The sequence below is a fragment of the Aeromonas sp. sia0103 genome (genome assembly GCF_963895295.1).
In the GTDB taxonomy this organism is placed as follows: domain Bacteria; phylum Pseudomonadota; class Gammaproteobacteria; order Enterobacterales; family Aeromonadaceae; genus Aeromonas; species Aeromonas encheleia.
Genome location: NZ_CAWQKG010000011.1, coordinates 1,143,542 through 1,198,708, shown reverse-complemented (window position 1 = coordinate 1,198,708; position 55,167 = coordinate 1,143,542). Strand labels below are relative to the sequence as shown.

Genomic DNA, 55,167 nt, shown 5'->3' with positions numbered 1-55,167 from the left:
TTTGATATCTTCAAAATCGGTGTTGGCCCCTCCTCTTCCCACACTGTCGGCCCGATGAAAGCAGCCAAGCAGTTCGTGGATGATCTGCGTGCTGGCGGCAAGATCCGTGACATCACCCGGATCCAGGTCGACGTCTATGGCTCCCTCTCCTGGACCGGTAAAGGTCACCATACCGATACCGCTATCATCATGGGTCTGGCCGGCAACCTGCCGGAAAATGTCGACATCGACGGCATCCCCGAATTCATCTCCCGTGTCGAGCAGACCGGCCGCCTGCCGATCGGCCTGCATTGCCACACCGTCAGCTTCCCGCAGGGTGCCATGGTGTTCCATGACGAGGCCCTGCCGCTGCACGAAAACGGCATGAAGCTGACCGCCTTCATCGAAGATGAGGCTGTCTACAGCAAGACCTATTACTCCATCGGTGGTGGTTTCATCGTCGACGAAGAGAACTTCGGCAAGGCCGACAGCGGCGACATGTCGGTGAGCTACCCGTTCAAGAGTGCGGCCGAGCTGCTCGCCCACTGCAGCCAGACCGGTTTCTCCATCTCCGCCCTGATGCTGGAAAACGAGAAGTGCTTCAACACCCCGGAAGAGATCTACAAGAAGCTGGGCAAGATCTGGACCACCATGCGGGAAGGGATCGAGCGCGGTTGCCGTACCGAAGGGATCCTGGCCGGCCCGCTGCGCGTCCCCCGTCGTGCCGCCCCGCTCTACCGTCAGCTGACCACCAACGAGCATCTCTCCAACGATCCCATGAGCATCGTCGACTGGGTCAACATGTTTGCCCTGGCGGTGAGTGAAGAGAACGCCGCCGGGGGCCGTGTGGTGACGGCGCCGACCAACGGCGCCGCCGGCATCATCCCGGCCGTGCTGGCCTACTACGACAAGTTCATCCAACCGGTCGGCCGCGACGAATACACCCGCTTCTATCTGGCCTCCGCCGCCGTCGGCATGCTCTACAAGATGAACGCCTCCATCTCCGGCGCCGAAGTGGGCTGCCAGGGTGAAGTGGGTGTCTCCTGCTCCATGGCCGCCGCCGGTCTGACCGAACTGATGGGTGGCAGCCCGGAGCAGGTGTGTGAAGCCGCTGAGATCGGCATGGAGCACAATCTGGGTCTGACCTGTGATCCGGTGGCCGGTCAGGTGCAGGTGCCCTGCATCGAGCGCAACGCCATCGCCGCCATGAAGGCGGTCAACTCCTCCCGCATGGCGCTGCGTCGCACCTCCAAGCCGCGCGTGTCACTGGACAAGGTGATCGAGACCATGTACATCACCGGCAAGGACATGGACTCCAAGTACCGTGAGACCTCCCGCGGTGGCCTGGCCATCAAGGTGATGCAGGTTGCCTGCGAATAAATCGCAAATCTGAGATGCAAAAAAGGCGGGAAATCCCGCCTTTTTTATTGCCTGTTATTCAGGCCCTGCTGATCAAACTGCTGCGTTCGATATTGCGCGGCCAGCCTCGGTTATTTCGGCCAAGGCGACACAGACCCGGCCCATTATTCCACGATGCGATCGGCCAGGGTCCCGACCGCCACCACAAAATAGTGGGAGCGATTCCAGTGACGCAGCACCCGATAATTGTCGTAGGCGAGATAGCTGCGCCCCTGGACATCGTCCGGCCGGATGAGGGAGGCCTGCATACCTACCCTAGGCAAGGCTGAGTCATCGAGCTGGCGTACCCCGAGCGCCTGCCAGGCCGACAACGGCTTGCGCCGCTCCAGCCCGAGCAGGGCGGGGTCCAGCGCCGTCGGCACCCTGACTCGCCGCCCCCAGGTTTCATCCTCGCGCCAGCCGTTCTGATGCAGATAATTGGCAGCCGAACCAAACACATCCGCGAGATTGCCCCACAGATCCTTCCTGCCGTCCCCATCCTGATCGACCGCATACTTGAGGAAGGACGAAGGCATGAACTGCACCTGCCCCATGGCCCCCGCCCAGGAGCCCTTGAAGTCAGCCGGGCTCACATGGCCCTGCTCTATGATGCGCAGGGCATCGAACAACTGGGCCTTGAAGAAGGCCTCCCGCCGCCCTTCCCAGGCCAGGGTCGTCAGCGACGATATCAGCGGAAAGTGTCCGGTCAATTTGCCGAAATTGGTTTCTATGCCCCACAAGGCGACAATAAAACGGGGTTGAACCCCATATTCATGGCCTATTTTGGTGAGCAACGGCAAATGCCGGCGATATAAGGCTCTCGCCTGATTGACTTTCCATTGGGGGACGGCGCGGGGAATATAAGTATCCAGCGTCAGTTTAAATTCCGGCTGGTTCTGATCGTGTTTGATGGCCGGCTCGATGATCCGGATATCGGCAAAGGCGGCGTCCAGGGTGGCGGCCGGGATCCCGGCCGCGAGCGCTTCCTGTCGCAGCCCGGCCACATACTGCGCAAAGTCGGGTCTGGCCTGCAGCGGCGCGCTTAATAGCGCCCCCAGCAATAACAGCGCCAACCGACCCTGCATCAGGCCGAGGCCTTTAATTGCGCCTTGTGCTGCTCCAGCAAATTCTCCGGCGGTGGGGGGACCTGCAGATAGAAGCCCTGCCGTTGCAGCGCCTCCATCACGCGCTCGGTCGAGGCGATCCCCAAGGGCTTGGCCGGGTCCAGCTTGGTCATCAAGACCAGCTCGGGACGACCGAAGGTACTCATCAGTGCCTCTGGCACACGGGAGAAATCCTCTCTTCTTTCAATAAAAAGATAGGTCTCGGCTTTTTTGCGACTTTTATAGACTGCACACAACATGGAAATTGATATAATCCGACGGGTTTATTGCCTCTGATGGTGGCAAACTATAACATCAGGAATTGAATAACAATAACGTATTACCGTCTCGGTTCGGGGAAGATTCATGGTTGAGCGCGATAACGAATTGAAAGGGACTACCTTCACTATTTCTGTGTTGCATCTCAGCGATGGCAATCCGGCGCGGATCCGTCAATTGTTGGCGGCCAAGGTCGCGCTGGCCCCCCAGTTTTTTAATTGCGCCCCCCTCGTCATCAATGTGGAGCGACTGGCTGCGATCCCGGACTTCGAGCAACTCAGGGAGTTGGTCGAGTCGGAAGACTTCGTGCTGGTCGGCATCACGGGGGCACGCGATGAGGCGATGAAGACGGCGGCCAAGGCGGCGGGGCTGGCGGTCATGGTGTCGGGCAAGAGCCGCAAGGTGGAGCCCGAGCCACAACCCGTGCCAGTCCCACCCGCTGTCGAGACCCCGGCCACAGAGCCAGCCCCCCTGGTGCCGAGCAAGGTGCACATCGGGCCGGTGCGTTCCGGCCAGCAGCTGTATGCCGCCGGCACCTCGCTGGTGGTGCTGGGCTCGGTCAGTCCGGGCGCCGAAGTCATCGCCGACGACAGCATCCATATCTATGGTGCCCTGCGTGGCAGGGCCATCGCCGGGGCCAAGGGCAATACCCGTGCCCGTATTTACTGCCAGCAGTTGCAGGCCGAGCTGCTCTCCATCGCTGGCACCTTCCAGCTGAGCGATGCTCTGCCGGCAGGCCTGATACAAGAGCCGGTTCATATCCGGCTGGACAACGAACAACTCCGTATAGACCGTATCAAATAGAGTTACAAGGAAGCGAGAATGGCGCGAATCATAGTCGTTACATCGGGCAAAGGTGGCGTTGGCAAGACCACAACCAGCGCGGCCCTGAGCACCGGTTTGGCTCAGCGTGGCCACAAGACAGTGGTCATCGATTTTGACATTGGCCTTAGAAATCTGGATCTCATCATGGGCTGCGAGCGGCGCGTGGTGTATGACTTCGTCAATGTGATCAATGGTGAAGCCAATCTCAACCAGGCGCTCATCAAGGACAAACGCTGCGAAAATCTGTTCATCCTGCCCGCCTCCCAGACCCGGGACAAGGACGCGCTGACCCGCGAAGGGGTCGAGAAGATCCTGGATCAGCTGGCGGAGATGAAGTTTGACTACATCGTCTGCGACTCCCCAGCCGGCATAGAGTCGGGCGCGCTGATGGCGCTCTACTTCGCCGACGAGGCCATCGTCACCACCAACCCGGAAGTCTCTTCCGTGCGTGACTCGGATCGCATCCTCGGCATCCTGGCCTCCAAGTCGCGCCGTGCGGAACGGGGCGAGGATCCCATCAAGGAACACCTGCTGCTGACCCGCTACTGCCCGACCCGCGTCAACCGCGGCGACATGCTGAGCGTGCAGGATGTGCAGGATATCCTGGCCATCAAACTGCTCGGGGTGATCCCGGAGTCCCAGGCGGTGCTGCGCGCCTCCAACTCGGGGGAGCCGGTCATTCTGGACAAGGAGTCCGATGCCGGTCAGGCCTATGAAGATGCCGTCTCGCGTTTGCTGGGCGACACCAAGGATTTTCGTTTTCTGGAAGAAGAAAAGAAGGGCTTCTTTAGCCGACTGTTCGGGAGTTAAACATGTCATTATTGGATTATTTTCGTTCCAACAAGAAACAAAACACCGCACAACTGGCCAAAGAGCGGTTGCAGATCATAGTCGCACACGAGCGTTCATCCAGAGGGGGGCCGGATTACCTGCCCCAGCTCAAGCAGGACCTCCTCGATGTGATCCGCAAGTATGTGCAGATCGATCCGGACAAGATCACCGTCCAGCTCGACAAGAAGAGTGACGAGCTGTCGGTACTGGAGCTCAACATCACCTTCGCCGATGACAAGAAGGGATGAGCTGACGCCCCATGCGTGACCCCTTCCCTCAATGAAGACCGGATCCTGTAGCAGGATCCGGTTTTTTATTGCCCTCAAGAGTCCCGGCGTGACGCTGCATCTCGCCAAGGGGCAAGAGGCCAGCTAGAATACCGCGCGCCACCGTTCGCTCACGACGGGGCTTCTTATTTTTATTATCTGGAACAGATGACTTATGTCTTTGAACGACGAAATGCACAGCGTCGAGGAACTGCTCGATACCGCCCTCGAACTCTTCATGGAGCTGGCCTCCGACAACCTGCCGGAGCAGGAGATCGCTCGCTTCAACCAGGAGTTCAACAGCCGTGGCCTGCTGGCCGAGAGCGATCCGGCCGATGACTGGGAAGCGGACGTGGGCTTTACCGTGAGCGATGCCGAGTACGCCGAGATCTGGATCGGGCTTGGCAACGACGAGCAAGAGTATGAGCACCTGTTCGCCCGCATGCTGCTCTCCCGCCGCGTCGACGAGAAGTTCTGCCACATCGAATGGCTGCCCCAATAATTCCCGACCCCGATGATCCTGGCCACTATGCCTGGGAGTCGGAGCCTGACCCCGTGCGGCCGGCGCTGATGCGCCGCCTGCTGAGCTGGCTCGGCAGGCTGCTGCTGGGGGCCCTGCTGTGCTCCATCGTCTCGGTGGCGCTGCTGCGCTTCATCGATCCCCCCATGTGGACCTGGCGCATCGAGCGGGCCCTGTTCCCGCCCGCCAAGGTGGCCGAGGTCAGACACGACTGGGTGCCGCTCGAGCGGATCTCGAAGGAGCTGCAGCTGGCGGTGATCGCCGCCGAGGATCAGCGCTTCGCCGAGCACAACGGCTTCGACATGAATGCCATCAGCTCGGCGCTCAAACACAACCAGCGCAGCGAGCGGGTGCGCGGCGCCAGCACCCTGAGCCAGCAGACGGCGAAGAATCTCTTCATGTGGAGCGATCGCAGCTTCCTGCGCAAGGGGATAGAGGCCTGGTTTACCCTGCTGATGGAGCTCGGCTGGAACAAGTCCCGCATCCTCGAGATGTACCTGAATATTGTGGAGTTCGGGCCCGGCATCTATGGTGCCGAGGCCGCCGCCCAACACTACTTTGGCAAGCCGGCCGCACGCCTGACCCGCTACGAGGCCTCCCTGCTGGCGGCCGCCCTGCCCAACCCCTGGCGCTACCGGGTCAAGCCCCCCTCCCCCTATGTGCAACAGCGCTCGGCCTGGATCCGTCGGCAGATGGGACAACTCGGCCAGGTCACCCTGAACAAGGTACACGAGGCCGGCTAGGGCTTGTCTGCACGCTCGGCCGCCGGCCCCAGGTGGCCGCCGATCGTCTCCCGATGCAGCGGCAGATAGTGCCACCACCAGGTCTCTCGCCGCCGCTTGATCTGCCGCCTGTGCTGTCGTCGTTTCATGCTGCCCACGCCTCGTCCTGCCACCGGATGAAGACAGGTCTGTTAACCTTATGCCCTGACGCCCCCCTTGGGTAGGGCCGACTCGTTGCAGCCCCACTCTGGCCGCCCTGCACAATAATTGCTACAGTGGCGAACCTGGATGTATCTGGAGTGATTTCATGGAACAGCGTACCCCGGATCAGCTGGTCGAATGGGCCTATGATCAGTTTCTCGAGCAGGCCGCAGACATGCTGGCCCCCGAACAAATCGTCGACATCACCCTCGAGTTCGAGCAGCGTGGCGCCGTCGAGGCGACCCTGCCCAATGCCGACTGGTCGGCCGAACTCGGCGTGCCGGTCGACATGGAGCGCTGGGCCGAGGTGTGGGTCGGCTTGCTGGATCATCAGGAGGAGTTTGAGGTGATCTACGCCACCTTCCTGTTACCCCGCAGTCAGACCGAGCACGAGGTGTATGTTCGCTGGCACCGTCAGCAGCAGGCATAAGAAAGGCGCCATATAGGCGCCTTTCTCGTTTCTGATGTTAGACATCCCCGTTCATGGCCGCGCGGCGATCGCCTTGGCCAGACAGCGGCGGCACCAGCAGGCGCTCGCCTCGCTCATGGGCAAGGCGGGCAACTGGCTGCACCAGCACGCCGAGATGCTCTCGCCGGCTGACACGGCGCAGAAGGCCGGTTCACCGCAGCCCGGACAGCGATGGGTGCTGCGGGTGCCATCCAGCTCGGCCATGCGCGCCAGCTGGGCGTCGCCGTCCATGGCTGACCAGTGGCCGATCTCGGTCAGGGTGCGGCCGCAACCGAGGCAGAGCCCGTCCTTGGCCTGGCAGTGGCCGATGCAGGGACTCGGCACTTATTCGCCGTCCTGTGCCTTGTCGGCAGCGGTGAGGCTGATGCTGTTGTCTTCGATGACAATCTTGCCCTGCTTGTAGAGGCCGCCGATGGCCTTCTTGAAGGTGCCCTTGCTCATGTTGAACATCTTGTAGATGAGCTCGGGTTCGCTCTTGTCCCCCACTGCCAGGCTGCCACCCTGCTTCTGCAGACGGGTGAGGATACGGCCACCGGCATCATCCATCCGATCCAGCCCCGGCTTTTGCAGGGTCAGGTCCAGCTTGCCATCCTCACGCACCTGTTTGACCCAGGCCGTCAGCGGCCGGCCCGTCATCAGCCGGCCGAACACCTCATTCTTGAACAGCATGCCGGAATACTGGCCGTTGACGATCGCCTTGATGCCGAGGGGGGTATGCTCGCCCGGCAGGGCGGTCACCTCGTCACCGGCTTTGAAGGGAGGCAGATCGGTGCTGAGGAAGCGCTCGAGGCGGCTGGTGCCCACCATGCGCCCCTCGTTGTCCAGCATCAGGTGCACCAGATAGACGTGACCCACCTGCATCGGCTTGTTCTGCTCGCGGCTTGGCACGAACAGATCCTTCTTCATGCCCCAGTCGAGGAAGGCGCCGATCTTGTTGGCGTTGACCACCTTGAGGCCGACGATATCGCCCACCATGGCAAACGGCTTGTCGGTGGTGATCACCGGCTCGCAATCGGCGTCCAGATAGAGGAACACGGACACCTCGCCCTCCTCGGCAACGCCCTCCGGCAATTGGCGCTTGGGCAGCAGCAGTTCGCCATATTCGCCCGCGGCGAGCCAGGCGCCACGATCTTCGAGTTCAACGACGGTGAGGGTGTTCATCTTGCCAATCTGTAACATGGTGATCTCTTCTTTCAATATCCGGATGGGCCCGCATTTCGTGCCCGTAAATAGATGCGCATTGCCCCTGTCATCCCGTGGACGATGACAGCCAGCTTCATTTCTCATGCAGGCGCGCATGTTACCTCAGAGCCGTGACAGGACCTAGCCCCTTGCCCTATCCCGCGCACGTTTTTCGCGTCAAACCGGCCCCAGGTTGGCGATATTATCGGCATTCGGCTGCCGATTTGCTGCATTTGACCCCATTTTTGGGTAGACTGCGCCGCCGTTAAATCCAGAGGAAGCGTCGATGAATCCAGCCACTCGAACCCGTCATCTCAATCAATGGATCCAGCACCACAGCGGACAGGACATGAGCTACCCGGCCCTGCACGGCTTTCTCTGTGCCCGTCTGGTGGGGCCGCAGGCCCCCGACTGGCAGGCACCGCTGACCGGTCTGTTGTCCCATGAGGTCGAGCTGGATGAAGAGAGTGCGGCGACGCTGGAACACCTCATCGACGAGCTGGAGGCCCAGGCCGATGCCGCCCAGCTCGCGCTGCCGAGCCAATGCCGCCTCTCCAATGAGACGCCGGAGCAGGTGTTCGCGCAGAGCCACCCCCTCGGCCAGTGGAGTTACGGCTTCAGCCAGGGCGTGACCCGCTGGCCCGCCCCTCAGGATCTGAACGATCCCGTCATCCAGCAGCGTTTCAGCCTTGCCGCCGAGCTCTGCCTGTTTCGTGACAGGCCCATGGCCCGGATGCTGCATCAGGCCGCGGCCAGCGAGCTGCCTTTCATGGCGTTTTGCAAGCGCCAGCGCCAGCAGATGAAGACGGCCCTCAACCGGTTGCTGCAGTTGGATGAAGATGAGGCGACACCACCCGCCCAGGAAGCGCTCGACAGCGAGCAGAGCCGCCAATGGCAGCAGTGGTTCGAGTTGGCCAATGCCTGCCGCGACCCCCAGGATCGCCTCGGCTGGTTTGACAAGGTGATTGACGATGCCGCCCCGCTGCTCGATGAGGCCTTCTGGCAGCAGCATGAGGGCCATGGCTGGGGCGCAGCAGAGGCGCGTCCCCTGCTGGCGGCCAGGGCCGGTCGGGCCGACTGCCTGCTGCGGCTGGGGCAGCTGGCGCAAGCAAGGGAGCAATACCTGGCCCTGCTGAGCCTCTGCCAGGCCGATGAGCCGGGCTGTCGTCATCCCCTCTCCAGCCTCTATGCCCGGCTGGGAGATTGGGCCGCCCTGCGCGCCCTGCTGCTGCGCTTCGATGAAGCTTCCAGCTGGCTGCTCTACAACCGGGCGCTGATGGTGTTTGTCTGCGAGGGAAGCGAGGCGGCCCGTCCCCATCTGGTCGCCGCCCTCGCGGCCAACCCCCATGTGCCGGCCTGTCTGCTGGGTCAGCGCAAGCTGCCAAGGCAGGAGCCCGGCCACTGGCAGGCGGGCAGTCGCGATGAGGCGGCGCTCTATACGCTGCAGAGTCGCGAGGCCTGGCTCGACCACAATGCCTTGATCTGGTTACGTAAACACGCCGTCACCAAGGCAAACTAAGCCTCGAACAGACCCGGGTGAAACAGAACACGTGCGCGACCGCACATTTCTCTGGTACTTGTTCAGACAAATGTCCTTGTGTTACGTATCATCAAGGTCAAAGTATCAAGAGAAACTGCACCCGATGCAGCCGTCACAGCAGGATGTCATATGTCAAAGATCATAGAGCTGCTCGCACACTACCCCCCTTATCAGCTGGTGCATGCCGCTGAGATGGTGCGCGACACCTTTGAACAGTTTTACCAACAACGTTACCAGCTGACGGTGCCCCAATGGCGCCTGATGATGGTGCTCGGTCCCAACTACCCCATCAGCCAGAAGGAGCTGGTGGAGGCGAGCGGGATGGACAAGGTGCGGATCTCCCGCGAGATCCACCGCCTGGTGGAGAAAGGGATACTGTTCACCGAGAGCAGCCCCCAGGACAAGCGGATCAGTCTGGTCTCCTTCACCCCGGCGGGGCTCACGCTGTTCCAGCAGCTCAAGACCGAAGCGGGCAGCTGGCAACACACCCTCACCGACTATCTGCCGAGCGAGGCGCGCCAGACCATTCGACTGCATCTGCAGAGTGTCAGCGATGCCATCGAACAACTGCACCTGCTGGACAATGAGCAACAGCCATGAATCTGAACAACTTCACCACCATGGACGTCAACATGCTGCTGAGCCTGGTCAACATGCAGCTGCGTGATCGTTACGATGATCTTGACGATCTCTGCAAGGCGCAGGATCTCGATCAGGCGGCGCTGATCGCCCGCCTCGCCAGCGCCGATTTTCACTATCGGCCGGATCAGAAGCAGTTCAGATAGGGATCCGGATCACAAGCTGTCGCAGGGGGCTGGCTCTGGCGGCAAAAGCTGCTAAGGTGAGAGCAACCCCGCATCGACCAAAACCTGAGGTACGGATACATCAGGTTGTCATACAGGGGGACTAGCCTTACCTGAGACCTCATAGCCAAGGACGACACTATGATCCTGACCCGACAGACCAGCCTGATCATCCTCAGCGCCATCTTCATGATCAGCCTCTTCTCCCCTCATCTGCCCGAGAGTGCCGAGCAGTGGCTCAGCTGCCTGTTGCTGGGCTCACTGGTGGCGGTGTGCCTGATGGTCGGCAGTGGCTGTCGCCGCTTCATCTGGGATTGAGCCCTCTACATTCTTCTTCTTCGCCTTCCAGAAACAACAACGCAGCCATCAGGCTGCGTTGTTGTTTAGCGGCATCCGGTGTGTGACACACCGAAGAGTCCTATCAGATCGCCAGGGTTTCCAGCTGCTCTTTCGCCTGCTCCAGGCCCTTGGCCTGAGCGTCCGGGCCCATGCCCATGCCTTCGGCGTAGATGAAGTCCACCTCGTTGATGCCGATGAAGCCGAGCACGGTGCGCATGTAAGGGGTCACCAGATCGGTGGCGCTGCCGACGTGCATGCCGCCACGGGGGCTGATCACCAGGGCGCGGGTGTTCTCCACCAGGCCGACCGGGCCGGTCTCGGTGTAGCGGAAGGTCACGCCGGCACGGGCCACCAGATCAATCCAGTTCTTCAGCTGGGTCGGGATGTTGAAGTTGTACATGGGGGCGGCAATCACCACCAGATCGCTCGCCTTCAACTCGGCGACCAGCTCATCGGACTGTGCCAGCACGGCCAGCTGACGCTCGCTCAGGTTCTCACCACCACGCAGACCCAGGGCCAGCTCGCCATCCAGCACCGGCAGATTGAGGGTGGCCAGGTCACGCACGGTGACGCTGTCATCCTGATGATCGGCAAGGAAGCCGTCGATCAGGGCGTTGGACTGAGAGTATTGACCCAGGATGCTGGACTTGAGTACGAGGATATTGGCCATGGTAACGCTCCATTTGGTTGTCAGTTGGACAGTACGACTGTCGATGGAGGTCACTATAAACATTGAGCTACAAGCCTGATAGCGAAAATAGATGCTCAAGTTATTCAAAATTTTTGACGATTGTTCATTTCATCGCCAAGGGGGCGATGACCTCGCGCCCCACCCTTGGCAGAACAAACGATTGCCGTTATGATTTGCCGCACTTTTTTCAGCGACCCGGATCCCATGGAACCCTCCCGCAGGCACTCCCCCTTTGCCGGCGCAATCTGGATGATGGTGGCAGGTCTCTGCTTCGCCGCCGTCAACAGCCTGAGCCAGTATGTCAGCTTCAAGCTCGGCCTCCCCTCGACCCAGGTCGCCTTTCATCAGTACCTGGTTGCCCTGATCTGTCTGCTGCCCTGGCTGATCCGCCATGGCCTGCGCCAATCCCTGATGACCAACCAGCTGCGGTTGCACCTGCTGCGCGTCCTGCTCGCCGTCATCGGCATCCAGTTCTGGCTCTGGGCGCTGGCGGTGCCCGTGCCCATCTGGCAGGGCATAGCGCTCCTGATGACCTCCCCGCTGTTTGCCACCCTGGGCTCTGCCCTGCTGCTCAAGGAGCAGGTGAGCCGGGCGCGCATCCTGGCCACCCTGGCGGGCTTTGTCGGCGCCATGCTGATCCTGGCTCCCTGGACCGACGACTTCAGCTGGGCCTCCTTGCTGCCGGTGGCGGCCGCGCTGTTCTGGGCCGGTTACTCCCTGCTGGTGCGCTACCAGGCGGCGAGCGAGTCGTCCCACACCATAGTGGTCTACCTGCTCATCTTCAGCACCCCGTTCAACGCCATGCTGGCCCTGCCGGAATGGCAGTGGCCGAGCGAAACCCAGTGGCTGCTGGTGGCGGCCTCCGGTGTGCTATCGGCGCTGGCCCAGATGTCCATCGCCCGCGCCTACAGCGTGGCCGAGGCCTCCTTCGTGCAGCCGTTCGACTTTGCCAAATTGCCGATGAACGTGCTGGCAGGCTGGCTGGTGTTTGGCTGGGCGCCCCCCGGCCGATTGTGGCTGGGCGCCGCCATCATCATTGGCGCCATCACGCTGCTGACCCATCTGGAGCAGCGCGCCCACAGATCCGTTTCCTGAGGTACGCCATGCGTGCCTCTTTTTTTGTCTAACTCTTGGCCATCAACCACATCGACTTCAGGAGAGATCACATGTTTGGAACCGCTACCCGCCCCGGCGCCACCCGCGCCCTGCTGCTTGGCTCGGGGGAACTTGGCAAGGAAGTGGCCATCGAGCTGCAACGGTTCGGGATCGAGGTGATCGCCGCCGACCGCTACCCCCACGCCCCCGCCATGCAGGTGGCCCACGCCTCCCATGTGCTGGACATGCTCGATGGCGACGCCCTGCGCGCCCTGGTGGCCGAGGTCAAACCCGATCTCATCATCCCCGAGATTGAAGCCATCGCCACCGATACCCTGGCGCAGCTTGAGCAGGAAGGAGTCAGGATCGTGCCCAATGCCCGAGCCACCCAGCTCACCATGAACCGGGAGGGGATCCGCCGCCTCGCTGCCGAGGAGCTGGGTCTGCCCACCTCCTCCTATCGATTCGCCCAGAGCCAGGAGGAGTTTGTCGCCGCGGTCCACGCCATCGGCCTGCCTTGCGTGGTGAAACCCGTGATGAGCTCGTCCGGCAAGGGCCAGAGCCTGCTGCGCGACCTCGCCAAGCTCGACGAGAGCTGGACCTATGCCCAGGAGGGTGGCCGTGCCGGCCGTGGCAAGGTGATCGTCGAGGGCTTCGTGCCCTTTGACTACGAGATCACCCTGCTCACGATCCGCGCCGTGGATGGCATCCACTTCTGCGATCCCATCGGCCACCGCCAGGAGGATGGCGACTACCGCGAGTCCTGGCAGCCCCAGCAGATGAGCGAGCTGGCGCTGGCCCGATCCAAAGAGGTCGCGGCCAAGGTGGTCGAGGCGCTCGGCGGCTACGGCCTGTTCGGGGTCGAGCTGTTCGTGCAGGGGGAAAACGTCTGGTTCAGCGAGGTCTCCCCTCGCCCCCATGACACCGGCATGGTGACCCTGATCTCCCAGGATCTCTCCGAGTTTGCCCTGCACGTGCGCGCCATCCTGGGCTTGCCCATCGGCACCATCACACCGTTCGGGCCGAGCGCCTCCGCCGTGGTGCTGCGGGAGGGCCACAGCCAGGACCTTCGCTATCAGGGGATTGGCGAGGCGCTGTCTCTGGTGCCGGGTGCCCAGCTGCGACTGTTCGGCAAGCCCGAGATAGCCGGTCGCCGTAGGCTCGGGGTGGCACTGGCCCGTGGTCAGCACTGTGACGAGGCGGTCGAGCGGGCCAAGGCCGTCGCCGCCAGGGTCGAGGTGATCTTCTAGGGAAAGCCACGTCGGCATGATCGGGCGCAAGGGGCATCGAAATGCCCCTTTTGCATTTCTGCGCCCGGCTTATAATCCAGAGTTCAATTTAGTCAGGAGTAGATGATGTTAGCTGCCGTGATCTTCGATATGGATGGTGTTCTGATCGATTCTGAACCCTTTTGGCAACGGGCCCAGATGGCCGTGTTCTCCGAACTGGGCCACCCCCACACGGAAGAGGATTGCCACTCCACCATAGGGGTACGCATCGATCAGCTGGTGGCGCACTGGTATCGGCTGCGCCCCTGGAACGGCCCCAGCCAGGAGGAGGTGGTGCAGCGCATCCTGGATCGGGTCATCGCACTCATCCTGCAGGAGGGCGAGGCCAAGGAGGGGGTGCTGGCGGCACTGACCCTGATCGAGGCGCAGGGACTCAAGATAGGACTGGCCACCTCCTCCCCCTTCAACATGGTGGAGGCGGTGCTCGGCAAGCTCGGCATCAAGGATCGCTTCCTCGCGGTCCACTCCGCCGAGGTGGAGCGCTTCGGCAAGCCTCATCCCGATGTCTATATCCATGCGGCCGAGAAGCTCGGGGTCCTGCCGGTACATTGCCTCGCCATCGAGGACAGCTTCACCGGTCTGCTGGCGGCCAAGGCGGCCTCCATGCAGGCGCTGATCGTGCCGGACCCGGCGCTGGTGGGAGATCCCCGTCTCGCCATCGCCGATCACCAGCTGCGATCGCTGGCCGAGCTGAATGCCGCCACCTTGGCCAACTGGATAGCGTGAATGGCTTGAGGTGCTGATCGTTTCCATGAGCCCGGCTCTGGTGGGGGATCCCCGTCTCGCCATCGCCGATCATCAGCTGCGATCGCTGGCCGAGCTGGATGCCGCCATGCTGGCCAACTGGATGGCATGAGTGGCCTGAGGTGCTGATCGTATCCATGAGCCCGGCGCTGGTGGGGGATCCCCGTCTCGCCATCGCCGATCACCAGCTGCGCACCCTGGCCGAACTGGATGCCGCCACCTTGGCCAACTGGATAGCGTGAATGGCTTGAGGTGCTGATCGTTTCCATGAGCCCGGCGCTGGTGGGAGATCCCCGTCTCGCCATCGCCGATCACCAGCTGCGATCGCTGGCCGAGCTGGATGCCGCCACCTTGGCCAACTGGATAGCGTGAATGGCTTGAGGTGCTGATCGTTTCCATGAGCCCGGCGCTGGTGGGGGATCCCCGTCCCGCCATCGCCGATCACCAGCTGCGCACCCTGGCCGAGCTGGATGCCGCCATGCTGGCCAACTGGGCCTAGTGACGCCGACCTCCTCGCGGCCAGGCCTCCTACAGGGGCTGCCGTAAACGTGCGCCTGCTCGCGGTTGCGCCGCCTCTCGCCGACTAGAATCAGGAGAGAGGCGGCCAGTTCGGCCCGAGGAGGTCACCATGATCGAGTACACCAGCAAGCGCATCGTCTGCCCCCACTGCGGCCATCACACCCGGGTCGAGCTGGATGCCAGCCAGGGGGATCAGGAGTTCTACGAGGATTGCATGGCCTGTTGCAACCCCATCCACCTGCGTCTGCACCTGGATGAGGCGCGCGATTGCCTGCAGCTGTTTGTGGATGCGGACGACGAGCAGATGTTCTGATTGCGGTTTCGATGGCCTGGCCTAAATCAGGCGGCCAGTGTCAACGCGATCATGATGATGGCGCTCGCCCCATGGCAGACAGCCTGCGGGGGGCTTATCACAGCCTGGTCGCAGCGGGCTCACCCTGTCCTGTGGCTGGTACTTCACAGACAATGAGTGACGGCAGCGGCGCCATAGCGTCTAGAGCATGCCCACCTCCCCTCACATGTCCCTGCTCAACCAATTCCCCCATAGAAAAAAGCCCCTCGGAGAACCTCAAATCATCCTGAAGTTCGCCAAGGGGCCTTGTCGCTTATGTGATGGTTGTCGGCTCATGGATGTGCCAGACACATGAAGTGTAGGCCCGGTTTCCTCCATCGGCCAGAGTCTGACGCTCAGGGTCCGTCAGGCCAAGCAGGCCAGGGGTTTAACAGCCACACTGGGGATGGCGTTCATCCTCGCCACATGGTTCTTCTGTTCATTCCTTTAAGCCCGTCAGCTCGATGGGCTTCTTTTTTTTGCAGTGCCATTTGAGTTGCGTGGAACAGATCCATCACGGCATGCCGTTCTGCCGTGACTGGAGCGTCGTCTCATCTTCCGTTCACGGGATCGAAAAGGGCCCGCATGATGTGGGCCCTTTTTGAGGTTGAGGCGTGCACTCCGGCGGATCAGGCCGGCTGGCGCGCCGCCAGCACCCGCTCCACCGTATCGACGATGGCCTGGGTCTGGGGATCGATCTCGATGTTGGTGCGCCAACCCGCCTTGACCCAGCCCAGGTTGGTGCGGGCCAGGGTCTCGGGGATCAGGTTGACGCAGAACTCAGCTCCCCGCACCTCGCCCACCGTCAGGCTGATGCCGTCGATGCCGATGTAGCCCTTGGTCAACACGTATTTCATCAACTCGGGGGCGAGGCGATACCAGACCTGGCGGTTGTTGGGGGTGTCGATGACGGCGCTCACCTCCGCCGTGCCCATGATGTGGCCGGACATGGCGTGACCGCCGATCTCGTCGCCAAAACGGGCGGCCCGCTCCAGGTTCACCTTGTCCCCCGGCTGCAAGCTGCCAAGGTTGGTGACCGCCAGGGTCTCCTGCATCAGATCGAAGCTGACCAGCGCCCCCTCGATGCGGGTGACCGTCAGGCAACAACCGTTGTGGGCCACCGAGGCGCCGAGCGCCAGCCCCTCTCCCCAGGCCGGGTTCGGCATGCGGATCACGTGGGTGCGAAAGTTGGGCAGCGCCTCTATGGCCACCAGTTCGGCGGTCCCCTGTACTATGCCGGTGAACATGTCTCGTCTCCTGCTATGACAAAAATCGCTGGCAGGTTAACCCCGTCCACCGGCTCAGACAAGCGCGCCGGCTGACAAGCACCGGTCCGATCGCTATAGTGGCGAACTATGCACTCTGTCGATTGAGGATGAAATAATGCAGGTATATCAATGTTGTGAGGCCATTCGCATCGCCTATAACCAGATTGGATCCGGTGAGCAGGGCTATGTGCCGCAGGCCATCGCCGCCAGCATCCGGGCACTCGACGCCGTGGCCAGCGACGAGCGGGTCCCCGCCGAGCTGCGCCAGCAGGCCGCCTACGCCGCCGCCAACCTGCTGATCAGCGATCACGAGGACGCCTGATCCCCCCACGCAGGGCCCGCCAACCGTTTCACGTTGGCTGATTTTCAGGCTAGAATGACACCCCCGCATTTTGTCTCCTCCCGGTGAGGAGACAAAAGCTCTTCTCATTTACCCGTTCTTTTCTCTTTTATCTGATCCACTCGGAGGTGTCAGTGCAACGTTATTGGACCGAGGCGAAGCAGCTCGTTCGCCTAGCCAGCCCCATTCTGGTGGCCCAGGTGGCCCAGATCGCCATGAGCTTCGTCGATACCGTGATGGCGGGACAGGTCAGTGCCGTGGATCTCGCGGCGGTGTCGGTCGCCTCCAGCTTCTGGCTGCCGATCATCCTGCTGACGCAAGGCATCATCATGGCGCTCACCCCCATCGTCTCCCAGCTCAACGGGGCCCGCAAACGGGACGAGGTACGCCCGGCCGTGCACCAGGGCTTCTGGCTGGCGCTGATGGTGATCCCCTTTGCCATGCTGGCGCTCTACTTCAGCCCGCTGGCGCTGCATATAATGGACGTGGATCCGGTCATGGCCGCCAAGACCACGGGCTTCCTGCACGCCATCCTGTGGGGCCTGCCCGCCTTCGTGCTGTTCCAGGTGCTGCGCAACTTCAGCGAGGGGCTCTCCCACACCATGCCCACCATGGTGATAGGCTTCGTCGGGCTGGCGGTCAACATCCCCGCCAACTACATCTTCATCCACGGCCACTTCGGCATGCCCAAGCTCGGCGGGGTCGGCTGTGGGGTGGCCACCGCCATCGTGCTCTGGGCCATGCTGCTGGCGATGATCCTCTACGTGAAGCTCTCCCCTCACTTCAAGACCATCAACCTGTTCGCCCAGCTCGCGCGCCCCAACGGCAGCCGGATCTGGCGCCTGTTCCGGCTCGGCTTCCCCATCGCCATGGCGATCTTCTGCGAGGTGACCCTGTTCACCGTGGTGGCCCTGATGCTGGCACCGTTCGGGGCGGAGACGGTGGCGAGCCACCAGATCGCCCTGAACTTCTCCAGCCTGGTGTTTATGCTGCCGCTCTCGATTGGCGTCGGCGTCACCATCCGGGTCGGCCACAGCATAGGGGAAGGACAACCGGCCCACGCCCGGGTCGCCGCCCGTACCGGCCTGATGCTGGGCATGGCGGTCGCCGCCGGCACCGCCGCCCTGACGGTGCTGCTGCGCGAGCATATCGCGGGTATCTACACCGATGACATCCAGGTGATCACGCTGGCCGCCACCCTGCTGTTCTTCGCCGCCATCTATCAGGTGTCCGACTCGGTGCAGGTGGTCGCGGCCGCGGCCCTGCGTGGCTACAAGGACACCAAGGCGATCTTCTACGTCACCATAGTCGCCTACTGGGGACTGGGGCTGCCGACCGGCATGATGCTGGGGCTGACCGACTGGGTGGTGCCACGCATGGGGCCGCAGGGCTTCTGGATAGGCTTCATCGTCGGCCTGACCGGCGCGGCCCTGATGCTGGGCACCCGGCTGCGACTCATCTATGGTCGCTTCGCGAGCCCCGAGGCCTGCACCACCCTTTCCCGGGCCCAGTGACGGACGTCCGGACCCGCTCCCGTGAGCTGCTCGCCTGCAAAATCAACAGGCTGCGCAAGAACTGGGCAAACAGTCTCCTTTGTGCATGTCCCTTGTTGACAGCCTAGGGGGGCATGGGTAGTATGCCGACCACGCCAGCAATGCTGGCGTGGTGAAGCGGGCCTGCGGCTCGATTCATACAGTGGGTTTATAGCTCAGTTGGTTAGAGCACTACCTTGACATGGTAGGGGTCGTTGGTTCGAATCCAATTAAACCCACCACTTTTTCTGTGATGCGTCCTTAGCTCAGCTGGTTAGAGCACCACCTTGACATGGTGGGGGTCGGTGGTTCGAATCCACTAGGACGCACCATCACAGCACATTGAATATGCGTCCTTAGCTCAGCTGGTTAGAGCATCACCTTGACATGGTGGGGGTCGGTGGTTCGAATCCACTAGGACGCACCATATTCCCGTGAGTTGACTCTCCTTTCGGTTCAATCTCATGTGAGTAGACAGGTTTGCCAGATGTGGGTTTATAGCTCAGTTGGTTAGAGCACTACCTTGACATGGTAGGGGTCGTTGGTTCGAATCCAATTAAACCCACCACTCCTCGCAAACGAAAAAGCCGCATCGCGCACCCTGCGTCCTTAGCTCAGCTGGTTAGAGCATCACCTTGACATGGTGGGGGTCGGTGGTTCGAATCCACTAGGACGCACCAAATTAGCAAAGCCCGCTCATCGAGCGGGCTTTTTGCATTCCAGACTCGGCCCCCTTCCCGTTGAGAAGCGACCGATTGCCGCCCTCTCCCGCTCCATATCGCGGATGGCAACCATTGCCGTCCGTGCTCGCTCCTTGCCGCCGCCAATGACCGCGCTAGAAGAGATCCAGCTGCTGGCCGCAGATCCGGTCGAACGACTCGCCGATGAAGGGCAGGATGGCGTCGGCGATGGGCCGCAGCTGCTTGTCGATGTAGTGCTCGTAGTCGATGGCGCTGCGTCTGTACTCCAGCGGTTCGGGTCCATTGAGGGTCATCAGATAGGCGATGGTGCCCCTGTGCTGGTAACGCTGGGGCCGGCCGCGGCGCAGGTTCTCCTCATCCGCCAGCCGCGCGGCCCGCACGTGGGGCGGCACGTTCTTCTGATACTCCTCGAGCTTCTGGCGCAGCCGCTTGCGATAGACCAGCAGCTCGTCGTGCTGACCGGCCCGGGTCTCGTCCACCATGGTGCGCACATAGCCGCTGGGATCGGCATCGTGAAACACCAGATCGAAGAGCCGGGTCTGGAACTGCTTGGCCAGCGCGGTCCAGTCGGTGCGCACCGATTCCAGCCCCTTGAACACCAGATGCTCCCCCTCGCCCTCCCCCTGTTTGCCAACAAGTCCGGCGTATCGCTTCTTGCTACCCTTCTCCAGCCCGCGGATGGTGGGCATCAGGAAACGGCGGTAGTGGGTCTCGTATTCGATCTCGAGATAGCAGGGCAAGTCGAACTCGCGCTTGATCAGACTTATCCAGTTCTCGTTGATCATGCTGGCCAGCCTGCGGCCGATCTCGTCCGCCTCTTGCGGGCTGACCGCCCGGTTGAGGTGGACGAAGGTCGAGTCGGTGTCGCCATAGATCACCTGATAACCCTGCGCCTCGATCCACTCCCGGGTCTGCTGCATGATGCCGTGGCCGCGCAGGGTGATGGAGGAGGCAAGGCGGGGATCGTAGAAGCGGCAGCCCCCCGAGCCCAGAACCCCGTAGAAGGAGTTCATGATGATCTTGATGGCCTGGGAGAGCGCCTTGTTGCTGGCCGCCTTGGCCCTGTCCCGCGCCGCCCACAGGGTGGCGATGAGATCCGGCAAAAAGTGGCGGGTGCGGGAGAAGAGCGCGCCGCGAAAGCCGGGGATGGCGGTATTGGGCTGCTGCAACCCCTCCACCAACCCCATGGGATCGATGCAGAAGGTGCGGATGATACTGGGATAGAGGCTCTTGAAGTCGAGCACCAGCACATGGTGATAGAGGCCGGGTTTGGAGTCCATCACATAGCCGCCCGGGCTCGCCAGGCCGCCATCGGCAGGCAGATTGGGCGCCACGTAGCCACCGCGGTGGAGCCTCGGCAGGTAGAGGTTGGTGAAGGCCGCCACCGAACCGCCGATCCTGTCCAGCTCCAGCCCGGTGAGGGAGGCACGCTCGATGGCGAAGGCAATGAGGTGGCAGTGATCGAAGATCTCCCACACCAGCTTGCAGTCTTCCAGGTTGTAGCGGGCCAGCGCCTCCTTGTCGGAGTGGAACAGCTCGGTGATCTTCTCCCCCCGGTTCGCCACGTCCTCGATGTCCTTGCCGCGGCCGAGCAGCTCGCTCGCCACCGCATCCAGGCTGAAGCTGGGGAACTGCCAGGTGGCGCTCTTCAGGGTATCTATGCCATCCAGCACCATGCGGCCCGGGATGATGACGTTGCCGGTCTGGGGATCGTTGCGAGACGAGCGCCAGAAGCAGAGCTCGCGCCCCCGTCCCAGCCGCAGTCGCCGCCCGTTGAGCTCGGCCCGGCGCAGCAGCAGGCGAAAGTCGAAGTTCACCACGTTCCAGCCGATCACCAGATCCGGATCGTGCTGACTGAACCAGCGCTCCAACGCCCCGAGCAGGGCATTTTCGTCCGCCACCCACTCGATGCAAGTCTCCCACTCATCCGAGCCGGCTTCGGGCTCCCCGATCAGGATGACCCTGGCGTCCTGCTCGCTGTAGAGCCCCACCGAGAACAGGGCCCCGTCCATGGCGCACTCCACGTCGAGCGACACCCAGGAGAGCGCCGGTGTCACCGCCTGGGGCGCACAGCGCGCCTCGCTCACCTCCCAGTAGCCCTGCTTGCCCCCCTTGCGCGTCGTCTTGCCGCCGAAGCGCACCCCGGCGGTGATGAAACGCTCCATCAGGAAGCGCTCCGGCAGCCGGATATCCGCCTCGAAGTGCTCGAGCCCCCGGATCAGCAGCAGCTCGATGGCGCGGTGGAAGGCACTCAGGGTGGAAAAATAGCACCCCACCACCTTGCTGCCGTCGAAGGTGTGCATGGGCAGCCGGCGAAACCGGCCCCGCACGCCGGATCCCTTGAACAGCAGGGCCGCCTCCTCCATGTGGCGCTCCGGCAGGAAGAACACCGGCTCCTGCCCCGGCACCACCAGTCGCACCGGCCCCTGCTCGCTCCACAGCCACATCACGATTTCGGTGCGGCCGCGCACATCCCGCCCATGGCGGGTCAGGATGAAACCATCGAGTGGCAGCTTGGGGGCGGCGGCGGGCTGGATCGCGGTCATGCAGCATGGGTCAGAGTCAGACGATGAGACTATTGTACGTGCATACAGTAATGGCTCGCAATCCTGGCTGCTCGGCGAGACGGTTTGCCGTATAATCGGCCCATGGTCTCGCCCCCTCCCAGGAGTTCCCATGCGTACCGCCCTGCTGCTTTCCCTGCTGGCCCTGAGCCTCGCCGGCTGCTCGACGACCTCTTCAACGGTCGGCACTGCCGGCGTCGGTGTTTCCTATGGCAGCTACTATGGCTCCTATCCTTGGTGGTATGACGATTACTACCATTACTGGGATGACCACTACCCCTGGTGCTGTGATAACGAGGGGGATTTCGACGAATTGATCAAGAAATGGTGGAGCGGGCTCGATGAAGAGCGCCAGCAGGAGATCAAGGACAAGTACCAGGATTGGCAGGACAACAACGGCCAGCCGGATCTGACCGCGCTGCGGGGGGAGCTGGCGACGCGCTGGAATGCCATGACACCGGAGCAACGACAGGCCCTGCGTGACAACCGCCAGAACAGACCGAGCCTGAGCAACCCCGACAAAGGCCCCCGCTCGCCATTGGACTACAAGGGCGGCACTCTCCCCAGGGGGGAGAACGGCATGCTGGCACCAACGCAGCGGCCCAAGGTCGACAACGGCTTGCTGACACCCAGGACACAGCCCAAGGTCGACGGCGGCCTGCTGCCCTCCACCCCGCCCAGGGTCAATAATGGTGCACTGATGCCCTCCACCCTGCCCAAGACAAATAACGGCATCTTGACCCCCGGGACCCCGTCCAGGGTGGATGCCAGACCGCACCTTCCCCGCTCCATGGTCACCCCGGTGCGCATACCCACCGTCAGACCGGCGATAAGGCCGAGTTTCACCCCCATGCGCAGCTTCGGAGGCGGAGGCCGCCGCCGCTAGCCCTGACCCATCCCTCTCGGCGAGCGTGAGGGATACACTATCCTGATGCAGCAGGATCACCGCCCAGCAAGGAGCATGACATGGAACAACAGTGGCAACGCATTCCCTCCCGCCTCACCGACGTGGGCGGCATCCCGGTGGCCCGCGCCATCCCGGTCAAGGAGCGGCGCACCATAGGCCCCTGGTGTTTTCTCGACCACATAGGGCCGACCCGTTTCGCCCCTGGGGATGCGGGTCTGGACGTGGGACCCCACCCTCACATCGGTCTGCAGACCTTCACCTGGATGCTGGCTGGGGAGATCTTGCACCGCGACAGCCTGGGGCACGAGCAACTGATCCGCCCGGGGCAGGTCAATCTGATGACCGCCGGCAACGGCATAGTGCACACCGAGGAGTCGGTGGCGGGCCACCCCGATCTGCATGCCGCCCAACTCTGGATCGCCCTGCCCGAGGCGGACAAGGATACCCGCCCCCGCTTCGATCACTACCCCGAGCTGCCCAGCTGGCAGGAGGGCGAGACCCGCTTCACCCTGCTGATCGGTGACTATCAGGCCCATAGCGCGCCAACCCTCTGCTTCTCCCCCATCCTGGGGCTGGACCTGCACAGTCGCCAGGCGCAGCGCCTGCGGCTGGCGCTCGATCCCGCGTTCGAGCACGGCCTGTTCGCCCTGCAGGGTCAGGTCAGCATCGCCGGGGAGCCCCTCGCCCCCGAGCAGCTCATCTACTTGCCGCCGGGTGAGCAGAGCCTGGAGGTCGAGCTGGCAGCCGGCGCCCGGTTGCTGCTGATCGGCGGCGAGCCCCTGACCCAGCCGCTGCAGATCTGGTGGAACTTCGTGAGCTTTGACAGGGAGGAGATCCGCAGCGCCGCCGAGGATTGGGCGCACGGTCACCCGCGCTTTGGCAAAGTCGCCGGCTACCCGGGGCCACCCCTGGTCGCCCCGCCGCTGGTCGGGCTCTGATCCGCCGATCCCGTCATCCGCTGATCAAGGACCGCAAAACAAAAAGAGCGCCAGGGGCGCTCTTTTTGATGAGGGATGAGAGAGACGAGTCGAGGGATCCTGACCTCAGAACTCCTCTTCCTGCTCGGCCTTCATGCGGGCACGGCGTTCCATCGCCTCCTCCTCCGCACTCTCGATCTCGTGCAGCACGGCACTGAGATCGATGGCCTCGGTGCTCTCCTCGAACAGGCCGGTCAGCTCGCTCTCCGGGCTGAGCTTGCCATCTTCAAACAGCGCCCACATCTCCTTGGCATAACGGGTCTGGAGCAGCTCGGGCGCATACATGCCGTAGTAGTTACGCATGTTGTTGACATCCCGCTCCAGCATCGCCTTGGCCTGGTTGTTGGCGGCGGCGTCCACCACCTGGGGCAGATCGATGATGACGGGGCCCTTGCTATCCACCAGCACGTTGAACTCGGAGAGATCCCCGTGGATGAGGCCGGCGCAGAGCATGCGCACCACGTAACGGATCACCTTGGCGTGATCGGCCAGCGCCTGCTCGGGGCTGAGCGCCACGTCGTTGAGGCGGGGCGCCACATTGCCCTCCTCGTCGGTGATCAGCTCCATCAGGAGCACGCCATCGAGGCAGACATAGGGCTTGGGCACCCGCACGCCGGCGGCGGCCAGCTTGAACAGGGCGTCCACCTCGGTGTTCTGCCACACCTCTTCGTGCTGCTTGCGACCGTACTTGGAGCCCTTCTCCATGGCACGGGCGCTGCGGCTGTTACGCACCTTGCGCCCTTCCTGATACACCACGGCCTGTTTGAAGCTGCGTTTGGCCGCCTCTTTATAGACTTTGGCGCAGCGGATCTCGTCGCCGCAGCGCACCACATAGACGTCGGCTTCTTTGCCGCTCATCAGCCGGCTGATGACATCGTCGACCAGGCCGTCATCAACCAGAGGTTGGATTCGATTTGGAATTTTCATGACCGCCCTTTTACCTTATTTGCACCTTGTTTGCACCTTGTTTGCGTAGGACAAGACAGTCCGGCGCAGCCTCGTTTTCCCATCCCATATCCCTCTGGCGTCGCTATCCCCCGCCTCTTCCCGTCCGGACCGGCCGGAGGGCGCAGAAAATGGCGACAAATGAGACACTATCATGCCCGCCAAGCCACCTTTGTGAGGACCGCACCGGTCAGGGCTCGGGGGGCAGCCCCTGCCGGATGCGCCGGATCCCCTCTTCATAGAGGCCGTCTTCCCCCTCCTGATGCTCCTGGGTCTCGAAGATCTTGAGAAACCACATGTACTGCTCCGGGAAGCGGCTGAGCTGCCGCTCCACCATACGGTTCATGGCATTGACGTCCGCCACCAGATCCGCCGTGGGATAAGGGTCGAAGGGCGGCTCCACCTCCAGCCGATAACAGCCTTCATCCTCGTCATAACAGGCCAGGATGGGCACCGCCCTGGCACCGGTCAGCTTCACCAGCTTGGGCAGGGCCGGCAGGGTGGCCTTGGGATGGCCGAAGAAGGGCACGAACAGGCTCGCCTCGCGGCCATGATCCTGATCCGGCAGGTAGAAGAAGCTGTCCCCCCCTCGCAGGGCCTTGATGGCGGGCTTGATGCCGACGCTGCGCTCATACACCCGCCCGCCCTTGCTGCGCTCGCGGTTGATATACCAGTCGAACACAAGATCCTTGGGGCTCTTCATCATGGTGCACAGCGGCACCCCCTCATCGGTCAGGTAGCGACCTATCATGTCCACCGCCCAGGTGTGGGGCACCACCAAGATCATGGGGTGTCCGGCGGCCAGCTCGGTCTCTATATGCTCCCAGCCACGCACCTTGATGCGACTCTTGAGGAAGGTCTTGCCGCGCCAGGTGAGCTCGCCAAAGCCCATGAAAGTCTTGAGGCCGACCCGGATGGACTTGAGCAACAGCCGCTTGCGCCCGGCCGCATCCAGTGCGGGGAAGCAGATCTTGAGGTTGGTCTCGGCGATATAGACTTGTTTCTTGGAAAACCGCAGCAGCACGGGCGCCAGCCCGTCGGCCAACCTGTCCCGCCAGCGGGCCGGTGTCCAGGCCAACAGGGAGAGCAGGCCGAGTGCCAGCCAGCTTCCCCACAGACGCGGGTGCAACAGGCGCGGATGAAATGAGGTGTCGAACACCGGATCTTGTGAGGACATGGTCGCCATCGAATCATCAAAACAGAGGGTTATTTTAGTGATCCTGACATTTTTTTCTACTCCAAGGCCGCCCAGAGCCGCCGCCAAGTCACTGATCAGACTAGTTAGAAATAAATAATGGCCCACTTGGGGCCATTCGCAACTGCGCATTAAGCTGGGGTTCAGGGATGGGGCGAGAGCCCACGGCGAATGCGCCGGATCCCCTCTTCGTAGAGGCCATCCGGCCCCTCCTGCCCCTCGCGGGTATCGAAGATCTTGAGGAACCACATGTACTGCCCCGGGTGACGGGTCAGCTGCCGCTCGACGCAATCGTTCATGCGACAGGTGTCGGCCAGCAGATCCTCGCTCGGGTAGTCGGCGAAGGGGGCCTCTATCTCCAGCTTGTAGCAGTGCGCCGCCTCGTCATAGCAGGCCAGCACCGGCACCGCCTTGGCGCCGGTCAGCTTCACCAGCCGTGGCAGGGCCGGCAGGGTCGCCTTGGGATAGTCGAAGAAGGGGGCAAAGATGCTCGCCTCGCGGCCATGATCCTGGTCCGGCAGGTAGAAGAAGCTCAGGCCGGACTTGACCGCCTTGATCACCGGCTTGATGCCGGCGCTGCGCTCATAGACACGGCAGCCATTCTTGGCCCGCTCACGGTTGATGTGCCAGTCGAACACCGGGTTGCGGGCGCTCTTCATCATGGTGCACATGGGCACGCCACGCTGGGAGAAGTAGTAACCCGCCGCATCGATGGGCCAGCTGTGGGGCACCACCAGGATCACCGGTCGACCGGCGGCCTGCTCCGCCTCTATGTACTCCCAGCCGCTCACCTGGATCCGTTTCATCAGGTATTTTGGGCTGCGCACCGTGAACTCGCCGAAGCCAAGCAGGCTCTTGAGGCCGACCCGGACGGAGGCCATCAGGATGGCGTCCCGCTCGGCCTCGCTCTTCTCCTTGAAGCAGATGGCGAGGTTGGTCCTGGCGATATAGACCTGTTTCTTCGAGATCTTGAGCACCAGCGGCGCCAGGGCGTCGGCCAGCCTGTCGCGCCAGCGCGGCGGCACGAAGGCGAACACGCCGAGGGCACCCAGGGCCAGCCAGCTCGGCCAGTAACGGGGACGCAGCAAACGGGGCTGAAAAGAGGAGTCAAAAACGGGATCTTGGGAGGACATGGATACTATCGAATGATGAAAATGGGCAATTGTGGCAATCCTGACAGGTAATACCAGTTAAAGCTATCTTAATGTCACCTGAATCATCGGCTTCCTGATCCCGCTCACGCCTCTGGCCAAGGGGCCTGGCGCCCCTCCCCCGAGGGCGGCCCTCCCGTTCAGAAAAGCGACTCAGCCGGCCATGTACAATGCAAAACACCCCGCATGAGGAGGTGTTTTGCCGATGACAAGATTGGACAGTTCGCCGAGTCCGATCAGGCCCTTAACGACGCGCCAGAGGCGGGTTTGCCACCGTCATGCGCGCCTGGCCAAGTGGCAGGAAGAACATCAGGTAACGCAGCGCCACGTAACCGACGATCAGGGTCGCCACACCGAGCTCGACATAGGCCAGCCGGGTGATCTGCGCCGCATAGTGAGCCGCCTCAGGCCACTGCGCCAGCAGATGAGCCACCTTGAACAGGGCGGTGGCACCTATCACCAGCGGGAAGGTGAAGGCGGCAAACCCTGGCGAGAACGGCAGGCGCAGCAGCTTGACGAAGGCCAGGTAGATGATCCCCGTCATCAGGAGCGCTATCCCGAGCAGGGTGGCCACCAGCAGCAGCGACGGATCCTGGCTCACGGTCAGGTAGCCGGCCAAGGAGAGGCTGGCGGGAGCGGCCAGGATGGCGATGGTCGGCTTGGCGGCGTCCGGCACCTCGTGGCTGAAGATCAGGCGATAGAGCATCAGCGGCAGCATCAGGCCGTAGCAGATCATGCCGAACCAGAGCAGGCCGTTGGCCAGCCCGGCGAAGGGGCCGCCCGGATAGGCGACGTCCGCCACTATGATCCCGACCGGCGGCACGAACCAGCTCGGCACCATGTGATGGAGCTCGAACGCCTTGGCCCGGTGCCAGATGAAGGTGGCCAGGAACAGCAGGTGCAGCACCACCGCAAACAGCCAGAGCCCCTGGCCGAGCGCCGGCGCCAGCAACCCGACAGCCTTGGAGACCACCATGGTGGCCATGGCATAGGTGGGCACCACGCTGCCGACCACGGGGTGAGCCAGATCCTGCCACAGCAGCCGCGGGTGCAGCACGAACTTGCAGGTGAGGATCAGCAGCAGGGCCGCGGCGATGGCCCCGCCCAGCAGTTGCAGGCGACCATCGAACTGACCGGCGTTTTCCCAACACCAGCCGAGGCTGGCGATCCCGAGTGCCAGCCCTGCCATGGGGGTCGGGGCGGCGGCCAGGGAGCGGCGGGTTCTTGCGATCATGTCTGATACCCTCTTATTGATGACGATGTGCATAGGATAATGAGGGTCTATCGTTTACGATATCTAAATGAATTGAATTAAGCGTTCAGGAAAACCAAACAAAAATGAAGCTGACCCTGCAACAACTCAAGGTGTTCGCCACCATAGCCCGCCATGGCAACCTGGGGCTGGCGGCGGGCGAGCTCTGCCTGAGCAAGGGTGCCGTCTCCCAGTCGCTGCAGGAGCTGGAGCGCCAGCTCGCCACCCCGCTGTTCGACCGGGTGCATCCCCGGCTGCAACTCAACAACGAGGGGCGCCTGCTGCAGCCGGCCGCCGAGGAGCTGTTGACCCGGATGCAGGAGATAGAACAGCTGTTTCGCCCGGATGCCGAGCCCAGCGGCCAGCTGCGGCTCGGTGCCAGCCAGACCATAGGCAACTACCTGCTGCCGAGCCTGCTGGCCGACAGCGCCCACGAGCTGGGGCTGCCCCCCAGGGTGACCATCGCCAACACCCATCTGCTGTGCCATGCCCTCGCCAACTTCGAGCTGGATCTGGCGCTGATCGAGGGAGAAAACCATCTCCCGGATCTGGTGACCGAGCCCTGGCTCGAGGACGAGATGCTGATCATAGCCCCGCCAACCCACCCCCTTGCCGCGCACGCGGCCCTCTCCCCCGAGCGGCTCGACGGTGAAACCTGGGTGCTGCGCGAGCCCCAGTCGGGCAGCCGCGAGCAGTTCGAGCAGCAGCTCCAGCCCAGGCTGCCGCACTGGCGGGCGGGGCTCGAGCTCAACACCCTGGAGGCCGTCATGCTGGCGGTGGAGCATGGCCTCGGCCTCTCCTTCGTCTCCCGGCTGGCGGTGGCGGATCGGTTGCAGAGCAGCCGTCTGGTGGCGCTCTCCCTCAGCCAGTCCTTCCCCCGCCGACTCTCCCTCATCTGGCACAAGCAGAAGTACCACTCTGCCGCCCTGCGCCGCTTCCTGGCATTTTGCCGCAGCCAGCAGGGCCCTGAGCAGGCACGAGCCGGCACTCCGACGCCCTGACAGACCCATGACGAAGAGGGCGCCGTGGCGCCCTCTTTCATTCGGTCAGACAGGATGGCTCCGAGCCACTCAGCGCCCGCTCTGCAGCCCCGCCTCGACCCAACCCAGCACCCGGCGGCTCAGGGCCTGGGGCAGCCAGGGGGAGTCCAGCAGCCCCTGGCGGACGCAATCGGCGAAGTGATCCGCCTCATGCTGCATGCCGCCCCCCAGCACCGGCAGGTGAATATCCTCAGGCCAATGGGCCAGGGGCCCGGCGGATAGCAGGCGAACATGCTGCGGGTTCCACCACTTGCCCTCCAGTACCAGCTCCCAGCGCTCTCCGTTCACATCTCCGCTCAGATAGGCACTCTTGTCGAGATCCTCGACTATGGAGGCGCCGAGTTCGGCCGCAAGGGGCCCGTTAAACACGAAGTGCGCCGCGAGATCCACCTCCCCCTCGGCCCGCACCAGACGCAGCTCGGGCTCTCCCGCCGCCAGCCCCAGTCGCTCACAGAAGGCGGCATAGAGCCAGAGCGGATAGACGCCCACATCCCAGGCGGCGCCGCCGTCCAGGCCAGGATCAAACAGCTTGCCGCCTCGCTCCTGCACCGAGCCGAACGCCGCCCGCAGCGAGCGGGGGGCGGGCAAGGCGGGCAGCCGCGCCAGCAGGGTGCGCATGGCCGGGAAGCACATCACCTTCATGGCCTCGAGCAGCAAGAGGCCGCGCTCATGGGCGAGCGCCACCAGCGCATCCCAATCCACCACCCGGGTGACGGCGGGTTTTTCCACCAGCACGTGCTTGCCCGCCAGCAACATCTGCCTGATCAGCCCGGCATGCTCCGGGTGGATCAACGCCACATAGACGGCATCGACCTCGGTGCTCTCGGCCAGCGCCTGGTAGCAGCCGTAGGCCAGCGCCAGCCCCTGCTCCCGGGCAAACGCGTTCGCCCGCCCCTGATCACGGGCGGCGATCGCCACCACCCGGCCCGCGCCGGCGTGCAGGTTCACATCCTGGCAGAAACGGCGCGCTATGGCCCCCGCCCCGGCGATGCCCCAGCGCAGTGGCGCCCCTGTCAGTTCCTCTGTTTGCATCCGTTCTCTCTCCTGCACAGGTTATGCCTTGGCCAGACTGCGCAGCCAGCGGATCTCGTCACCCCAGATCGTCTCGTCTATGGTCTCCAGGATCAGCGGAATGCCGTCGAAGCGCGCATCGTTCATGATGTGGTGGAACACCGCCTCCCCCAGATTCCCTTGCAGCAGGCTGTGGTGGCGGTCGACCCGGCTACCGAAGGTACACTTGGCACCGTTGATGTGCATCCCCTTCAGGTACTGAAAGCCCACGATGCGATCGAAATCCGCAAACACCTGGGCACAGCTCTCGGCGCTGCGCAGATCGTAGCCGGCGGCGAAGGCGTGGCAGGTGTCGAAACATATGCCGACCCGGCTCTTGTCTTCCACCCCGTCGATGATGGTGGCCAGGTGCTCGAACGACCAGCCGAGGTTGGTGCCCTGCCCGGCGGTGTTCTCGATCACGGCGCTGACCCCCTGGCTGCGCTCCAGCGCCCAGTTGATGGACTCGCTCACCAGTTTCAGGCTGACGGCCTCGGGGATCTGCTTCAGGTGACTGCCGGGATGGAAGTTGAGGTAGCAGAGGCCAAGCTGCTCGCAGCGCTTGATCTCGTCCAGAAACGCATCCCTGGACTTGGCCAGGGCATCGGGGTCGGGATGACCCAGATTGATGAGGTAGCTGTCGTGGGGCAGGATCTGCTCGGGGCGAAAGCCCGCCTTGTCGCAGGCCTGTTTGAAGGCGCGAATGCTGGCCTCGGAGAGCGGCGCCGCCTGCCATTGGCGCTGGTTCTTGGTGAACAGGGCGAAGGCATTGGCCCCGATGGCCTGCGCGCGGGCGATGGTGTTTTCCACCCCGCCGGCCGCACTGACGTGGGCTCCGATAAATTTCATAACATCTCCTCTGCACTGTGAACCGTCATCAGGCAGACCCGCGCCAAGCTGAACGTCCGATGCGGCGCCTCATGGGGTCTGCGTTGTGAGGCGCCATTATGCCCAAGCCCCCCGCCCGCGCCAAACCGGGATTGTCGATGGCCACCATAGAAAAGGCGCCCGCAGGCGCCTCGTTCAGGGTGGTGGTCAGTCATGACTCAATAGTCAAGCCCGGCACCATAGGGGTAGAGCGGGCTGGCAGAGTCGCTCGCCACATCCGACTGCTGGTTCAGCACCGCCTGCCAGCTGGAGGGCAGCTCGAACGGCAGCTTGCCCCTGGCCTTGGCCTTGCCGCTGATGACATCGAACAGCGCCTGATCCAGGGCCCCGAAGTTGGCCAGCAGCACCTGGGCCGCAGGGGCCACCTCGGTCAGGATGGCGGGCCTGTCCAGATAGACCGACAGCACCAGCGGCACCCCGGCCTGCTCGATGGCCTGGATGGCGGCCAGCTCGTCCGCCCCATGGTAGACCCCCTCATGGGCGGTCTCCTGCTCCACCTGATCGCTGCTGGCGAAGCCAAGCTGACCGAAGTGGATGCTGCCAAACGGGAAGCGGGGATCCTGCTCGCCGGGGGCATTGACCCTAGCGATGGCGAGATCGGCCTGGGCCAGATCCGTCACCACCTTATAGCCATTGGCCGTCGCCACCTCGGCATTGACGTTATGGAGATAGACCCGCTTGCCCTCGGCCTTGAGTGGCAGCAAGGCGCCGTCATTCTTCAGCAGCACGTGGGCCGCCGCCTGCGCGGCCTGGGCCTCCTGCTGGAAGGCGCTGTTGCCGACCAGGGTCACCGCCGCCTGGGCATCGACGTAGGGATTCTCAAACAGCCCCAGTGCAAACTTCTGCTCGAGGATGCGCAGGGCCGAGTTCGACACCGCCGCTTCGGTCACCAGACCCGCCTGTACGGCCGCCAGCAGGGGGGCCGGATCCTCCACCCCACCAAACTGATCCACCCCGGCGGCGATGGCCTTGGCGTAGCGCTGGGCCTTGGTCAGGTTCTCCACCCCCCAGGACATGCCAAAGGGCACAGTCCAGGGGCTGACGCCGGCCGCCACCTCCTCCTGACTCAACCCCTCCTCGCAGCGGGCGTTGCAGTCGTTGACTATGCCCCAGTCGCTGAGCACCACCCCCTCGAACCCGAAGTGGCCCCGCAACAGCTCGGTCAGGATCTGGCGGTTGAAGCCAAAGCCCACCTCCTCGATGGCCTGTCCCTCATGGGTCAAGCCCTCCGGCAGGGCATAGTAGGGCATGACAGCCCCCACCTTGGCCTCGAAGGCCCCCTCGAAGGGCACCAGATGGTAGGCGAACTGACCGCCCGGATAGACCTGCTCCTTGCCCCAGGGGTTGTGGGCATCCAGTCCGTCTTTCTGCGGGCCGGCCCCGGCGAAGTGCTTGACCACGGTAACGACGCTCTGCGGGCCTATGCCGTCACTCCCCTGCTGGAAGCCCTCGATGTAGGCCTTGACCAAGGACTTGGCGAGCTGGTTGTTCTCGCCGAAGGTGCCGTTGATGCGGCCCCAGCGCGGCTCGGTCGCCAGATCCGCCTGGGGTGACAGGGCCTCCTGGATCCCCACGGCGCGGTACTCCTGGCGGGCGATGTCGCCGAAACGCTGCACCAGGGCGGCATCGCCGATGGCGGCGAGACCCAGTGTCTCCGGCCACTGGGAGAAGGCGCCGGCGCCGATGCTGGTGGCATTGGGATCATGGGTGAAATGGTTGCGCGGATCTGTGCTGACCGTCATCGGGATGCCAAGGCCGACCCCCTCCAGCAGCGCCTGCAGCCGGTTGTTGTCCTCGGCGATCGCCGCCGGATCGCCGGCCATGCGGGTGATGAAGGTGTTGACCCCATCACTCTTCAGCATCTTGTCCATGGCGGCCAGATTGACCCGCCCCTCCCCGTCCAGCACCAGGGTGCCGTGCATCATCAGCCCCGCCTTCTGGGCCAGGGTGAGTCGCGCCACCAGATCCCGCGCCCGCTCGTCGGCGCCGAGGCGCCAGTCTTCATAGGGGGTCAGGTCGCCGCTGGCATCCAGATCCTTGAATTGCAGGCCATCCTGCTCGATCAGGGCCGCCGAGCGGTGCCCCAGGTTGGGTTGCTCGGGCTTGGGGGTGGAGTCGTTGTCATTGTTGCACCCGGCCAGCAGCAGGGCGCCTATGGTCAGGGCGAGACGGTGGTATTTCATTATTGTGACCTTCCATGTGTGTAGGTCAGGCCACTGTATGGAAAAGCCAGTCCCTTCACTTGCCCGACGGGTGCAGGAAATTGCCCGCTGGGAGCAGCATGCAAAACTGTGAAAAGGGTTGCAGGATTACGCTTGGTTACAATATTGAAACAATTAACCGCACCTGGGTCACAGCAATTTGTGGCCGGTGCTGGATCATGGTGGGCCACCGCTGACAAGGATTTCGCCGTGAAGACAGTCTCCAACCGGATAGCCCAGCACTGCCTCGCCCACTGGCAGACTCAAGGGCGGGATCCGGCCCAGCTCCTGCTCGCCGCCGGGATAGCCAGAGAAGAGCTGCAGCTGCCCCAGGGCAGGATCGATGCCCAGCGCCACTTCCGGCTGCTGGCCCAGGTCGCCCCCCATGCGGATCTCGCCCGCGGCTGGGCGCCCCCCTCGCTGACCGGGCTGTTTGCCGACTTCCTGCCCCTGGCCAGCCTCTGCTGCAACGCCGCCACCCTGCGCCAGGCACTGCACTTCTTCCTCTCCTACCGCCCCCTGATCGGCGAGTGCGACCGGATCCTCCTGCGGGAGGAAGAGGGACAAGCCAGGCTCAGCTACCATTCGGAGTCCGCTCACCCGGACGTGATCGCCATCAGCAGCCTGGCCAACCTCTGCCACCTCTATGCCCTGCTCCAGTTTTACCACCCGGGGCAGGGCCAGCTGGTGCTGCCGACGCCGGTGCGCCCCAAGCTGTGGCGCGAGCTGGCCGCCTGGCTGGGAGGGCGGCTGCAACTGGGAGCGGGCTTTGAGCTGCGCTTCCCCGCCGCCCTGCTCGATCTCGCCTATGCCGGCCACAACCTGGCCCTGCAGCCCCTGCTGCTGGGGGAGCTTGGCAACCAGATGAGCCTGCTCCACCCGCCGACCCGCTACCGTGAGCGGGTGCTGGCGCTGATCCGGCTGCGGCTCTGGCAGGGGGACGGCGAGCCCCACCGGCTGCTCGGCGAGATCTGCGAGACGCTCAAGCTGACCCGCTGGACCCTCAATCGTTACCTGCGCGAGGAGGGCTGCCACTTCTCGGCGCTGCTGGATCAGGTCAGACGGGAGGAGGCCTGCCGCCTGCTGCAGGATCCCGGCCTGCAACTGCAGGAGGTAGGCGGTCGGCTCGGCTTCGCCAGCCAGAGCAGCTTCAGCCGCTTCTTCAAGGGGGCCTTCGATCAATCCCCCAGCCAGTACCGATCACGGCGCTGCCGGCTCTGAGTGCGGGTCGGCGCCCACTCAGCCAGCGCGGACGACGCTGACAGCGAGGCGCTGACCCGTCGGCATCGTTATCCCGCCAGAAAGAGACAATACTGTGATCCTGTCGGCTCGCATCGAGCCCCCGCCATCCACCCAGACAGGAGTCACAGCATGACCCACCCCATTGCCCTCATCACCGGTGCCAGCCGCGGCCTCGGCAAACACTCGGCCCTGGCCCTCGCGGCGAAGGGGGTCGACCTCATCATCACCTACCACAGTCAGGCCGACGAGGCCGTCAGCGTGGTGACCCAGGCGCGGGCGCTCGGGGTCAAGGCCCAGGCGCTGGCGCTGGATGTGGGTGACAGCGCCTCCTTCGCGGCCTTTGCCGACGAGGTGCGCCAGCTGCTGCAACGGGAGTGGCAGCGCGAGCGCTTCAACTTCCTGGTCAACAACGCCGGCATCGGCATCCACGCCGACTTCGAGCAGACCACGGAGCAGCAGTTCGACACCCTGCTCAACATCCACCTCAAGGGGACCTTCTTCCTGACCCAGCAGCTGCTGCCGCTGATCATGGACGGCGGGCGCATCGTCAACCTCTCCACCGGTCTCACCCGCTTCGCCCTGCCGGGTTATGCCGCCTATGCGGCCATGAAGGGGGGCATCGAGGTGCTGAGCCGCTATCTGGCCCTGGAGCTGGGCCCGCGGGGGATCGCCGTCAACGTGGTGGCCCCCGGCGCCATCGAGACCGACTTTGGCGGCGGCCTGGTGCGCGACAACAAGGCGGTCAACGAGCGCATCGCGAGCCAGACCGCGCTGGGGCGGGTCGGCCAGCCGGACGACGTCGGCGGCGTGATCGCCGCCCTGCTCTCCGATGACAACCGCTGGCTCAACGCCCAGCGCATCGAGGTCTCGGGCGGCATCTTTATCTGAGTGTCCATCCCGGACCCCATCGTCTCGGGAGCCCTGGAGAGCGCAAAAACAAGAGGCCCCACCATAAGGTGGGGCCTCTTTGTGTCTGCCCGGTTTTGCCTGACCGCTTGCATGACTGGCCCAGCGGGCTGGCACCGTCCGTGCGCCGGGGAGACGCCTTACAGCGTCTTGCCGCCGGAGGCGATGACGCTCTTGTACCAGTGGAAGCTCTCCTTCTTGATGCGGCGCAAGGATCCGCCCTGCTCGTCCCGCTCCACATAGACGAAACCGTAGCGCTTCTGGTAGCCGTTGAGCCAGCTCAGGATGTCGGTGAAGGACCAGGCGCAGTAGCCGAGCAGCTCGACCCCGTCCTGCAGCGCCTGCTGGCAGGCGATCAGGTGGCTCTGCAGATAGGCGATGCGGTAGTCATCGTGCACCCGGCCGTCAGCCTCCAGCTGGTCGAACTCCCCCAGTCCGTTCTCGGTGATCATCAGCGGCAGGCCGTAGCGGGACGAGAGCCGACGCAGGGCGATGCGCATCCCGGTGGGATCGATGGCCCAGTCCCAGTTGCTGGTCTCCAGGTGCGGGTTCGGGGTGGTCTTGTAGAGACCGGGGACACCGCTCGACGGCGTGGTGCCCTTCTGGCCCGTGGTGTTGATGCGCTGCATCGTCTGGCCGCCGAGCGGGTTGTCGGTGTAGGTCAGGGTGTAGTAGTAGTTGACCCCTATGTAGTCCGGCGTGCCTTCCCGCAGCAGTTCCAGATCCCCCGGCAGGATCTCCGGGGCCTCACCGTTCTCTCTCAGGTAGGCGAGCGCCGCCTGAGGGTAACGGCCGAAGCAGTAGGCATCCAGCCACCAGAGGTTGGTGAACTCCTCGGCATTCTCGAACGCCAGCATGTCTTTGGGGTCGCACGACGCCGGGTAGGCGGGGGAGTAGGCGAAGCTTGGGCCGATGAGGCCGCCCGGCACATGCTGACGGAACGCCTTGATGACCCGGGCGTTGGCCAGAAACGCAATGTGGTTGGCGGCGAAGAAGCGCTTCCTGTCCTGCACCGCGGGCGGATGGGTGCCGAGCTGATAGGCGTTGGTCAGGTTGTAGTTCTGCTCGTTGAGGGAGACCCAGTACTTCACCTTGCCGGCGAAGCGCTGATAGAGGGTGACGCAGTAGCGCTCGAAGTCGTCGATGATGCGTCTGTCTTCCCAGCCGCCGTACTCTTCCTGCAGCGCCTGGGGCAGATCCCAGTGGTAGAGCGTCAGCACCGGCTCGATGCCGTGGGCGATCAGGCTGTCGATGAGCCGCTCGTAGAAGGCCAGCCCCGCCTCGTTCACCTCGCCCCGACCGGTGGGGAAGATGCGCGGCCAGCTCACCGAGAAGCGATAGGCCTTGAGCCCCATCTCGGCCATCAACGCCACGTCCTCTTCCACCCGATGATAGTGATCGACGGCCACGTCGCCGTTGCTGCCCTCAAAGGTCTTGCCCGGCAGCTTGGTGAACAGATCCCACACCGAGGGGCCCTTGCCATCGGCGTCCCAGGCCCCTTCGACCTGATAGGCGGCGGAGGCGGCGCCCCAGAGGAAGTCCGCGGGGAAGTCATTGAACTTGGGGTGATGCATCTGGCTTGTCTCCTGCTGCTTGAAACCTGAGTGCCTTGGCGACCTGGGCACCCTGAATGAATTGGCACAAGCATCGAACAGTTCTAGAATTCCGTCCAATGACAATTTTGACCATTCAACATTCCAAACAGGAATGAAGGAGCAGCAATGGAGCTGAGAGACCTGAAGGCCTTCGTCACCCTGGGGGAGGTATTGCACTTTGGCCAGGCGGCGGCGCGCCAGCACATCACCCAGTCGGCCCTGAGCAAGCAGATACGGCGGCTGGAGGCGGAGTTTGGCGGCGAGCTGTTCGAGCGCAACGCCAGCAGCACCCGGCTGACCCTGCTCGGGCGGGCGCTCTATGCGGATGCCTGCGCCCTGGTGGCGCAGAGCGAGCAGCTCGGCCGCACCGCCCGCGACGTGCTGGCGGGCAGCGGCGGCAGCCTGCGCATCGGCTTCGGGGTGGCCACCAAGCTGCTGGTGCCCGCCGCCATCGCCCGCTTTCGGGCGACCCGCCCCCGGGTGAATATCGAGCTCAACGATCTCTCCACCCATCACCAGCTGATGGCGCTCGCCGAGGGCAAGCTGGATCTCGGCTTCTGCCGCCTGCCCGCCCCCAGGGGCTGGCACTTCCTGCCGGTGGTGCGCGCCCATTTCGTCGCCGTGCTGCCCGCCAGCTACCGCGGGATAGGCGGCTTTGCGGATCTGGTGGACAAGCCGCTGGCCATCTTGCGCCGGGACAAAGCCCCCTCCTTCCACGATCAATTCGTGCACTACCTGGCCCAGAGCGGGCTGCGTTTTCGCGACATCCAGTATGTGAACGACTTCGCCGCCGGCATCGCCACCGCGGCGGCGGGCATCGCCTGGACCCTGGTGCCCTCCTCCACCACCATAGAGCACCCGGACGTGATCGCCCTGCCGCTCATGGAGCCCGAGGCGAGCTGGATCATCGGCCTCACCCGCCCGCCCCAGGGCGACAACCCGCTCATCGACGCCTTCTGGCAGACGGTGGCCGAACTCGGGGATCCCGAGCTCCGAGACGCCACCCCGGCTCAGGGCCGATAGCGTAGCGCCCTGCCGGCTGAGCCTGCGGTCGGCCTCGTTGCAAAGGCGGTGCTCGACGGGGCATGGATCCTGAGTGAGAGAGGCTCGGGTGGCCAGAAAGTGCTGAGCGCCATGGGCGCGCCGCCTGATTAGCAGTAGCTTTTCGGCGGACAAGCCCATTAGAATCTCCCCATAGACTCCGCCGTTCACTGCGCCGCCCGACAAGGATCCCTGTCCCCCATGCCACCTCACTGGCTGCTGAAATTCGATTTGCACCGCCTCATCCTGGCCCTGGCCGTCCTCGGCGTGCTGGCCACCTTTGGTAACAGTTTCTACGCCGTCCACCAGGCCCAGCGACAGCTGCTGATCGCCAGCACCCTGGAGGCCAACCGGGTCTATGCCGCCAAGCTGGCCGCCTCCGCCGATGCCATGCTCCAATCCGCCCAGGGGCAGCTGGCCTACAGCGCCTCCCTGCTGGCGCCGCTGCTGCAGGCCAGGGACCTGGGGGGCCTCGACGAGGAGGTCAGCCGCCTGCGCCTGCAGACCAACACCTTCAACTCGGTGGTCATCGTCAACCGCGACGCCACCATAGTCGCCGTCTCCCCCGAGACGCTGCAGCTCAAGGGGGCCAAGCTCAGCTCCCCCATCTCCCGGCAAGCCCTCAGCCTGCAGCAGCCGCTGATCTCGGACCCCTTCGTCTCGCTCTCCGGCAACTACCTCATCAGCCTCTCCTACCCGGTGTTTGCGGCCGATCAGCGCTACCTCGGCTACGTCGCCGGCACCATCTACCTGCAGTCTGCCAGCATCCTCTCCAGCATGCTGGGCCAGCACTACTACCAGGATGGCTCCTACCTCTATGTGGTCGATCGGGAGAAGACGCTGATCTATCACCCGGATCCCCAGCGCATCGGCCAGAAGATCGAGGACAACCAGGTGGTCGACGAGGTGCTGAACGGACAGCAGGGGGCACTGAGTGTGATCAACTCCGGGGGCACCGACATGCTGGCCGGCTTCGCACCTGTTGCCAGCGCGAGCTGGGGCATAGTCGCCCAGCGCCCACGCAGCGCCACCCTGGCGGGGCTCGACGAGCAGTTGTCCGGCGTGCTGATGCAGATGGTCCCCCTCACCCTCTTAATCCTCTTCGTCATCTGGCTCTCGGCGACCTTCATCTCCCGGCCGCTGCGCCAGCTGGCCAACCGGGCCAGGCTGATGGATCAGCAGGAGGCGATTTCCAACATCGCCGGCATCCGCGCCTGGTACTTCGAGGCGGCCCAGTTGAAGCAGGCCATCCTCAAGGGGCTGGGCCTGCTCAATACCAAGATCGACAAGTTGCACAACGACAGTCACACCGATCCCATGACCGGGCTCCTCAATCGGCGGGCGATGCAGCAGATGCTGGATGAATATCAGGCCGAGCGCCGGGCCCTGTCCGTCATCGCACTGGATATCGATCACTTCAAGGCCATCAATGACAACTTCGGTCACGACGTCGGGGATGAGGTGATCATCGCCCTGGCCGGCCTGATGCAGCAGGAGATCAGGCCGGATGCGGCCCTGTTCCGCAGCGGCGGTGAGGAGTTTCTGTTGCTGCTACCCGGGGTCTCGCTGTCGCAGGCCCAGGCGATCGCCGAGCGGCTGCGGCTGAAGGTAGCGGCCCATGAGATGGCCAGGGTGGGACGAGTCACCCTCTCCCTCGGCGTGGCACATTGGCCCGAACATGCCAGCGCCACCCTGGGGGAGGTGCTCAAGTGTGCGGACAAGGCGCTTTATGAAGCCAAGCACCAAGGCAGGAATTGCGTGGTGGTGGGAATGTGTTGATGGGCGGGGCCCAGCGTCAGAAGCTGTAACCCATCTTCAGATAGATGCCCGAGTTGTCATCCTTGCCCATCGCATACTCGAGGTTGGCGACTATGCCCGCCTCCGGCTTGAGCAGATACTGGACCCCCGCCCCCCAGGCGGGATAAATGTTGTCACTGTCGGAGCAGTCCAGTGACTCACCGTTGACGGCGTCGCCGTAGAGGCAGGCCACCCCGGCGAAGGCGGTGAGGGTCCAGCGATCCGCCAGCTTGTAGCGCTCCTCGACCTCGACCGCCGACATGTTCTGGGCCAGGTACTCGCCCGGGGTGTAGCCGCGCAGGTAGATGGGAGAATAGGAGCCGCTCGGCGCGTCGTGCGAGAACTGGTTGCGATTGCGCCAGGCGAGCACGTTACCCTCCCCGTGACTCCAGTAGCCCCGGTAGTCGACCCGGTAGATGTCGAAGTCCTGCTCTCCCCCCAAGCCCTCCCGATAGGCCAGGTTGTTGACGTTGAGGTACCAGCCCTTGGTCGCGCTGAAGTCGCTGTCGCGAGAGTCATGCTGCACCACCAGCCCGAGCCCCCCCGAGGTGAAGCCCTCCAGCCCCAGCTCGTCCAGGATCTGGTCCGACTGCGGATCCTGACCCTGCATCTCGTAGTTGGAGTACGCCGCCATGCCGCCGACGAACCAGTCCCCCTCCACCCGGTACAAGTAGCGGAAGAAGGCGGAGCGGAAGTTGTCGTTGGTCTCCAGGGCGCGGCCGGTGCCGAGGTAGTCCTCGTAGCTGTTGTTGATGTCGCCGGAGATGATGCCGCCGACGATACGGTGGTGATCCGCCCCGAACGAGGTCTTGGCGAAGGCGCTGGCGATCAGGGACTCGGAGGTGGTGTACTTGGCCGAGAGGGTGAACAGCGACGGACGCGACTCTTCATCGAACTGATGCAGATAACCCACCATCAGACCCGCCGCCGTGTCCAGCTTGGGGCTGGAGCTCAGCAGCGGCACGAACAGCCAGGGGGAACGATCGGCCTTCGCCGTCTCCTCGCTTTTCTTGCCATCCTGGCCGGCTTTCGCATCCTCGTTGGCGGGTTCTGCCGCGGTCACGGGGGCCGCCGCCAGGGTCATGGTGAGGGCCAGGCCGGCCAGCAGAGGGGAGGTCGAGTTACGCATGTATGGGATCCGCACTGGGTCACGCGCGGTACTGCGGCGGCGCTGGGCCACCCAGCTTCGCAGGCGCGTTCCGTATTCAGGTTGCCGGCCGCTGACATTCATTACGGGCGACCGGGAAAGGGGGGCAAGCATATCGGCAAGCCCGGACCCCAGCTACCCAAAGATGGTTAGCCGTACAATCGCCATACAGCTTCGCCGCACTCTGGGTTAGCACGAACGCCAGAGATGAAAAAACCCCTGCCGATGGCAGGGGTCGAATGGGCTGGTGCGACAGGCTACAGGTTGACGGCGAGGCTGGCCGGCGCCCTGGTCGGGCTCACCAGCACCGGGATGGACTTGGAGGTCGGGGTGAAGGAGCCCTCGCCTATGCTCTCGATGGCGACCAGCGGGTTGGTCTCCGGGTAGTAGGCGGCGATGTTGCCCCGCGGGATCTCGTAGAAGATGACGCTAAAGCCGCGCACCACCCGTTCGCGCCCATCGTTGCAGATGGCGGCCATGTCCACCTGTTGCTCCTCGGCCAACCCGAGCGCGCGGGCATCCGCCTCGTTCATGAACACCACGTTGCGCCGCCCCTTGATGCCGCGATAGCGATCGTCCATGCCGTAGATGGTGGTGTTGTACTGATCGTGGGAGCGCAGACTCTGCAGCAGCAAGACCGGCTGATCCACCATCTGCTCGGCGTGGCGGGTGCAGTCGGGCAGGATGGAGTCCGGCAACCGGCTCGGCCTGAACTCGGCGAGGCCGCTGCGGGTATTCCAGCGCAGCTTGGCCGCCGCGTTCTCGAGGTGGAAGCCGCAGGGCTCCTCGATGCGGCGATTGAAGTCGTCAAAGCCGGCGATGGTCTCGGCGATCAGATCCCGCAGCAGTCCGTAGTCATCGCGCAGGGCCAGCCAGTCGACCCGCTCGCTCCCCAGGGTCGCCTCGGCCATGCGGGCGACTATGTCGATCTCGGACAGGCAGAGCGGGGAGACAGGATCGTTCATGCCGGTCGAGGCGTGCACCATGCTGAAGGTGTCTTCCACGGTGATCTTCTGGATGCCGGTGCGCTGCCGGTCGAGTTCGGTGCGACCGAGACAGGGCAGGATCAGCGCATCCCGGGACACCATCAGGTGGCTGCGGTTGAGCTTGGTGCTGATCTGCACGTTCAGCTCGCTGTTGCGCAACGCCTCATAGGTGAAGTCGGTGTCCGGCGCGGCCGCCGCCAGGTTGCCCCCAAGGCAGACGATCATCTTGCTCTGGCCTGCGTGCAGGGCCTTGAGCGCCTCGTAGACGTTGTGCCCGGGCGTGCGCTTGAGCCCCGAGAAACGGCGCTCGAGGCGGTCGATGTAGGCCGCATTCGGCTTCTCGTTGATGCCCATGGTGCGGTTGCCCTGCACGTTGCTGTGGCCGCGCACCGGGCAGAGCCCCGCCCCCGGCTTGCCAATCTGGCCGCACATCAGGTGCAGGTTGACTATCTCGCGGATGGTGTCGACCGAGTGCTTGTGCTGGGTGATCCCCATGGCCCAGCAGCTGATCACGCTGTCGCTCTGGGCAAAGATCCTGGCCGCCTGGCTGATGGCGTCCCGGCCAAGCCCGGACTGAGCCTCTATCTGGGCCCAGTCGGTGGCGTGCACCTGCTCAAGGTACTGATCAAAGTGCGCGGTATGCTGCTCGATGAAGGCGAGATCGATGCGTCCGCCCTCCTCCTCCAGGATGTACTTGGCCATGCCGCGCACCGCCGCCATGTCACCGCCCAGCTTGGGGGTCAGGTACTGGTGGCTGATGCGGGTGGCCGCCGGGGTCAGCAGCTCGGCCGGGCTCTGGGGGCTGGCGAAGCGCTCCAGCGCCACCTCTTTCAAGTTGTTGAAGGTGACTATCTGGCAGCCCTGGCGCGCCGCCTGGCGCAGTGCGTTCATCATGCGCGGGTGGTTGGTACCCGGGTTCTGGCCGAACACGAAGATGGCCTTGGCGGCGTCGAAGTCCTCCAGCACCACAGTGCCCTTGCCCACCCCGACGGACTGGATGAGCCCCACCCCGCTCGCCTCGTGGCACATGTTGGAGCAGTCCGGGAAGTTGTTGGTGCCATAGAGACGGCCGAACAGCTGATAGAGGTAGGATGCTTCATTGCTCGCCCGCCCCGAGGTATAGAACTCCACCTCGTCCGGGCTGGCCAGACTCTGCAGCTTGGCGGCGATGATGGCGAAGGCCTCATCCCAGCTTACCGGCTCGTAGTGATCGCTGGCCGGGTTGTAGCGCAGCGGCTCGGTCAGACGGCCCTGATATTCCAGCCAGTAGTCGCTCTGGCTCGCGAGGCGGCGCACCGAATGCTCGGCAAAGAACGCGGCCCCCACCGTCTTGCCAGTCGACTCCCAGGCCACCGCCTTGGCACCGTTCTCGCAGAACTGGAAGGCCCCCTGCTTGTTGTCACCCCAGGCACAGCCCGGGCAGTCGAAGCCATCGGTCTGGTTGACCCGCAGCAGGTTCTTGATGTTCTGGCGGGTCTTCTGGCTGCGCAGCACCTGCTTGAAAGTGGATTGCAGGGAAGAAAATCCACCGGCCTTGGCTGGTTTCTCAATATGACTGGACATTGGGTTCTCCGATCTGGTCTGAGGGCCGGCCATGGGAATAGTAGACCGGGGCGTCAAACCTGGGCACATGAATGAGGTTCAGGTTGTATTTCAGGGCCAGCCGCACGGCGAGCTGGCTGGGGGATGCGAGGCTTATCAGGTGAGCGGCACCAAATTGCACGGCCTTGTGAATGAGTTCGCTGCCGCAGCGGCTGGTGATGACCAGGGTGCTGGCGCGCACGGGCTGGCGCAACTGCATGCCGATGAGTTTGTCCAGGGCGTTGTGCCGGCCTATGTCTTCCCGGCAGGCCACTATCTCACCCTGCTCATCCAGCGCCAGCGCGGCATGGAGCGCGCCGCTCTGGCGGGCCTTGCACTGCCAGGGGGCGATGCGCTCGCGCAAGTTGGCAAGGCTCACGGCCGCAGGCGGTGCCAGCGGAGCTAGAGGGGTCAGGGCGGGCAAGGCATGTTCGATGGCCTCGACCCCGCAGATGCCGCAGCCGGTCGCGCCGGTGAGGCGGCGCTTGCGCTGGCTCAGGGCGGCGAGGCAACGGTTGGCGATGGTCACATCGAGCACCATACCCTGCTCTGAGGGTGTGATCTGGATGTCGTGCACATCCTGATTGCCCGCGATGATGCCGTCACCGAACAGGAAACCTATGGCGAAATCATCGAGATCGTCGGGGGTCACCATCATGACGGCATGGTTGATGCCGTTGATATTGACTGACAGGGCCGCCTCTTCCACCAGCTCGTCCAGCCTGGGCAACCATGCATTGAAAGGGTCCATACGACACGCTTAAAAATGTATCCGAGAACCAAGTTTAGAGAAGTCATGGCGGCAAAACCAATGAAACAAATCTATTCATCAATAGAACAATCCTATTGCAGATGGCGGCTCGATTGATTAAGTTTGTCGCCCATTCATGGTACCCATCCGCATAGCTTCAATGAATATCAATCAGTTACGCTACTTTTACGAGCTGGCCCAGCACCGCCACTTCGCCAGGGCGGCCAAGGCCTGCTTCATCACCCAGCCAACCCTGTCGGCCAGCATCACTACCCTGGAGAAATCCCTCGGCACCGAACTGGTGGTGCGCAACAGCCAGTTCGTGGCGCTGACCCAGGCCGGTGAGGTGGTGCTGCGCCACGCCGAGCGGATGCTGCTGGAGCAGGACTCGATGCGCCAGGAACTCAGCCTGTTCAGCGGCGAGCTCAGTGGCGCCCTGCGCATCGGCATAGTGCCGCAGTCGAGCGTCGACATCATGCCGCTCATCAAGCGCTTCAATACCCTCTATCCCAACGTCACCCTGCGCCTGTCGGTGCTGACCCACGGCACCCTGCTCGAACAGCTGGATCTGCACCGGACCGACATCGGGCTCGGCTTTGACGAGCCGCTCACCGACGGCCAGCGCCGCTCCCTCGACGTGCAGCTGCGCCGCCCCAATCCGATGGCGGTGCTCAGCCCCCGGCCCGCGGCGGGCGACACCGCCAACCAGGGCCCGTTGAAACTGGCCGATCTGCAACCCCTCCCCCTGATCCTGCCGAGCAGGACCATGCAGTTTCGCCACCATTTCGAGCAGGCCGCCGCCCGCCAGCAGCTGAGTTTCAAGGTGGTGCTCGAGACCGACTCCCTGTTCCACCTGGTCAATGCGGTGAGCCATGGTCTGGGCAGCGCCGTGGTCAGCGCCGGCATCGCCAGCACCGCCAACCAGCTGTTCAAGGTGCACTGCCAGCCGCTGGAGGACGCGACGGCGGGCACCACCGCCTTTATCACCCGCAAGCACAGCGTCACCCCGGCCATGCACGCGTTTCTCGAGATGGCGGAAGTGGATGAGTCGTAATCCCTGAGGGGATTGTCTCATTTGAACGCGTTGAAGGGTCTGGAACTGGGGGAAATTCAGGGACCATCATCGCACCGATGATGGTCCCCTCGATTGAATAGTGAGAACTGACTCAGTGGCCCAGCTTGTGGAGCATGTGATCGATCACCTCACTGTGCTCGTGCTGCGGACTGAACAGAATGACCTCGGCGTCTTGACCGACCCTCACCGTGTGCCCGGGTGGCCAATAGAACAGATCCCCACCGCTGATCACCTCGCTCGAACCATCCCCATAGGTGACCGACAGTTCGCCCTGCAATACATAGCCCCAGTGCGGGGCCTGGCACAGATCGCCCTTCAGCCCTTGCAGCAGCGGTGCTATATCCGTGCCCGCGCCGAGGGAAAAATATTCGCCGCTGATCATGCCGTATCCGGTCGCGTCGCCAAATTCGGTCTGTTGCCGCGCGATGGCGCCCGGCACCTGGATCCTGACGGGTACATCCTGCTTGGAAATACGCATCTGTACGCTCCTCGATGGTGGTTGTGGAGGTCGAATAACGATCTCTGGCTTAGGTTGCATGGCGCATGATCGCTGCTCATACCGGTTTGATGTTCTGGTTCATCCGGAAGAGGTTGGTCGGGTCGTACTTCTTCTTGATCTCCACCAACCGATCGTAGGTCGCGCCATAGGCGAAGGCGATGCGGTCGGTCTCGTCCTGGGTGAGGAAGTTGATGTAGGCGCCGCTGCTGGCAAAGGGTTGCGACTTGGTAAAGAACTCGCGCGCCCAGGCGATGCAGCGCTCGTCCTCGCCAGCCGACTCCCAGCGACCGTGCACGTTCATCACATAATTGGCATCCCGGCTCGAGTAAGCCATCGCCTCGGGCGCGACCCGGGCCGTCTGGCCGCCGATCGTGCCGATGAAGATCTCGCACTGGGGCGACGGCAACTTGCCGGCGTATTCGATGATGGCGTCGATCGCGCCGTCGCTGAGCTGCGAGAAGTTGTGCGACTTCCAGTAGTTGCGCGCCCCCTTCGACAGGAGCGGATCGAACGCCTGCTGCCAGGCGACGTATGGCTGGACCCCGATGTGCTCGCCGAGCACGGTGCCAAACCCGCGCAGCGGTTCGATCAGCCTCTCGCCCTCTTTGGGATCGCCCACATAGCACAGGGCGAGCGCGACCATCTCCTTGCCGTGCACGTCCTCGGGCAGGAAGGGCAGCGGAGGCGCCTTGCGCGTGACCATCCAGACGCTGAGCTCATCCGGCATCGTCTCGGTGAAGCGGGCGAACCGCGTCAACACGAGCTTCGCCTGATCGAACGCAAAGACGATGAGCCCGCTCAGTACATCCGGCCCGACGGGATGGAGCTGGAACTCGAAGCGGGTGACGACACCGAAATTGCCACCTCCCCCCCGCAGCCCCCAAAAGAGATCCGCGTTTTCCGTTGCGCTGGCGTGCAGCTGACGGCCATCCGCCGTGATGACTTCCGCGGAGAGCAGGTTGTCGATGGTCATGCCGAACTTCCGGCTCAGCCAGCCGAACCCGCCGCCGAGCGTCAGGCCGGCCACTCCCGTGGTCGAGTTGATGCCCAGTGGCGTGGCGAGGCCGTGGGCCTGTACGGCCGCATCGACATCGGCGAGGGTGCAGCCGGGCTCGACGCTGGCCCGGCGAGTGGCCGGGTCCACTTGCACACTCTTCATCAATGAGAGGTCGATCATCAGGCCACCGTCGCACACGGCATTGCCCGCGATATTGTGCCCACCCCCTCGGATCGAGACGAGGAGGCTGTGTTTTCGCGCTAACTCGACGGCCTGCACGACATCTTCGGGCGAGGTACAGCGGGCGATCAGCGCGGGCTTGCGGTCGATCATGGCGTTCCAGATCTGGCGCACCTCGTCGTAATCCGCGTCTGCAGCAAGAAGCACCTCCCCCCGGAAGTGCGCTTTGAACTCGTCGATATTGGCATTTCGTAACGGCTTCATGGCGCCACCTTTTTGTTTGCACCTGACAACTGATTATGGTGCCCTTTCCCAAAGGTGCTCGGCTGATGGGCTGGAGTGGCAGCAATCTGTCATGACCCAAACCGAGGCGCTCAGGAAGATGAGCGGCGGCTAAACGAATCTGTACGATCCACGGGCAGCCACCGTGTGTTCGCGCCCCTGCATGAGGATCTGGGTGATAAAGGGCCTTTACCAATAGGGCCAGACGCCTTGGCTACACTCATAGCTGCACAGATTCTTTCCTCCCCGCAAAACTGTTGACCCCGTCCGTGCGAGCCGTGAAAGAGCACATCGTCTCTGGAGCCTGAAGATGGCGCCCAGTCATTGCGAAACGGAGGGCCAAACATGGCAACGTCAAAAACGGATCAGTATCTAGCGAACAACAAAAGGTATGCGCAGGGTGAGGCCGTGCACCAGCCTCTCTATCCGGGAAAACAACCGATCCAGCCGGCCAGGCGAGTGGTGGCCGTGACCTGCATGGATGCGCGGATCGATGTGGAGGACCTGCTCGGATTGCAGACAGGGGACGCCCACATCATCCGCAACGCCGGCGGGGTGGTCAGTGATGACACCATTCGCTGCCTGATCATCTCGCATCATCTGCTCAATACCGACGAAATCATCCTGATCCATCACACCCGCTGCGGCATGCTCGCCTTCACCGACGATCTGTTCAAAGCCGGTCTGGAAGGGGATCCAAGAGCGGAGGCACTGCTCGGCCAAGCCACCGGCCGCGCGTTCACGAGCTGCAAGAAATCATCTGCCACGCCGACGGCATTCCACGCGTTTCGTGGGCAAATAGAGCCGCTTGATTCTCCTCGCGATGAGCGAAACATGGAGCGCCTCACCTGGGACGTGCGGCGCGGCATGTCGGCCGTTCTGAACCACCCCTGGATACCGACGAACGGCGCGGATGCGGTCAGCGTGCGCGGCTTCATCTACGATGTCGATACCGGGATGCTCGAAGAGGTGGCCTACCCCGGGCCAATGGGCTCGTTCGACTGAATTGGGCTAAGCAGATACGACAGCTACATAAACAAGACACCGGCCTCAGGCCGGTGTCTTGTTCTCGATGAAGTCACTATCGGTCAGCACCATGTGTGCCTACTAGGTCGATCTGGAAGTCGGCTGCATCATTGCTGTTGACGTTACCCTCCACCTAGGTGTGCGCGATACCCTTGGCGTCAGTCACAAAATGGTACTTCAACTGGCCCTGGCCGCTGAATTATCGGTAACGGCTCAGGCATTGCGCGGCAACACAGTCAGCACCCGCACGATGAATGCATGCAGCTCATTCATGTAGTTGCGCAGGAAGTCAGCTGTCGAATCGTCCGTGACCTGTCCGCCCTCGGTGATCAGACCGGGCTTAAATTGAATGTAGGCTTCCAGCGTATTCATCAGTGGCGAATTGCAAAAGCACAGCACGCCACGCAAGCTCTGTTGCGCGACCGCGGTGCCAATGGCACCGGGCGACGTACCTATTACTGCCGAAGGCATACGTGTGAACGAATTTTGGCCCCACGGCCGGCTGGCCCAGTCGATCGCATTTTTCAGGCCACCAGGGATGGATCGGTTGAATTCCGGCGTCACGAACAACACCGCATCGACTTCGCTAATGGACTGCTTGAATTTTCGTGCCACCGGGGGGAAGTCCGCATCATAGTCTTGACTGTACAGGGGCAAGTCCCGAATGGGGATCTCAATCAACTCCAACTCGGGCGGTGCCAAACGCACCAGCGCCTCGGCCAGCAATCGATTGATTGATGTACTGGAGAGACTACCGACGAAATAACCAACCTTGTATTTAACCATGAAGATCTCCTTTGTAGAGTTAACCCATCCGAATCCAAGCCATCATGCTTAGCCTATAGCCGAGTCTTGATGCTGTTGAACAGATCGGAGATGCTCTAGGATAGTCGATAAACCAAGGAAGGCGCGGACAAGTCCCTGACGTGAGATCATCGCCACATCACCTTGAGTCGCTACCCTGTAATTTGTTGAATTAAAATAACTAAACCTCCCAGTCTCCTCACAGAGGATGCGTGTTCACAGCCTCCCTAGTCATCGCGAAATGGAGGATTATTTTCAGCAGCCCCTACCCTACCCCATCAGTAATAAAAAGACGCTCACCCACAAGGGGCGCACTCAATGCGGCCCTCTTAAGGCGTGTTTTTAGGGCTAAATTGAAATGGCGGGAGAGGTTGAATCATACCACTCGGATATCTGCCAAATACGGTACAGATATCTGACGCAGGATGAGCCAGCTGCAGGAGGTGTTTAAGATGAACGATGCGATTGAAACCTTGATTGAGCTAGCTGAACAGGGCGATGTGACTGCTGCTATCTGTTTGGCACATGCGTATGACACTGGCCTGGGATTGGATGGGCCGCAAGACAGACAGAAGGCCTGTTTCTGGTTTCAGAAAGGGGCCGAACTGGGCAATGCAGACTGCCAATTAAACGTCGGCATGATGTGTGAGAAGGGTGAGACGGTGCCACAGGACTACCGACAGGCGGCTGTCTGGTATCGCAAGGCCGCCGAACAGGGGGGCAAAGAGGCACAACGCCACCTTGGATACCTCTATAAAAATGGCTTTGGAGTAGAACAGGACTACAGGCAGGCTTATGCGTGGTTTTCTCTCGCAGCAACCAAGGGTGATCACGCAGCCATAGTATCGCGTGACAAGATGGTTAAGAAACTAGCCCCTGCCGCACTGGTAGAGGCGCAAAAACTGGCGTTTGGCTATTTCGAGCTGTATCGAAGATGCTGATCATACAGCGCCCCTGGCATGCTGGCGATTGTTGGCCTTGCTCTCGCCATTCCAGATAGGTTTCATCACTAGCGAGGCTGGACTTGCCTGCACACGGAAGGTCTACATGCACGTTGAACTTCACGCTACTGGTTTGTAGTGGCATAGTGAATTTGGCCACCTGATTAGAGGTGATACCCTCATCTCATCCATTAACAGGTGATGCAATGACTCAACACACAAGACGTACCTTCTCTCCCGAATTCAAACTCGAATGTGCCCAGCTTGTTCTCGACCAGCACTACACCGTCAAGGCCGCCTGTGAGGCCATGGCCGTCAGTAAACGCCTGGGTTCGCCAACTGCGGGCTGAACGCGCCGGTCAATCTCATCCTGCCTCGCCCATTACTCCCGACCAACAGCGCATCCGAGAGCTGAAGAAACGCCTGCGCCGTATGGAGGAGGAAAACCTCATTCTAAAAAATGTATGGTCTGCTCCTTATCTGCAAGCGTGAACTGATTTCCAGAGGTCGTTTGCGTCAATGTATCCGGCCTGTCTGTGAGCCGTTTTCCAGCTCTGGCCTTGATGGGATCCGCACGTCGTCGTCCTAATAAAGCTACCAGTCACGAGAGACTGCTTTTTTAGCCAAGCTGCAACGTCGTGGGGTGAACGCTTCTGTCATCTGCTTTTAGCTCGCAAAACAGGGTATGAGTTCTATCAGTTAAACGGCTGAGCTTGCGTTGGAATACGGTTGGTAATCCCTGCCGGATGTCAGCACTTTCCAGCAAATTCGCATTATCTTGTTGGCCAAGGCGATAAGTACCACATGGTGGTGATGGCCGACCTCCAGCCTGGCGACCCATTCGCCTAACGATGACTTGTCACGCTTCATGTGAATTTTCAGCGCTTTGGCGCCCTGAATAACCATTTGCCTTAAATAGCTATTGCCACGCTTACTGATCCCGCCGAGCGAAGATTTGCCGCCCGTTGAATATTGCCTGGGGACCAGCCCCAACCAGGCTGACAGGTCGCGGGCTTTCTTGAATTGTGAGCCATTGCCAATCGCGGCAATTAACGCGGTTGAGACAATCGGTCCAATGCCGGGGACGGTACTGATTTTTTGGCACAAACTCGATGCGCTAGAGGCTTGTCCGAGCATGAGGCTCATCTCATCAATCTGAATATCCAGCTGTTGCCACCGTTCCCTCAGGCGCAATACTAGGGCGCGGATAAAGTCAGGCAAGCCATTCTCGGCATCTTCAAGGATCGTCGGCAGAGAGCGCTCGAAGACTTTTCTGCCGACTGGCACGGTGAGCCCATATTCCAGCAGCAATGCTCGCATCTGATTGACAGTGGCAGTACGTTCGACGATGAAACGCTGACGGACGCGATGAGTCGCCTGCAATGCCAGTTGCTCATGAGATTTCAACGGAACACAGCGCATAGTGCCTCTGCTGCCTGCCTCGGCAATGGCGGTAGCATCGTTGAAGTCATTCTTGTTCGATTTGAGGTAGGGCTTAACAAATTGAGCGGGAATAATCTTGGGCTCGAACCCCGCCTGTTGAAACAGGCGTCCCCAGTATTGCGAACCAGGACATGCCTCGAAGGCGACCCGACACGGTGGGGTCGTGCCGATGAACAACTTCAGCTGTGCACGAGTGAGCTTTTGCTTGGTCAATACATGCCCCATGCGATCCATCGCCACCAGGTGAAACCAGTTTTTGCCTAAATCGATGCCGTAAATGTAAATCTGCGATTGGGTCATGATGAACCTCCTTGATGTTGGCTCCAGCATAGCGGGGTGGATGGATCAGACCATCCCATTAGGCTACCGCTTTCTTGATGTCAGACTCCCTGAACAGTGCTCGCTAGTCGAGCAACTCAAGCAGAGCCATGCGGTGATTCGCTTGTGCGAGGCGTTCGGGGTACATCGCAGCAGCTACAAATACTGGGCACGTCGCACCAGGACTATCTCACCACCGCTCGTCATCTTGCGTAGCGAGGTACGCCGGGCCCATGAACTCAGCCGTGGCTCGGCTGGCGCTCGGACGATAGCCGACATGGTGAGTCAGCGCGGCGTCCTGCTAAGCCGTTATCGCGCAGGTAAGCTGATGAAAGCCCTGGAGTTAGTCAGCAGCCAGCCCCCTGCGCACAAGTATCAGCGCGCACAGCAGGAGCATGTCAGCATCCCCAACCGGCTGGCACGCCAGTTTGCGGTGACCAGCCCGAACCAGGTGTGGTGTGGCTATGTGACCTATATCTGGAGCGGCCAGCGCTGGGGCTATCTGGCCGTGGTGATGGACCTGTTTGCCAGAAAACCGGTGGGCTGGGCTTTTAGTCTGTCGCCGGACAGCGAACTGACAGCCATGGCCTTCGAGGCGCGTGGGCGACCGACGGGAGTCATGTTTCACTCGGACCAGGGTAGCCATTACGGCAGCCGCCGATACCGCCAGCAGCTGTGGTGGTATCGGATAGAGCAGAGCATGAGTCGGCGGGGAAATTGTTGGGACAATGCGCCGATGGAGCGGCTGTTTCGCAGTCTGAAAAGTGAATGGGTACCGGCGACGGGATACAGGAATATGGCGGATGCCCAGCAGTCGATAACCGAGTATTTGATAGGGTATTACAGCGATATCAGACCCCATCAATACAACGAGGGCTTAACCCCCAACGAATCTGAGCGCCTCTACTGGAATGCTCATAAAACCGTGGCCAGTTTTTCTTGACCACTACAATGGCGCCCTGTGCATTCAATTGGAGCGATGTGTTCGCCCCGCCTCCCGCACTTACTGTGCCGCGGCAGGTTGACGGTCATGCAAACATATTGGGAGGCAAGTCGAACAAGTCGAACTGACCACCCGCCAAACTTTGCTTCATAGGTTGCTGATTGAGCATGTCATGCGGAAAACCCAAGCTGGGGGCGCCAGCCGCATCCAACAGTGCAAGTTGCGCCCCGGTCAACCGCAGTTCAGCCGCTTCCAGATTGTCTTCAAGTTGCGCCACAGATTTCGGCCCGATGATGGGGACAACCCCGCGTGCTGCAACCCACGCAATCGCCACTCGGCCCATGTTCGAGTCGACTTCGTCAGCCACGGCCTCAAGCGCATCGAGCACCGCCGCCTTCTGCGCGCTGTCTTCCTGATGGATAAGCACGCCCAGTTGAGTCGCACGTCCAACTTCGCCGCGGCGGTACTTGCCAGTCAGGAAACCGCCGCCCAAGGGCGACCACCCCACCGTGCCCAGACCCAGTGCCTGGGCCATTGGCCGCAGTTCACGCTCCGCAGTCCGCGCCACCAGGCTGTATTCGATTTGCACGCCAGCAATCGGCAACGTGCCGCGTAACTCGGCCAATGTGGCCGCCCGCGCGACGCGCCAGGCTGGGAAGTCCGAAAGGCCCGCATAGACAATTTTTCCTGCGCGTGCCAAGTCGTCTAACCCTCGCATGATTTCCTCCATTGGAGTGACGCCATCGGGCATATGCACCCACAGTAGATCGATACGGTCAGTGTTCAGTCGCTTCAGGCTGGCCTCGACAGACTGCAGCATCACCTTGCGCGAGTTGCCGACAGCGGCAATGCCTGCCTGATCCGGCATAAGCCCCAGGGTGAATTTACTGGCAAGAACAACCTTCTCGCGGACCGGGGCGATGAGCTCGCTCAGAAGGCTCTCCGATTGCCCGACCTGATAGTTGTCGGCCGTATCGATGAAGTTGCCGCCGGCTTCGAGATACCGACCGAACATGCGCCGAGCCTCGTCGAGCTCGGCACCATAGCCCCACGCCGTCCCGAAGTTACCAGTTCCGAGCGCAAGCTGGGAAACACGAAGGCCCGAGTGATTTCCAAATACTTGGTAACGCATGGTCGTCTTCCTTTGGGGTACGTGGCTGAAATGATTGCACCTGTCGGTGTCGCATGCACTTGGTCAGAAGGTCATGCGTTGCCGATACCGAAGAGTAGAGTTCGGCCATGAATTACTCAAATTGACTCCTGATTACCCATGATTAGGGAAGGTGCGAATAAGTCACAGGACATGAAAACATACCTCTGTAACTGATTGAATTAAAATGCCTAAAATACTCAGTCACTTCACAGAGGATTCTTGTTCGCATCCTCCCTTATATGGGATCCGGGTTCATGAGATCACTACGGCCATTTAGACGTATGGCGTACCCTGTGTGAAAAATGTACGATTAATAATTGCTATAAAGAGGTGAGTGTGTTCTAATCGCTCTCGATGGTTCGGTAGTTCAGACCTGATTATGTTAGGCAGTCATTTTAGTAAAGCTGTGATTAGTATAAGAATTATCTCAGATAGTTTTTATTAAATAATTCTCCTTCTTTAGTGCTCCTTATGCGTATTGCTGACGAAAAATCATGAATTGCCATTTGGCGCCTTAAACACTATTAAAGGAAATTATTATGTCTAACAAAATGACTGGTACCGTAAAGTTCTTCAACGCTGAAAAAGGTTTTGGCTTCATCTCCCCGGCTGACGGCAGCAAAGACGTGTTCGTACACTTCTCAGCTATCCAGTCCACCAGCTTCAAAACCCTGGACGAAGGTCAGCGCGTTGAGTTCACTATCGAGCAAGGCCAGAAAGGCCCGGCTGCTGCCAACGTAGTTGGTCTGTAATTCAAGTCAGGACGCCTTCCCGTTGATCGAGAAGACCTGCTGTAAGAATTGAAAAAACCCGCCTAGGCGGGTTTTTTGTTATCTGATTTCCCACTCATTCCCCATATCTTCCTTCCAAGCCTGCTCGGGCCGGGTTGAATGGTAATCTCCCCGAAAATGCCAACGGTTGCAGGGATTGCTCTCTCCCTTTCAGATAGGCTTCTTCACCAGTGATGACTGGGGCAGTTATGTCAGAGAAATCCCGGCCTCGGGAAGGTGCGAACAAGCCCTTGGTATGAGATCATCAGATCTCGCTTAGCATCAGGGACGAGGTTCAATATGAGTCACCAGCTCACCTTCGCGGACTGCGAGTTCAATAGCAAACGCCGTCAAACTCGAAAAGAAGCGTTCTTTGCCCGTATGGAGGCGTTGCTTCCCTCTGGCCGTGATTGAGCCTGTCTATCCCAAGCCTGGCAATGGTCGTCGCCCCTATCCGCTGGAGACCATGCTGCGTTATTCACTGCATGCAACTGTGGTATAACCTCAGCGACGGGGCGATGGAGGATGCGCTCTACGAGATTGCCTCCATGCG

General features: G+C 62.3%; 52 protein-coding genes, 5 tRNA genes and 6 pseudogenes (2 of these 63 only partly in view). 39 read left to right on the top strand and 24 right to left on the bottom strand.

Annotation, left to right across the window (positions count from 1 at the left end):
• Positions 1 to 1,359, top strand: the 3' portion of a protein-coding gene (locus tag AACW18_RS08140; protein WP_042654850.1) for an L-serine ammonia-lyase. The gene continues 12 nt to the left of window position 1, outside the view; only the last 1,359 of its 1,371 coding nucleotides appear in the window; its start codon lies beyond the left edge, outside the window; the stop codon is at positions 1,357 to 1,359.
• Between the two features lie 143 nt (positions 1,360 to 1,502).
• Here AACW18_RS08140 and AACW18_RS08135 read toward each other — a convergent pair whose 3' ends face one another.
• Positions 1,503 to 2,462, bottom strand: a complete 960-nt coding sequence (locus tag AACW18_RS08135; protein WP_218388307.1) for a lytic murein transglycosylase — start codon at positions 2,460 to 2,462, stop codon at positions 1,503 to 1,505.
• Complete coding sequence (locus AACW18_RS08130) at positions 2,462 to 2,740, bottom strand: YcgL domain-containing protein (protein ID WP_042654852.1); 279 nt, start codon at positions 2,738 to 2,740, stop codon at positions 2,462 to 2,464. The genes AACW18_RS08135 and AACW18_RS08130 overlap by 1 nt, the downstream gene beginning before the upstream one ends.
• A 106-nt stretch (positions 2,741 to 2,846) precedes the next feature.
• Here AACW18_RS08130 and minC point away from each other — a divergent pair, with 106 nt between their 5' ends.
• From minC to mtgA, 5 genes are all read left to right on the top strand, one after another.
• Positions 2,847 to 3,563, top strand: a complete 717-nt coding sequence (gene minC, locus AACW18_RS08125) for a septum site-determining protein MinC (protein ID WP_218388306.1) — start codon at positions 2,847 to 2,849, stop codon at positions 3,561 to 3,563.
• Between the two features lie 18 nt (positions 3,564 to 3,581).
• Entirely contained in the window at positions 3,582 to 4,394 is an 813-nt protein-coding gene (gene minD, locus AACW18_RS08120; RefSeq protein ID WP_042654854.1) for a septum site-determining protein MinD, read from the top strand.
• Between the two features lie 2 nt (positions 4,395 to 4,396).
• Positions 4,397 to 4,663, top strand: a complete 267-nt coding sequence (minE, locus tag AACW18_RS08115) for a cell division topological specificity factor MinE (RefSeq protein WP_005311265.1) — start codon at positions 4,397 to 4,399, stop codon at positions 4,661 to 4,663.
• Positions 4,664 to 4,856: 193 nt separating this feature from the next.
• Positions 4,857 to 5,183: an HI1450 family dsDNA-mimic protein gene (locus AACW18_RS08110; protein ID WP_218329200.1), complete on the top strand. Its 327-nt coding sequence runs from the start codon at positions 4,857 to 4,859 to the stop codon at positions 5,181 to 5,183.
• Positions 5,184 to 5,236: 53 nt separating this feature from the next.
• Positions 5,237 to 5,944: a monofunctional biosynthetic peptidoglycan transglycosylase gene (gene mtgA / locus AACW18_RS08105; protein WP_218388372.1), complete on the top strand. Its 708-nt coding sequence runs from the start codon at positions 5,237 to 5,239 to the stop codon at positions 5,942 to 5,944.
• Here the strand turns inward: mtgA and AACW18_RS08100 are convergent.
• On the bottom strand, positions 5,941 to 6,072 hold the full coding sequence (locus AACW18_RS08100) for a hypothetical protein (RefSeq protein ID WP_256351777.1): 132 nt from the start codon (positions 6,070 to 6,072) through the stop codon (positions 5,941 to 5,943). The genes mtgA and AACW18_RS08100 overlap by 4 nt on opposite strands.
• 158 nt (positions 6,073 to 6,230) lie before the next feature.
• On the opposite strand from AACW18_RS08100, the gene AACW18_RS08095 reads away from it, so the two are divergent.
• Entirely contained in the window at positions 6,231 to 6,554 is a 324-nt protein-coding gene (locus AACW18_RS08095; protein ID WP_042654857.1) for an HI1450 family dsDNA-mimic protein, read from the top strand.
• 51 nt (positions 6,555 to 6,605) lie between these two features.
• On the opposite strand, the gene AACW18_RS08090 is transcribed toward AACW18_RS08095, so the two are convergent.
• Together AACW18_RS08090 and AACW18_RS08085 are read right to left on the bottom strand one after the other, a co-directional pair.
• The gene (locus tag AACW18_RS08090) at positions 6,606 to 6,917 is read right to left on the bottom strand and encodes a DUF1289 domain-containing protein (protein ID WP_218329199.1); all 312 of its coding nucleotides are present in this window, start codon (positions 6,915 to 6,917) and stop codon (positions 6,606 to 6,608) included.
• Entirely contained in the window at positions 6,918 to 7,790 is an 873-nt protein-coding gene (locus AACW18_RS08085) for a CvfB family protein (protein ID WP_218329198.1), read from the bottom strand.
• A gap of 271 nt (positions 7,791 to 8,061) precedes the next feature.
• On the opposite strand from AACW18_RS08085, the gene AACW18_RS08080 reads away from it, so the two are divergent.
• From AACW18_RS08080 to AACW18_RS08065, 4 genes are all read left to right on the top strand, one after another.
• On the top strand, positions 8,062 to 9,294 hold the full coding sequence (locus tag AACW18_RS08080) for a UPF0149 family protein (protein ID WP_218388305.1): 1,233 nt from the start codon (positions 8,062 to 8,064) through the stop codon (positions 9,292 to 9,294).
• 150 nt (positions 9,295 to 9,444) lie between these two features.
• Complete coding sequence (locus AACW18_RS08075; RefSeq protein ID WP_042653740.1) at positions 9,445 to 9,915, top strand: MarR family winged helix-turn-helix transcriptional regulator; 471 nt, start codon at positions 9,445 to 9,447, stop codon at positions 9,913 to 9,915.
• Complete coding sequence (locus AACW18_RS08070; protein WP_042653739.1) at positions 9,912 to 10,100, top strand: DUF4250 domain-containing protein; 189 nt, start codon at positions 9,912 to 9,914, stop codon at positions 10,098 to 10,100. Before AACW18_RS08075 ends, AACW18_RS08070 begins: the two co-directional genes overlap by 4 nt.
• 159 nt (positions 10,101 to 10,259) lie before the next feature.
• On the top strand, positions 10,260 to 10,436 hold the full coding sequence (locus AACW18_RS08065; protein ID WP_126623314.1) for a hypothetical protein: 177 nt from the start codon (positions 10,260 to 10,262) through the stop codon (positions 10,434 to 10,436).
• Between the two features lie 103 nt (positions 10,437 to 10,539).
• Here AACW18_RS08065 and AACW18_RS08060 read toward each other — a convergent pair whose 3' ends face one another.
• On the bottom strand, positions 10,540 to 11,127 hold the full coding sequence (locus tag AACW18_RS08060; protein WP_042653738.1) for an FMN-dependent NADH-azoreductase: 588 nt from the start codon (positions 11,125 to 11,127) through the stop codon (positions 10,540 to 10,542).
• Positions 11,128 to 11,352: 225 nt separating this feature from the next.
• Here AACW18_RS08060 and AACW18_RS08055 point away from each other — a divergent pair, with 225 nt between their 5' ends.
• From AACW18_RS08055 to AACW18_RS08020, 6 genes and pseudogenes are all read left to right on the top strand, one after another.
• Positions 11,353 to 12,243: a DMT family transporter gene (locus tag AACW18_RS08055; protein ID WP_218329196.1), complete on the top strand. Its 891-nt coding sequence runs from the start codon at positions 11,353 to 11,355 to the stop codon at positions 12,241 to 12,243.
• A 71-nt stretch (positions 12,244 to 12,314) separates the two neighbouring features.
• Positions 12,315 to 13,493 (top strand): formate-dependent phosphoribosylglycinamide formyltransferase, encoded by a 1,179-nt coding sequence (purT, locus tag AACW18_RS08050; RefSeq protein WP_218388304.1) that lies wholly within the window; start codon positions 12,315 to 12,317, stop codon positions 13,491 to 13,493.
• 105 nt (positions 13,494 to 13,598) lie between these two features.
• Complete coding sequence (hxpB, locus tag AACW18_RS08045; protein ID WP_218388303.1) at positions 13,599 to 14,258, top strand: hexitol phosphatase HxpB; 660 nt, start codon at positions 13,599 to 13,601, stop codon at positions 14,256 to 14,258.
• A gap of 158 nt (positions 14,259 to 14,416) precedes the next feature.
• Positions 14,417 to 14,518 (top strand): annotated as a pseudogene (locus AACW18_RS08035) (hexitol phosphatase HxpB); the annotation flags it as partial.
• A gap of 134 nt (positions 14,519 to 14,652) precedes the next feature.
• Positions 14,653 to 14,775, top strand: a pseudogene (locus tag AACW18_RS08025) (hexitol phosphatase HxpB); the annotation flags it as partial.
• Between the two features lie 129 nt (positions 14,776 to 14,904).
• Positions 14,905 to 15,108, top strand: coding sequence for a CPXCG motif-containing cysteine-rich protein (locus AACW18_RS08020; protein WP_017412080.1), 204 nt, complete (start codon positions 14,905 to 14,907; stop codon positions 15,106 to 15,108).
• Between the two features lie 647 nt (positions 15,109 to 15,755).
• On the opposite strand, the gene AACW18_RS08015 is transcribed toward AACW18_RS08020, so the two are convergent.
• Complete coding sequence (locus tag AACW18_RS08015) at positions 15,756 to 16,373, bottom strand: riboflavin synthase subunit alpha (RefSeq protein ID WP_218329193.1); 618 nt, start codon at positions 16,371 to 16,373, stop codon at positions 15,756 to 15,758.
• A 136-nt stretch (positions 16,374 to 16,509) separates the two neighbouring features.
• Between AACW18_RS08015 and AACW18_RS08010 the strand changes: the two genes are divergently transcribed.
• The 7 genes from AACW18_RS08010 to AACW18_RS07980 all read left to right on the top strand — a co-directional run bounded on the left by AACW18_RS08010 (position 16,510) and on the right by AACW18_RS07980 (position 18,946).
• Positions 16,510 to 16,716 (top strand): YaeP family protein, encoded by a 207-nt coding sequence (locus tag AACW18_RS08010; protein WP_042653731.1) that lies wholly within the window; start codon positions 16,510 to 16,512, stop codon positions 16,714 to 16,716.
• Positions 16,717 to 16,868: 152 nt separating this feature from the next.
• Positions 16,869 to 18,248 carry an MATE family efflux transporter gene (locus AACW18_RS08005; protein ID WP_218292148.1) on the top strand — a complete coding sequence of 460 codons (1,380 nt, stop codon included), beginning with the start codon at positions 16,869 to 16,871 and terminating at the stop codon, positions 18,246 to 18,248.
• Between the two features lie 183 nt (positions 18,249 to 18,431).
• Positions 18,432 to 18,508, top strand: a tRNA-Val gene (locus AACW18_RS08000).
• A gap of 13 nt (positions 18,509 to 18,521) precedes the next feature.
• Positions 18,522 to 18,598: transfer RNA gene (locus tag AACW18_RS07995), tRNA-Val, on the top strand.
• Positions 18,599 to 18,616: 18 nt separating this feature from the next.
• Positions 18,617 to 18,693: transfer RNA gene (locus tag AACW18_RS07990), tRNA-Val, on the top strand.
• A 64-nt stretch (positions 18,694 to 18,757) separates the two neighbouring features.
• A tRNA-Val gene (locus AACW18_RS07985) sits at positions 18,758 to 18,834 on the top strand.
• A 35-nt stretch (positions 18,835 to 18,869) separates the two neighbouring features.
• A tRNA-Val gene (locus AACW18_RS07980) sits at positions 18,870 to 18,946 on the top strand.
• A gap of 155 nt (positions 18,947 to 19,101) precedes the next feature.
• Here the strand turns inward: AACW18_RS07980 and AACW18_RS07975 are convergent.
• On the bottom strand, positions 19,102 to 21,513 hold the full coding sequence (locus AACW18_RS07975) for a DNA polymerase II (protein ID WP_218388302.1): 2,412 nt from the start codon (positions 21,511 to 21,513) through the stop codon (positions 19,102 to 19,104).
• Positions 21,514 to 21,643: 130 nt separating this feature from the next.
• Here AACW18_RS07975 and AACW18_RS07970 point away from each other — a divergent pair, with 130 nt between their 5' ends.
• Both AACW18_RS07970 and AACW18_RS07965 read left to right on the top strand, forming a co-directional pair.
• Positions 21,644 to 22,417, top strand: a complete 774-nt coding sequence (locus AACW18_RS07970; RefSeq protein WP_218388301.1) for a DUF3106 domain-containing protein — start codon at positions 21,644 to 21,646, stop codon at positions 22,415 to 22,417.
• 80 nt (positions 22,418 to 22,497) lie between these two features.
• The gene (locus AACW18_RS07965) at positions 22,498 to 23,376 is read left to right on the top strand and encodes a pirin family protein (RefSeq protein ID WP_218388300.1); all 879 of its coding nucleotides are present in this window, start codon (positions 22,498 to 22,500) and stop codon (positions 23,374 to 23,376) included.
• A 105-nt stretch (positions 23,377 to 23,481) separates the two neighbouring features.
• Here the strand turns inward: AACW18_RS07965 and AACW18_RS07960 are convergent, their stop codons facing one another.
• The 4 genes from AACW18_RS07960 to AACW18_RS07945 form a co-directional block, all read right to left on the bottom strand.
• Positions 23,482 to 24,342 (bottom strand): PA4780 family RIO1-like protein kinase, encoded by an 861-nt coding sequence (locus AACW18_RS07960; protein ID WP_218388299.1) that lies wholly within the window; start codon positions 24,340 to 24,342, stop codon positions 23,482 to 23,484.
• A gap of 208 nt (positions 24,343 to 24,550) precedes the next feature.
• Positions 24,551 to 25,546 (bottom strand): LpxL/LpxP family acyltransferase, encoded by a 996-nt coding sequence (locus AACW18_RS07955; RefSeq protein ID WP_218388298.1) that lies wholly within the window; start codon positions 25,544 to 25,546, stop codon positions 24,551 to 24,553.
• A gap of 152 nt (positions 25,547 to 25,698) precedes the next feature.
• On the bottom strand, positions 25,699 to 26,688 hold the full coding sequence (gene lpxM, locus AACW18_RS07950; RefSeq protein WP_218388297.1) for a lauroyl-Kdo(2)-lipid IV(A) myristoyltransferase: 990 nt from the start codon (positions 26,686 to 26,688) through the stop codon (positions 25,699 to 25,701).
• A 262-nt stretch (positions 26,689 to 26,950) separates the two neighbouring features.
• Positions 26,951 to 27,940, bottom strand: coding sequence for a TDT family transporter (locus AACW18_RS07945; protein WP_042653770.1), 990 nt, complete (start codon positions 27,938 to 27,940; stop codon positions 26,951 to 26,953).
• 104 nt (positions 27,941 to 28,044) lie between these two features.
• Here AACW18_RS07945 and AACW18_RS07940 point away from each other — a divergent pair, with 104 nt between their 5' ends.
• A complete protein-coding gene (locus AACW18_RS07940) occupies positions 28,045 to 28,959 on the top strand; it encodes a LysR substrate-binding domain-containing protein (RefSeq protein WP_218388296.1) in 915 nt (304 codons plus the stop codon).
• Between the two features lie 69 nt (positions 28,960 to 29,028).
• Here the strand turns inward: AACW18_RS07940 and AACW18_RS07935 are convergent, their stop codons facing one another.
• From AACW18_RS07935 to AACW18_RS07925, 3 genes are all read right to left on the bottom strand, one after another.
• Positions 29,029 to 30,030 (bottom strand): Gfo/Idh/MocA family protein, encoded by a 1,002-nt coding sequence (locus tag AACW18_RS07935; RefSeq protein WP_218388295.1) that lies wholly within the window; start codon positions 30,028 to 30,030, stop codon positions 29,029 to 29,031.
• Positions 30,031 to 30,051: 21 nt separating this feature from the next.
• Complete coding sequence (gene nfo / locus AACW18_RS07930) at positions 30,052 to 30,897, bottom strand: deoxyribonuclease IV (RefSeq protein WP_218292158.1); 846 nt, start codon at positions 30,895 to 30,897, stop codon at positions 30,052 to 30,054.
• A 197-nt stretch (positions 30,898 to 31,094) separates the two neighbouring features.
• Entirely contained in the window at positions 31,095 to 33,119 is a 2,025-nt protein-coding gene (locus AACW18_RS07925) for a glycoside hydrolase family 3 protein (RefSeq protein WP_218388294.1), read from the bottom strand.
• Between the two features lie 228 nt (positions 33,120 to 33,347).
• On the opposite strand from AACW18_RS07925, the gene AACW18_RS07920 reads away from it, so the two are divergent.
• Entirely contained in the window at positions 33,348 to 34,358 is a 1,011-nt protein-coding gene (locus tag AACW18_RS07920) for a helix-turn-helix transcriptional regulator (protein ID WP_218388293.1), read from the top strand.
• Positions 34,359 to 34,508: 150 nt separating this feature from the next.
• A complete protein-coding gene (locus AACW18_RS07915; protein WP_218388292.1) occupies positions 34,509 to 35,267 on the top strand; it encodes an SDR family NAD(P)-dependent oxidoreductase in 759 nt (252 codons plus the stop codon).
• A 158-nt stretch (positions 35,268 to 35,425) separates the two neighbouring features.
• Here AACW18_RS07915 and AACW18_RS07910 read toward each other — a convergent pair whose 3' ends face one another.
• Positions 35,426 to 36,859, bottom strand: coding sequence for a glycoside hydrolase family 1 protein (locus AACW18_RS07910; RefSeq protein WP_218388291.1), 1,434 nt, complete (start codon positions 36,857 to 36,859; stop codon positions 35,426 to 35,428).
• A 147-nt stretch (positions 36,860 to 37,006) separates the two neighbouring features.
• On the opposite strand from AACW18_RS07910, the gene AACW18_RS07905 reads away from it, so the two are divergent.
• Positions 37,007 to 37,903: a LysR family transcriptional regulator gene (locus AACW18_RS07905; RefSeq protein WP_218329177.1), complete on the top strand. Its 897-nt coding sequence runs from the start codon at positions 37,007 to 37,009 to the stop codon at positions 37,901 to 37,903.
• Between the two features lie 219 nt (positions 37,904 to 38,122).
• Positions 38,123 to 39,700 carry a sensor domain-containing diguanylate cyclase gene (locus tag AACW18_RS07900; RefSeq protein ID WP_218388290.1) on the top strand — a complete coding sequence of 526 codons (1,578 nt, stop codon included), beginning with the start codon at positions 38,123 to 38,125 and terminating at the stop codon, positions 39,698 to 39,700.
• A 16-nt stretch (positions 39,701 to 39,716) separates the two neighbouring features.
• On the opposite strand, the gene AACW18_RS07895 is transcribed toward AACW18_RS07900, so the two are convergent.
• The 3 genes from AACW18_RS07895 to fdhD form a co-directional block, all read right to left on the bottom strand.
• Positions 39,717 to 40,847 (bottom strand): hypothetical protein, encoded by a 1,131-nt coding sequence (locus AACW18_RS07895; RefSeq protein WP_256351775.1) that lies wholly within the window; start codon positions 40,845 to 40,847, stop codon positions 39,717 to 39,719.
• 275 nt (positions 40,848 to 41,122) lie between these two features.
• Positions 41,123 to 43,414, bottom strand: coding sequence for an FdhF/YdeP family oxidoreductase (locus AACW18_RS07890; RefSeq protein WP_218388289.1), 2,292 nt, complete (start codon positions 43,412 to 43,414; stop codon positions 41,123 to 41,125).
• Positions 43,398 to 44,183, bottom strand: a complete 786-nt coding sequence (fdhD, locus tag AACW18_RS07885; protein WP_218388288.1) for a formate dehydrogenase accessory sulfurtransferase FdhD — start codon at positions 44,181 to 44,183, stop codon at positions 43,398 to 43,400. The genes AACW18_RS07890 and fdhD overlap by 17 nt, the downstream gene beginning before the upstream one ends.
• A 160-nt stretch (positions 44,184 to 44,343) precedes the next feature.
• On the opposite strand from fdhD, the gene AACW18_RS07880 reads away from it, so the two are divergent.
• Positions 44,344 to 45,237 carry a LysR family transcriptional regulator gene (locus AACW18_RS07880; RefSeq protein WP_218388287.1) on the top strand — a complete coding sequence of 298 codons (894 nt, stop codon included), beginning with the start codon at positions 44,344 to 44,346 and terminating at the stop codon, positions 45,235 to 45,237.
• A 112-nt stretch (positions 45,238 to 45,349) separates the two neighbouring features.
• Here the strand turns inward: AACW18_RS07880 and AACW18_RS07875 are convergent, their stop codons facing one another.
• Complete coding sequence (locus AACW18_RS07875; protein WP_218388286.1) at positions 45,350 to 45,736, bottom strand: hypothetical protein; 387 nt, start codon at positions 45,734 to 45,736, stop codon at positions 45,350 to 45,352.
• Positions 45,737 to 45,812: 76 nt separating this feature from the next.
• On the bottom strand, positions 45,813 to 47,198 hold the full coding sequence (locus AACW18_RS07870; protein ID WP_218388285.1) for an FAD-binding oxidoreductase: 1,386 nt from the start codon (positions 47,196 to 47,198) through the stop codon (positions 45,813 to 45,815).
• Between the two features lie 363 nt (positions 47,199 to 47,561).
• Between AACW18_RS07870 and AACW18_RS07865 the strand changes: the two genes are divergently transcribed.
• Positions 47,562 to 48,221: a beta-class carbonic anhydrase gene (locus AACW18_RS07865; RefSeq protein WP_218388284.1), complete on the top strand. Its 660-nt coding sequence runs from the start codon at positions 47,562 to 47,564 to the stop codon at positions 48,219 to 48,221.
• A gap of 234 nt (positions 48,222 to 48,455) precedes the next feature.
• On the opposite strand, the gene AACW18_RS07860 is transcribed toward AACW18_RS07865, so the two are convergent.
• Positions 48,456 to 49,028, bottom strand: a complete 573-nt coding sequence (locus AACW18_RS07860) for an NADPH-dependent FMN reductase (RefSeq protein WP_042653708.1) — start codon at positions 49,026 to 49,028, stop codon at positions 48,456 to 48,458.
• A 470-nt stretch (positions 49,029 to 49,498) separates the two neighbouring features.
• Between AACW18_RS07860 and AACW18_RS07855 the strand changes: the two genes are divergently transcribed.
• On the top strand, positions 49,499 to 49,987 hold the full coding sequence (locus AACW18_RS07855; RefSeq protein WP_218388283.1) for a tetratricopeptide repeat protein: 489 nt from the start codon (positions 49,499 to 49,501) through the stop codon (positions 49,985 to 49,987).
• Positions 49,988 to 50,193: 206 nt separating this feature from the next.
• Positions 50,194 to 50,446, top strand: a pseudogene (locus tag AACW18_RS07850) (transposase); the annotation flags it as partial.
• A 240-nt stretch (positions 50,447 to 50,686) separates the two neighbouring features.
• Here AACW18_RS07850 and AACW18_RS07845 read toward each other — a convergent pair.
• Positions 50,687 to 51,730, bottom strand: coding sequence for an IS110 family transposase (locus AACW18_RS07845; protein ID WP_218388282.1), 1,044 nt, complete (start codon positions 51,728 to 51,730; stop codon positions 50,687 to 50,689).
• Positions 51,731 to 51,791: 61 nt separating this feature from the next.
• Between AACW18_RS07845 and AACW18_RS07840 the strand changes: the two are divergent.
• Positions 51,792 to 52,691, top strand: a pseudogene (locus tag AACW18_RS07840) (IS3 family transposase); the annotation flags it as partial.
• An 85-nt stretch (positions 52,692 to 52,776) separates the two neighbouring features.
• Here AACW18_RS07840 and AACW18_RS07835 read toward each other — a convergent pair.
• The gene (locus AACW18_RS07835; RefSeq protein ID WP_218388280.1) at positions 52,777 to 53,823 is read right to left on the bottom strand and encodes an aldo/keto reductase; all 1,047 of its coding nucleotides are present in this window, start codon (positions 53,821 to 53,823) and stop codon (positions 52,777 to 52,779) included.
• Positions 53,824 to 54,383: 560 nt separating this feature from the next.
• Between AACW18_RS07835 and cspE the strand changes: the two genes are divergently transcribed.
• The 3 genes and pseudogenes from cspE to AACW18_RS07820 form a co-directional block, all read left to right on the top strand.
• Positions 54,384 to 54,596, top strand: a complete 213-nt coding sequence (cspE, locus tag AACW18_RS07830) for a transcription antiterminator/RNA stability regulator CspE (RefSeq protein ID WP_005316548.1) — start codon at positions 54,384 to 54,386, stop codon at positions 54,594 to 54,596.
• Between the two features lie 157 nt (positions 54,597 to 54,753).
• A pseudogene (locus AACW18_RS07825) lies at positions 54,754 to 54,843 on the top strand (IS1 family transposase); the annotation flags it as partial.
• 71 nt (positions 54,844 to 54,914) lie between these two features.
• Positions 54,915 to 55,167, top strand: a pseudogene (locus AACW18_RS07820) (IS5 family transposase); it runs 709 nt beyond the window's last position.

Coding starts and splice junctions, on each gene's coding strand:
- AACW18_RS08135 (WP_218388307.1), bottom strand. CDS start 2,462: ATGCAGGGTCGGTTGGCGCTGTTATTGCTGGGGGCGCTATTAAGCGCG.
- AACW18_RS08130 (WP_042654852.1), bottom strand. CDS start 2,740: ATGTTGTGTGCAGTCTATAAAAGTCGCAAAAAAGCCGAGACCTATCTT.
- minC (WP_218388306.1), top strand. CDS start 2,847: ATGGTTGAGCGCGATAACGAATTGAAAGGGACTACCTTCACTATTTCT.
- minD (WP_042654854.1), top strand. CDS start 3,582: ATGGCGCGAATCATAGTCGTTACATCGGGCAAAGGTGGCGTTGGCAAG.
- minE (WP_005311265.1), top strand. CDS start 4,397: ATGTCATTATTGGATTATTTTCGTTCCAACAAGAAACAAAACACCGCA.
- AACW18_RS08110 (WP_218329200.1), top strand. CDS start 4,857: ATGTCTTTGAACGACGAAATGCACAGCGTCGAGGAACTGCTCGATACC.
- AACW18_RS08100 (WP_256351777.1), bottom strand. CDS start 6,072: ATGAAACGACGACAGCACAGGCGGCAGATCAAGCGGCGGCGAGAGACC.
- AACW18_RS08095 (WP_042654857.1), top strand. CDS start 6,231: ATGGAACAGCGTACCCCGGATCAGCTGGTCGAATGGGCCTATGATCAG.
- AACW18_RS08080 (WP_218388305.1), top strand. CDS start 8,062: ATGAATCCAGCCACTCGAACCCGTCATCTCAATCAATGGATCCAGCAC.
- AACW18_RS08075 (WP_042653740.1), top strand. CDS start 9,445: ATGTCAAAGATCATAGAGCTGCTCGCACACTACCCCCCTTATCAGCTG.
- AACW18_RS08070 (WP_042653739.1), top strand. CDS start 9,912: ATGAATCTGAACAACTTCACCACCATGGACGTCAACATGCTGCTGAGC.
- AACW18_RS08065 (WP_126623314.1), top strand. CDS start 10,260: ATGATCCTGACCCGACAGACCAGCCTGATCATCCTCAGCGCCATCTTC.
- AACW18_RS08060 (WP_042653738.1), bottom strand. CDS start 11,127: ATGGCCAATATCCTCGTACTCAAGTCCAGCATCCTGGGTCAATACTCT.
- AACW18_RS08055 (WP_218329196.1), top strand. CDS start 11,353: ATGGAACCCTCCCGCAGGCACTCCCCCTTTGCCGGCGCAATCTGGATG.
- purT (WP_218388304.1), top strand. CDS start 12,315: ATGTTTGGAACCGCTACCCGCCCCGGCGCCACCCGCGCCCTGCTGCTT.
- hxpB (WP_218388303.1), top strand. CDS start 13,599: ATGTTAGCTGCCGTGATCTTCGATATGGATGGTGTTCTGATCGATTCT.
- AACW18_RS08020 (WP_017412080.1), top strand. CDS start 14,905: ATGATCGAGTACACCAGCAAGCGCATCGTCTGCCCCCACTGCGGCCAT.
- AACW18_RS08015 (WP_218329193.1), bottom strand. CDS start 16,373: ATGTTCACCGGCATAGTACAGGGGACCGCCGAACTGGTGGCCATAGAG.
- AACW18_RS08010 (WP_042653731.1), top strand. CDS start 16,510: ATGCAGGTATATCAATGTTGTGAGGCCATTCGCATCGCCTATAACCAG.
- AACW18_RS07975 (WP_218388302.1), bottom strand. CDS start 21,513: ATGACCGCGATCCAGCCCGCCGCCGCCCCCAAGCTGCCACTCGATGGT.
- AACW18_RS07970 (WP_218388301.1), top strand. CDS start 21,644: ATGCGTACCGCCCTGCTGCTTTCCCTGCTGGCCCTGAGCCTCGCCGGC.
- AACW18_RS07965 (WP_218388300.1), top strand. CDS start 22,498: ATGGAACAACAGTGGCAACGCATTCCCTCCCGCCTCACCGACGTGGGC.
- AACW18_RS07960 (WP_218388299.1), bottom strand. CDS start 24,342: ATGAAAATTCCAAATCGAATCCAACCTCTGGTTGATGACGGCCTGGTC.
- AACW18_RS07955 (WP_218388298.1), bottom strand. CDS start 25,546: ATGGCGACCATGTCCTCACAAGATCCGGTGTTCGACACCTCATTTCAT.
- lpxM (WP_218388297.1), bottom strand. CDS start 26,688: ATGTCCTCCCAAGATCCCGTTTTTGACTCCTCTTTTCAGCCCCGTTTG.
- AACW18_RS07945 (WP_042653770.1), bottom strand. CDS start 27,940: ATGATCGCAAGAACCCGCCGCTCCCTGGCCGCCGCCCCGACCCCCATG.
- AACW18_RS07940 (WP_218388296.1), top strand. CDS start 28,045: ATGAAGCTGACCCTGCAACAACTCAAGGTGTTCGCCACCATAGCCCGC.
- AACW18_RS07935 (WP_218388295.1), bottom strand. CDS start 30,030: ATGCAAACAGAGGAACTGACAGGGGCGCCACTGCGCTGGGGCATCGCC.
- nfo (WP_218292158.1), bottom strand. CDS start 30,897: ATGAAATTTATCGGAGCCCACGTCAGTGCGGCCGGCGGGGTGGAAAAC.
- AACW18_RS07925 (WP_218388294.1), bottom strand. CDS start 33,119: ATGAAATACCACCGTCTCGCCCTGACCATAGGCGCCCTGCTGCTGGCC.
- AACW18_RS07915 (WP_218388292.1), top strand. CDS start 34,509: ATGACCCACCCCATTGCCCTCATCACCGGTGCCAGCCGCGGCCTCGGC.
- AACW18_RS07910 (WP_218388291.1), bottom strand. CDS start 36,859: ATGCATCACCCCAAGTTCAATGACTTCCCCGCGGACTTCCTCTGGGGC.
- AACW18_RS07905 (WP_218329177.1), top strand. CDS start 37,007: ATGGAGCTGAGAGACCTGAAGGCCTTCGTCACCCTGGGGGAGGTATTG.
- AACW18_RS07900 (WP_218388290.1), top strand. CDS start 38,123: ATGCCACCTCACTGGCTGCTGAAATTCGATTTGCACCGCCTCATCCTG.
- AACW18_RS07895 (WP_256351775.1), bottom strand. CDS start 40,847: ATGCGTAACTCGACCTCCCCTCTGCTGGCCGGCCTGGCCCTCACCATG.
- AACW18_RS07890 (WP_218388289.1), bottom strand. CDS start 43,414: ATGTCCAGTCATATTGAGAAACCAGCCAAGGCCGGTGGATTTTCTTCC.
- fdhD (WP_218388288.1), bottom strand. CDS start 44,183: ATGGACCCTTTCAATGCATGGTTGCCCAGGCTGGACGAGCTGGTGGAA.
- AACW18_RS07880 (WP_218388287.1), top strand. CDS start 44,344: ATGAATATCAATCAGTTACGCTACTTTTACGAGCTGGCCCAGCACCGC.
- AACW18_RS07875 (WP_218388286.1), bottom strand. CDS start 45,736: ATGCGTATTTCCAAGCAGGATGTACCCGTCAGGATCCAGGTGCCGGGC.
- AACW18_RS07870 (WP_218388285.1), bottom strand. CDS start 47,198: ATGAAGCCGTTACGAAATGCCAATATCGACGAGTTCAAAGCGCACTTC.
- AACW18_RS07865 (WP_218388284.1), top strand. CDS start 47,562: ATGGCAACGTCAAAAACGGATCAGTATCTAGCGAACAACAAAAGGTAT.
- AACW18_RS07860 (WP_042653708.1), bottom strand. CDS start 49,028: ATGGTTAAATACAAGGTTGGTTATTTCGTCGGTAGTCTCTCCAGTACA.
- AACW18_RS07855 (WP_218388283.1), top strand. CDS start 49,499: ATGAACGATGCGATTGAAACCTTGATTGAGCTAGCTGAACAGGGCGAT.
- AACW18_RS07845 (WP_218388282.1), bottom strand. CDS start 51,730: ATGACCCAATCGCAGATTTACATTTACGGCATCGATTTAGGCAAAAAC.
- AACW18_RS07835 (WP_218388280.1), bottom strand. CDS start 53,823: ATGCGTTACCAAGTATTTGGAAATCACTCGGGCCTTCGTGTTTCCCAG.
- cspE (WP_005316548.1), top strand. CDS start 54,384: ATGTCTAACAAAATGACTGGTACCGTAAAGTTCTTCAACGCTGAAAAA.